The organism is Pseudoxanthomonas suwonensis, assembly GCF_010093235.1.
GTDB lineage: Bacteria > Pseudomonadota > Gammaproteobacteria > Xanthomonadales > Xanthomonadaceae > Pseudoxanthomonas > Pseudoxanthomonas suwonensis.
The window spans coordinates 1-53,278 of the sequence record NZ_PDWP01000027.1 but is presented as its reverse complement, the minus strand read 5'-3'; the positions used below and the strand labels follow the sequence as shown (position 1 = coordinate 53,278).

Sequence of the window (53,278 nt, the reverse complement as noted above, 5' to 3'; positions counted from 1 at the left end):
CCGCCCAGCCTCCCAGCGGGGACATACAATCCAACTCGGCCACGGCCGGCCCCAGTTTGTTGCTTCGACACCAGCAAGTCTGCCGGGTCGGCCGTGTGCCTCTCTCCCCTTAGTTGGGAGAAGAACCTTTTTATTTGCATCCGGTGAGGGGGGGCCTGGTTCGCCCCGGCTCGACCACCCGCGAAGCCGGTGGCGCGAGGCGCGCTGTGCCCCGTCACAGACCGCGCATCGGTTTGCACGGAGAAGCCGCCCGCAGGGCCGAGTGAATCCCCTCTCTCCGTATGACGCCAGGACTCCACGCGGCCGCTGGATGGCCCGCACCTTTCGAGCAAGCGGCGTCGTATCCATCCGCCCCCAGGACGGGGACGCGGGCCCTCATGCCCGCGGACGTGGAACCTGTCTTCGCCGGCGTCCACTCTCCCCCTCTCCCGACGGGAGGGGGCATCCGTAGCCCGGACAAGGCCGCAGGCCGCATCTGGGGCAAGGCGCCTGGAACCCCATGTTCCGATACGCCGCCAATGAGGCCCTCCGGCATCCGGCTGTTACCCGGACCCGGCTCCGGTCACGACGGAAGCTCCAGCCTTCCCGCTCCCCAGGCGCTAGACTTGCGCCTTTCCAGAAGGTTGGCTGTTCCCATGTCCGAAATCCTCGTCCCCGTCTCCTTTGGCGAACTGCTGGACAAGATCGCGATCCTGCAGATCAAGTCCGAACGCATGACCGACGAGGCCAAGCTGGCCAACGTGCGCAAGGAGCTTTCGGCGCTGGAACAGACCTGGATGGCGCATCCGGCAGCCAACCGCGATATCGCCCAGCTGCGTGCCAGGCTCAAGGCGGTCAACGAGCGGCTGTGGGACATCGAGGACGAGATCCGCCTGAAGGAGCGCGCGCAGGAGTTCGACGAGGAGTTCGTGCGCCTGGCCCGCAGCGTGTACTTCGAGAACGACGAGCGCGCGCGGGTGAAGAAGGAGATCAACCTCGCCCTGGGCTCGGCCTATGTCGAGGAGAAGTCCTACCAGGACTACCGGACCGGCGCCGCGCCCTGAGGCCTGCGCGCTTCCGCCTGTTCGAGCGCGCGGATGCGGATCATGTGCCGCACCATGCGCAGCCTGTCGCCGTGGGGCAGGGCCACGCCGTAGCCCTGGTGCAGGCGTTCCACTTCCGCGGGCCGGCCTGAGCCCAGCGCACCGAGCTGGGCCAGGACCAGGGCCTGCTCCTGCAGTTCCAGCGGATAAGCCTCCGGGCGCTGCAGCAGCGCCTCGCCCAGGCGCAGCATCGCCCCGGCATCGCGCGCGGCCGCGGCCGCGTACAGGTCCAGCACCGCACGCACCGAGGCGGGCTGGGCGTTGCGGTCGATCCAGGCCGGCGCGATCCATGCGCGCTCCAGGTCCGCAGGCGGAAGGGGGCCCAGCGTCGCCGCGGCCACCGTGGCGACGCTGCGCGTCCACGTGGCCAGGTCGGTGACCGGTGCGCCCGACATGCCCAGCAGGGCCTGCAGCTCGCTTTCGGCGGCGGCCAGCTCGTGCTGGCGCAGGGGCAGCCCGGTCGCGCGCGCCTGCCCGGACATGGCCTGGACCAGGGACAGCGCGCGCTGGCGCGCCAGCAGCAGGCTGTGTCCGCGCAGCGCCGCGACCTCCTCGCCGCCCGCAGGAGGCAGCCGCCCCTCCATCAGGTCGAGCACGGGCAGGCCGTTGTCCGCCATGCGCTGCAGGGTGTCGGCGTGGTCGGCGCGGAAGCGGGTACGCGGGCCCTGCAGCGACACCCTCGGATGGAAGTCGCTGTGCGGCTCGGCATGCAGGGCGCGCACGTAGGTCTGCAGCAGCGCACGCCCACCGAGCCGGCGCAGGGCCAGCGCGGCATCGCCATCGAGGCCGACCCGGGCCGTCTCGCGCGCCAGCGCGGCGGTGTCGCCCAGGCGGCCGGCCTGCGGCACCGGACATGCGCTGCGGCAGGCGACCACCACCAGGTCGTTGTCCTGCGCCAGGTAGACCTCCGCGTCCTCGAAGTTCTCCAGCAGCGCGGCCAGGATCGACGCCAGCAACGCATCGTCGATCTCGTAGGTCTGCAGCCACTGCACCAGCAGTCCGTCCGCGGCCAGGTGGCCGTGCAGGAAACGGTAGAACTCGGTGGTGAACAGCCCGGCCACGCCGCTGACCCAGGGGTTGGACGGCTCGGACACGATCACGTCGTAGCTGCGCCGGCCGCTGGCGTAGAACCGGCGTGCATCGTCGAAGTGCACCTGCGAGCGCGGATCTTCCAGGGCGCGTCCGATGCGCGGCGCGAACAGCTGCGCACCGGCGCGGTGCACCAGCGGTTCGATCTCCACGGTCTCTACCCGCTGCACGCGCCCGCTGCCCAGCAGCGTATGCGTCGACAGGCCCAGCCCCCAGCCGATGACCCCGACCTGGCGCGGCTGCGGATGCAGCGCCAATGGCAGCGCGCCGAGGGTGACCATGGTCAGCTCGTCGCCGCCTGGCGGACGATCGAGGCTGGCGGCCATCGCCCCGGCGGACTTGCCGTTGGTCAGCAGCGACATCGTGCCGCTCGCGGGCGAGCGGACCACGCCGAGGGTGGCGGTCTTGCCGTCGCGCAGGAACGCCACTTCCAGCGAATCGTCCAGCCGAGCGTAGCCGGTCCGGAACGGACCGGACAGCTGGGCGCGCGGATCCGGGCTGCCCCAGGCGATGGCCCGCAGCAGCGCGGCAGCCGCGGTGCCCGCCAGCAGGGCCACGCGGCGCGGCTGCGGTTCGCCCCGTGCGTGGGCAAGCAGCCAGAAGCCGATGGCGATGTCGCCGGCCGCCGCCAGCATCAGGCCAGGGCGCACGCCCAGCAGCGGCAGCAGTACATGCGTGGCCAGCAGCACGCCGGCGATGGCGCCCAGCGTGTTGGCCGCGTACAGCCGGCCGATCGAGGCCTCGCCGCCGCCGCCGCGCAGCAGGGCCAGGGTGAAAAGGGGCAGGGTAGTACCGGCGAAGAATGCCGCCGGCAGCATCACCGCCATCGCCACGCCGGCGCTGCCGAGCAGGAACAGGTGGTAGCCGCCGTCGGTGCGCGACAGCGCCTGCACCAGTGCCGCGGTCCAGTCGAACGATTGCGCGAACGCCAGCAGCGACAGCAGTGCGGCCACGCCCATGGCGACCTGGGCATGCCCGGCGGTACGCAGTGGATCGTCCAGCCGCGCGCCACGGCGGTGCACCCAGGCGCCACCACCGGCCAGGCCCAGCAGGAACGAGGCCAGCATCAGCTCGAAGCTGTGCACGGTGGTGCCCAGGGCCTGGTTCAGCAGGCGGATCCAGCCGATCTCGTAGACGAACGAACACGCGCCGGACAGCAGGCCCGCCCAGAGCACCGCGCGCAGCATCGGCGCATGCGCGGGGGGCGGCGTGGAGGCGGGGGGCGAAGGTGCCGCGACCGGCGACGCATCCGCGCCTTCGCCGCGTGCCAGCCACGCGGCCACTGCCGCCACCAGCAGGTTGGCGATGCCGGCCGCGGCCAGGGCGCCGGGCATCCCCAGTCGTGGCAGCAGCAGGAAGGTGGCGGCCAGCGCACCCGCGGCCGCTCCCAGGCTGTTGGCGAAGTACAGCCCGCCCAGCACGCGCGCGTCCTGGCCCTGGCGGGCGCGGATCCAGCCGGCGCTCAGCAGCGGGAAGGTCGCGCCGAGCAGGATGCAGGCCGGCAGGATCAGCAGCGTCGCCGTCAGCCACGGATACAGCTGCGCGGCCAGGCCGTCGCCCAGGGCGGCGAGCACGCCCTCCGACAGCCGGGTGTAGCCGGTGAACGCCGGATGGAAGGCCAGTCCCAGCGCGCCGATCGCCGCTTCGGCCACGGCATAGGCCAGCACCAGCCGGCGCCAGCGCAGGCCCAGCCGCGCCGCGCCCCAGGCGCCCAGGGCCATGCCGCCCATGAAGATCGCCAGCACCAGGCTTTGCGCGTAGGCAGCGTGCCCCAGGACCAGGCCGAGGTAGTGCGACCACAGCGACTGGTAGACCAGACCGGCGAAGCCGGAAACCAGGAACAGGCCCAGCACCGCCGCGGCGGGCAGGGCGGGGGCCGGCAACCGTGGGTCGTCGGCCCCGCGCATCACGCCTGGGGCGTCCGCTCAGCGGCATGGTCGGCGCGGTAGCGCTCGAAGGCCTCGATGGCGTCCTGCACCGTGATCAGTTCCATCACCCCGTCGTGCTCGATCTTGGTGCCCCACTTGAGGGCCGAGGCAGGCTTGCCCAGGTACTTGCGTGCCGCGTCGTCGTAGCGGTCCACGCAGTAGCGGCGGTCGGAGTAGGGGCCGCTGCGCGCCGGGTTGCTGGCCGCATGCAGGCCCAGCACCTTCGTGCCCATGGCATTGGCGATGTGCATCGGTCCGGAGTCCGGGGTGGCCAGCAGGTCGGCGCGCGCCAGCAGGGCCGGCAGCTGCTTGAGGGTGTCCTTGCCGACCAGGTCCAGCACCGGGCTGCGCATGGCCGCGACGATGGCATCGGCAGTGCTGCGCTCCAGCTCGCTGCGGCCGCCGCACAGCACCACCCGCCAGCCGTGCGAGGCGGCGTGGTCGGCCAGGGCCGCGTAGCGGTCGGGGTACCAGTTGCGGCGCTGGTGGCTGGAGCAGGGCGAGATCATCAGTACCGGAGCACCGTCGTCCGGCCACTGCGCCGCCGCCCATTCATGCGCCTCGGCCGGCACCGGCAGGTTCCACTCGACCCTGTCCTGGACCAGGCCCAGCGGCTCGCAGAAGCTGCCGATGGCGTCCAGTACGTGGATGCCGGGGCGGTCCGGGATGCGTTCGTTGATGAACAGCCCGTGCAGGTCCTTGGAGCGGGAGCGGTCGTAGCCCACCCGGCGCCGCGCCGGCACGAAGGCCGACAGCAGGTTGGCGCGCGCGGCCACCTGCAGCTGCAGCAGCACCTCGAACCGCTCCGGCGGAAGCTGGCGCCGGAGGGCGCGCATCCCGGCCAGGCCGCTCTTCTTGTTGTAGACGTGGAAGGTGACGCCCTCCAGCCCATCGAGCAGGCGCTGGCCGGCCGGATCGATGATCCAGTGCAGGTGCAGGCCCGGCCAGGCGCGCTGCAGGGTGCGCACCAGGGGGACCACATGGGTGACGTCGCCCAGGGCGGACAGGCGCAGCAGGCAGATCGAGGGACGCATCGGTCTCGGGGTGTTGTTAGACTCGCGAGGATGGTCGCGTTCGACGCTAACGAAGCCTTGTCGCCATACCGCGCCGGCAGCGGTTATGGCGCCATTCTGTTCGACCGTGAACGGTTGCGGCAAGCCGGACCGGACCTGTTCGTGCCCGCGTCCTGGGGCGAACGCGCGCGTCCGGTGGATTCCGGCGGGCGTGGCAGCGCCTGGTTCGTGGATGCGCCGTTCGGTCCCTGCGTGCTGCGCCATTACCTGCGCGGCGGGCTGGCCGCCAGCGTCAGCCGCGACCGCTACGTCTGGCGCGGCGCCGCCCGCACCCGCAGCTTCGCCGAATTCCGGCTGATGCGCGTGCTGCTGGGCCGCGGCCTGCCGGTGCCGCGGCCGCTCGCGGCCTCCTACCTGCGGCATGGGCCCTTCTACCGCGCAGCGATCCTGCTGGAGCGGCTGGAAGGCGTGCGCTCGCTGGCCGATCGCGCCCAGGTGGCCGGCAGCGGGGCGCCGTGGGAGGAGACCGGGCGCCTGATCGCGCGCTTCCACCGCGAGGGCCTGGAGCATGCCGACCTCAACGCGCACAACATCCTGTTCGACGGCAACGGCCGCGGCTGGCTGATCGATTTCGACCGCGGCCGCATGCGCATCCCGGCCACCGGCTGGCGCGAGGCCAACCTGCGCCGGCTGCAACGTTCGCTGCTGAAGCTGCGCGGGCAGCGCAGCGTGGACGAGGTCGAGAAGGACTTCTCGCGCCTGCGCCGCGCCTACGAGCTGTCCTGGAACCGGGGCTGCTGACCATGGCGGCGTGGTCCCTCCGGCTGCACGGGGTCGGCAACGCATCGGCGGTGGCGCTGGGCTCGCCGATGGCGACGCTCGAGCGCGACGGCAGGCCGTGGCTGACCATCGACTGCGGCGCCGAGGGCCTGACCGCGTTCGAGCAGCAGTACGCCGGCCATCCCGACGCCGTGTTCGTCCCCCATGTCCACCTGGACCACGTGGCCGGCTTCGAGCGCCTGTTCGTCTCCGCCTATTTCGATCCGGCCCGCCGTGGCCGCATCCGCCTGTACGTGCCGGCGCCGGTGGTGCCGCTGCTGCACCGGCGCATCGGCGACTACCCCAACGTGCTGGCCGAGGGCGGGGCCAACTTCTGGGACGCGTTCCAGCTGGTGCCGGTGGGCGATGCCTTCTGGCACGACGGCGTGCGCCTGGAGGTGTTCCCGGTGCGGCACCACTGGCCCGATACCGCCTTCGGCCTGCGCCTGCAGGGCAGCCTGGTGTGGAGCGGCGATACCCGCCCGATCCCGGAGACGCTGGCCCGGTACGCGGACGCCGGCGAACTGGTCGCCCACGACTGCGGCCTGCACGGCAATCCCTCGCACACCGGAATCGACGACCTGGAGCGCGAGTATCCGGCCGAGCTGCGCCAGCGCATGGTGCTTTACCACTACGCCAGCGCCGCCGACGGCGAGGCGCTGGCCGCCCGCGGCTATGCCGTGGGCCGCCCCGGCCAGGTGCTGGCCCTGGCCGACCCGACCGCGCCGGTGGCGCTGGCCTCATGAACGCGCTCCAGGCCCGCGCGTCGCTGCCCCTGGACCGGCTCGGGCGGCCGTTGCGCGACCTGCGCCTGGCGGTGATCGACGCCTGCAACTTCCGCTGCGGCTACTGCATGCCGGCCGACCGCGTGGCCGACGACCACGGCACCAGTGCCGCCAGCCGCCTGTCCTTCGACCAGATCGAGACCCTCGTACGTGGTTTCGTGCAGGTGGGCGTGCGCAAGCTGCGCCTGACCGGCGGCGAGCCATTGCTGCGCCGCCACCTGCCGGAACTGGTCGCGCGCCTGGCGCGCATCCCCGGGATCGAGGACCTGGCCCTGACCACCAATGGCGCGCTGCTGGCGGGGCAGGCCCGGGCACTGCGCGAAGCCGGCCTGCGCCGGCTCACGGTGAGCCTGGATGCGCTGGATCCAGCGGTGTTCCGGGCGATGTCGGGCAACCGCGGTGAGGTCGGCACGGTGCTGGAGGGCATCGCCGCGGCCGAGGCGGCCGGTTTCACCCGGCTGAAGCTCAACTGCGTGGTCCTGCGCGGGGTCAACGAGGACCAGGTGCTGCCGCTGCTGGAGCGCTTCCGCGGCACCGGCCACGTGGTGCGCTTCATCGAATACATGGACGTGGGGACCTGCAACGGCTGGGATCCGGCCCAGGTGGTGCGCGCCGAGGAACTGCGCGAGCGCATCGCCGCGCGCTGGCCGCTGCGCCCGCTGGCCGCGGACTACACCGGCGAAGTGGCGCGGCGCTACGCCTTCGCTGATGGCGGAGGCGAGGTCGGTTTCATCGGCTCGGGCAGCGCGCCGGTCTGCGGCGATTGCCATCGCGCCCGCGGCTCCGCCGACGGCCATCTCTACACCTGCCTGTTCGCCGACAGCGGGCAGGACCTCAAGCCCGCGCTCGCGGAGGGCGAACAGGGCGTAGCCGAGGCGCTCGCGCGGCTGTGGTCGGCGCGCGAGGACCGCTACAGCGAGATCCGCGGCCAGGCGCCGGCGCGCCGGCCCATCGAGATGTACCTGATCGGAGGTTGAGTGGCCACACGCACGTCTTCCCGTCGCGCGCCCGGCGCGCTGACCCATATCGATGCCGAAGGCCGGCCGGCCATGGTCGACGTCTCCGCCAAGGAGGTGACCGCGCGCAGCGCCACCGCGCAGTGCAGGGTGGCGTTCCCGGCGGCGGTGGCGGCGCAGCTGCGCGCCACCGGCATGCGCTCGAGCAAGGGCGGCATCGTCGACACCGCGGTGATCGCCGGCACCATGGCCGCCAAGCGCACCCACGAGCTGATCCCGTTCTGCCATGCGCTGCCGCTGGATGGCGTGCGCATCGCCATCGACTGGCACGGCGAACGCGAGCTGCGGATCGAGTGTAGCGCGCGCACGACCGCGCGCACCGGCGTGGAGATGGAGGCGCTGACCGGCGCCACCGTGGCTGCGCTGACGGTCTACGACATGACCAAGGCGCTGTCCCATGCGATCGTACTGGGGCCGGCGAAGCTGCTGGGCAAGCGCGGCGGCAAGCGCGACTTCGGGAAGGTGGGCTGATGGCGAAGGTGGCACTGCTGTATTTCGCCTCGCTGCGCGAGGCCACCGGTTGCGAGCGCGAGGAGGTGGAGACCGGCGCTGCGGACCTGGCCGGCCTCTATGCCGAGGCCGCCTCGCGCCATGGCCTGCAGTGGCCCCGCGAGAGACTGCGGGTGGCCATGGACGGCGCCTTCGCCGCCTGGTCCGAGCCGCCGCGCGAGGGCAGCGAGGTCGCCTTCATCCCGCCGGTCTCGGGAGGTTGAGATGGGCCCGACACGTAGCTGCACCGCCCGTTTCGAACTGGCCACGTCGGATATCGACATCGGTCCGCTGCGCGAGGGCCTGCTGCGCGACGAGGCCGGCGCCTACGCCAGCTTCGAAGGCTGGATCCGCAACCACAACGACGGTCGCCCGGTCAGCGGCCTGCGCTACGAGGCCTATGCCAGCCTGGCGGTGGCCGAGGGCCAGCGCATCGTCGAGGAAGCGGCCGGGCGCTTTCCCGTCAGCGGCGTGCACTGCGTGCACCGGGTCGGCGAGTTGCCGGTCGGCGGGCTGGCGGTGTGGGTCGGCGCCAGCGCCGCGCATCGCGACGCCGCCTTCGACGCGTGCCGTTACGTGATCGACCAGGTCAAGCTGCGGGTGCCGATCTGGAAACACGAAAGCTATACCGATGGCCCGGCACAGTGGCTGCATCCGGACGAGCCCGGCAGCCCGCCGCGGCCGGCCTGAGTACGTCGGAGAAGGAGATCCCCCCATGGCTATCGCATTCCCCCTGCGCCTGGCCGCCCTTTTCGCACTGGCCGGCACCGCCGTGGCCGCGCCAGCCGACCTGCCCGGCGCGCCCTCCGGCATGCTGCTGGTCGGCAACAAGGCCGCCAACACCCTGTGGCAGTTGTCCCTGGAGGACGGCCGCCGGCTCGGGGAGGCGGGCACCGCGCCAGCCCCGCACGAGATCGTGGTCAGCCGCGACGGCCGTACTGCCGTGGTCAGCGAATACGGCCACCGCGGGCCGGGCCACACCCTGGGGGTCTACGACGCGCATACGGGCCGACTGCTGCGCCGCGTGGACCTGGGTACGCATACCCGGCCGCACGGCAGGCGATTCACCGCCGACGACAACCACGTGCTGGTGACCACCGAGGGCAGCGACGCACTGCTGCTGGTCCGCCTGGACGGCCGGATCGAGCGCGAGTTCGACATCGGTCCGGGCAAGGGCCATATGGTCGCGCTGTCCCCCGATGGCCGGCATGCCTATGTCGCCAAGGTCGGGGCAGGCACGGTGGCGCGGGTGGAGCTGGCCACCGGCGAGGTGCTGGAGAAGCCGGCCGGTGGCGGCGCCGAAGGCATCGCCGTGGGCCGCGACGGCTCGGTATGGGTCGCCAACCGCGAGGAAGGCACGGTGACCGTGCACGACCCGGAAACCCTGGACGTGGTCGCGACCCTGGACAGCCCCGGCTTCCCGATTCGCGTGACCTTCAGCGCAGACGGCCAGCACGCACTGGTCACCAATGCCCGCGCCGCGACCCTGGGCGTGTTCTCGGTCCGCCACCGCCGCCCCGTGGCCCTGGTGCCGCTGGCCGAGACCGGCGTGGAATACCGCGAGACCATGCTTGGCCGTGCTGCATTGCCGATCGGCGCCGTCGCCGACCCGGATGGACGCCGCGTCTACGTGGCCATCAGCGGCGGCAACCAGATCGCCGTGGTCGACACCGGCAAGTGGAAGGTGGTCGAGCGCTGGGCCACCAGCGACGAGCCGGATGCGCTCGCCATCGTGCCTCCGGCGCCCACGCACGCGGTGCACTGAGCGCGCGCCGAGCCCGGCGCTATTCCGCCCCCCGGTGCCATCCCGTTCCCGGGATGGCATGGGCCGTCGCCACGACCCCGCAGTGCCCGGAGGCCAGCGCTTCTGCTGTTTCGAAAGCCCAAAAGGGTGGCGGCCCGCGCCCCCCGGTGCCATTCCGTTCCCGGGATGGCATGGGCCGTCGCCACGGCCCCGCAGTGCCAGGAGGCCAGCGCTTCTGTTGTTTCGAAAGCCCAGAAGGGTGGCGGCCCCGCCGGCTGACCTCGGCGCCCGCGTCGATCGATACCGTTGCTGCCGCGCCCCCCGGTGCCATCCCGCTCCCGGGATGGCATGGGCCGTCGCCACGGCCCCGCAGTGCCAGGAGGCCAGCGCTTCTGTTGTTTCGAAAGCCCAGAAGGGTGGCGGCCCCGCCGGCTGACCTCGGCGCCCGCGTCGATCGATACCGTTGCTGCCTTCCGGCCCTGGCGGGATTTTCGACCTAGCGTCGCGAGGGGCCGACGGGGCCACCATAGACGTGGGCCGCGCAGCGCGCGGCCCTGGCGTGGCGATCTTCCGGCCCATCGGCCGGGATCGCGACTTGCAGCTGGCTGGCGCCGCGCTGCAGGGCGGCAATTCTAGCCCATCGATACATTCCAATGCGAGGGGGCGGCCGGGAGCGGCGCCTGGCCGCTACGCCCGACAGCGACCTGCGTCGCGAGCCCTGATACCGCCTGGTGCGATGCTAGGATCCCGCGCCAACCGGTATTGGGAGTGCCGGCGAATGCCAGCCGCATCAAGGGGAAACAGGGAATGAGAGACCCTCGGGGTGGTCGAACCGGGGGGGGCGAACCAGGACCCCTCTCTCCGCCAGATACGCGAGGGGATTGCGAGCCGCTTCGCGGGTGGTCGAACCGAGGGGTTCGAATCAGGACCCCTCTCTCCGCCAGATACGAAAAAGGCCCCCTTGCGGAGGCCTTTGCTTTTCGTATCTGGCGGAGAGAGGGGGATTCGAACCCCCGAAGCGCGGTTTAGACGCTTACACACTTTCCAGGCGTGCTCCTTCAACCACTCGGACACCTCTCCGGGAACCTGGCGGACCGTCGTGACGGCCTGCAGGGCCGCGAATTCTAGCGCCCGCGGGGCGTTGCCACAAGCGCGGGGCGGGCGGAGGGGCCGGCATGGCACAATGCCGGTCCTGCCGGAAGCCCGGCCGAACGTGGTCAGCCGATGTCCTACCTGGTTCTTGCCCGCAAGTGGCGCCCGAAGCGTTTCTCCGAGCTCGTCGGGCAGGAGCACGTGGTCCGCGCCCTGGGCAACGCCCTGGATACCGGGCGGGTCCACCATGCCTTCCTGTTCACCGGCACCCGCGGCGTGGGCAAGACCACCATCGCCCGCATCTTCGCCAAGTCGCTGAACTGCGAGAAGGGCACCAGCGCCGAGCCCTGCGGCCAGTGCGCCGCCTGCATGGACATCGACGCCGGGCGCTACATCGACCTGCTGGAGATCGACGCGGCCTCCAACACCGGCGTGGACGACGTCCGCGAGGTGATCGAGAACGCGCAGTACATGCCTTCGCGCGGGCAGTACAAGGTGTACCTGATCGACGAGGTGCACATGCTCTCCAAGGCGGCGTTCAACGCGCTGCTCAAGACCCTGGAGGAGCCGCCGGGGCACGTGAAGTTCCTGCTCGCCACCACCGACCCGCAGAAGCTGCCGGTCACGGTGCTGTCGCGCTGCCTGCAGTTCAACCTCAAGCGGCTGGACGAGGGCCAGATCGAAGGCCAGATGACGAAGATCCTGGCCGCCGAGGGCATCGAGGCCGACGCCGGGGCGATCCGCCAGCTGGCGCGCGCGGCCGACGGCAGCCTGCGCGACGGCCTGTCGCTGCTGGACCAGGCCATCGCCTATGCCGGCGGCGCCCTGCGCGACGACGTGGTGCGGGCCATGCTCGGCAGCGTCGACCGCACCCAGGTGGCGGCCCTGCTGGACGCGCTGGCCGATGGCAACGGCGAGACCCTGCTGGGCACGATCGAGACCCTGGCCGGGTTCGCCCCGGACTGGGGCAACGTGCTGGAGGCACTGGCCGAGGCGCTGCACCGGATCCAGGTCCGGCAGCTGGTGCCGGGCGCGCGGCGCGAGGACGAGGGCATCGACGTGGACGCCTATGCCGGCCGGGTGCGGCCGGAGGTGGTCCAGATCTGGTACCAGATGGCGATCAACGGTCGCCGCGACCTGGACCTGGCCCCGGCGCCGCGCGTCGGGTTCGAGATGAGCCTGCTGCGCATGCTGGCGTTCCGGCCCGAGGCCGATGCCGGCGTGCCGCCGCCGGCTGGTGGTGCCGGAACCGGGGCTTCGGCGTCCGGGGGTGGCCAGCGGTCGGCATCGGCGCCAGCCGGGGCAGCCGCAGCGCCCGCCGCGGTGGCGCCCGAGGCGGCGACCGCGGTTCCGGCCGCTCCGGAGCCGCCCGCGCCGCGTGCCGAGCCTGTCCGCCAGGCCGCACCGGCCGCCGATCCTTCCGATACGCCGCCGTGGGACGTCCCCGCGGCGGCCGCGCCGGTGCGTCAGCAGCCGACAGCCCCCGTGCGCGGACCTTCCACCATGGCGCCGCCGTCGTGGCCGGATGATCGTGACGAAGCCCCGTCGATGCCATCGCGTGCGCCCACCGGCAGTACACGTCCGGCCGCGGCCGACGCGCTGGAGGCAGGCATCGTGATGAAGCCCGCCACGCCGGCGCCGATGCCGCAGCCGGCACCCGCGCCGGCGGTTGCGGCCCCCGCTGCACCCCTGGCCACGGCGCCCGTTGCCCGGCCGGCGTCCACCGGCGGCCCGGTGATCGCCGACGCCGAGGACTGGCTGGAGCGGGTGACCGCCTGCGAGCTCAGTGGCCCGGCCAGGCAGCTGGCCTCGAACACGGCCTTCGTCAGCCATGTCGACGGCGTGCTGACCCTGGTCCTGGATCCGGGTTTCGAGTACCTGCGCAGCGAGCGTTCGGTGGCTGCGCTGGCCGAGGCCCTGGCCGGCCCGCTCGGCGCGCCGCCGAAGATCGTGGTCCAGGCCGGCGCGGCGCCGGCGGAGACCCTGCACCAGCGGCTGGACCGCGAGCGCGACTCGCGCCAGGCCGCGGCCGAGGAAACCTTCCTCAACGACCCGACGGTACGCCGCCTGGTCGAAAAGCACGGCGCCCGCGTGGTGCCGGACTCCATCAGACCCGTAGACGAGAACTGAACCGATGCGCGGCAATATCGCCCAGCTGATGCAACAGGCGCAGAAGATGCAGGAGAACCTGCAGCGCGCCCAGGAAGAACTGGCCAAGCTCGAAGTCACCGGCAGCGCCGGCGGCGGCATGGTCAGCGTGACCCTCACCGGCGTGAAGGAATGCCGCAAGGTGCGGATCGACCCCAGCCTGCTGTCGGACCAGGAGATGGTCGAGGACCTGGTGGCGGCGGCGTTCAACGACGCCTCCAACAAGGTCGACGCCGAATCCAAGGCGAAGATGGCCGCCGCCTCGGCGGGCATGCCGCTGCCGCCGGGGATGAAACTACCGTTTTGACGGCCGGGATTGGGCATTCGTGATTCGGGATTCGTAGCAGCCAACTGCAGCGATCACTCGATACCCTTGGTCGCGGGCACTGAACCCTGGCGCTTGGCGGCTCCTTCGAATCCCCAATCTCGAATCACGAATCCCATGCTTCTCGAAGAACTCATCGAAGCTTTCCGCGTGCTGCCGGGCGTCGGGCGCAAGAGCGCCCAGCGCATGGCCTACCACGTGCTCGAGCGCGGGCGCGAGGGCGGGAAGCGGCTGGCAGCGGTGCTGGCCGAGGCGGTGGAACGCATCGGCCACTGCGCCCAATGCCGCGACTTCAGCGAGGACGAGCTGTGCCCGGTGTGCGCCAGCAGTTCGCGCGACCGCCAGCAGCTGTGCGTGGTCGAGACCCCGGCCGACCGCCTTGCGATCGAGACCGCCACCGGCTTCCGCGGCCTGTACTTCGTGCTGCAGGGGCGGCTGTCGCCGCTGGACGGGGTCGGCCCGCGCGAGCTGGGGCTGGAGATCCTGGGCACGCGCCTGGCCGCGGGCGAGGTGACGGAGATGATCATCGCCACCAGCGCCACAGTCGAGGGCGAGGCCACCGCGCACTACCTGGCGCAGATGGCGCGCCAGCACGGCGTGCGTCCCAGCCGCCTGGCCCAGGGCCTGCCGCTGGGCGGCGAGCTGGAATACGTGGACCGCGGCACCCTGTCGCACGCCTTCGGCAGCCGCGCGGAAATGCCCTGACGGCCTTGCGCCCGCGGTGAGCGGGCGCATGCGCGCCATTGGCGCACAAGCCGGCGAAGGCCCGCGTCGTATGGACGCGGGCCGGGGCGTGAGCAGGGGCGTGAGCAGAGGGGCCGACGCTGGCACCGTCCCCGATGCCACGGCAGCTCGCGTAGCCCGGGTAAGCGAAGCGCACCCGGGGGCGGCGTGCCGGCCAATGGTGGCGGTTCCTGTGTGCGCCCCCTGGGGCCATGTTCTGGCGGGTCCCGGCGCCCGCGTCGCGACGGATCCGTGCGCGACCCCGGATGCGGCCTTCGGCCTTATCCGGGCTACGTGGAGTCGCGTCGCCCCGGTAACCGCGTAGCCCGGGTAAGCGAAGCGCACCCGGGGGCCGGCGTGCGGGCCAATCGTGGCGTTCCCTGTGTGCGCCCCCTGGGGCAATGTTCTGGCAGGCCCCTGCGCCCGCGTCGCAGCGGATCCGCGTGCGACCCGGATGCGGCCTTCGGCCTTATCCGGGCTACGTGGAGCCGCGTCGCCCCGGTAAGCCGCGTAGCCCGGGTAAGCGAAGCGCACCCGGGGCCGGCATGCCGGCCAATCGTGGCGGTCCCTGTGCGTGCCCCCTGTGGCGATGTTCTGGCAGGTCCCTGCGCCCGCGTCGCGACGGATCCGCGTGCGACCCCGGATGCGGCCTTCGGCCTTATCCGGGCTACGTGGAGTCGCGTCGCCCCGGTAAGCCGCGTAGCCCGGGTAAGCGAAGCGCACCCGGGGGCCGGCGTGCGGGCCAATCGTGGCGTTCCCTGTGTGCGCCCCCTGAAGCAATGTTCTGGCGGGTCCCTGCGCCCGCGTCGCGACGGATCCGTACGCGACCCGGATGCGGCCTTCGGCCTTATCCGGGCTACGTGGGGGCGATCCACAACCGCTCTCCCGGGGGAGAAGGGCTTTGCTGGGTTAAGCTGCAGCGATCCACGCAAATCGCCCCACGGACCATGAGCGACACCATCTTCGGCAAGATCATCCGCCGCGAAATCCCGGCGACCATCGTCTACGAGGACGATGACATCCTCGGTTTCAAGGACATCGCGCCGCAGGCGCCGGTGCACGTGCTGTTCATTCCCAAGCACGATGCCATCCCCACCCTGGACGACGCACGTCCCGAGCACGCCCAGCTGCTGGGCCGGCTGATGCTGGCGGCGGCCGATTACGCCCGCCGCGAGGGCCTGGCCCAGGACGGTTACCGGGTAGTGATGAACTGCCGCGAGCACGCCGGGCAGACCGTCTTCCACGTGCACCTGCACCTGCTGGCCGGAGCGCCGCTGGGCCACTTCGGCGCCTGAGCGGGAACCCAGCGCCGCAAAACGGAGACGCCGCCCATCGGGCGGCGTCCTCGTTCATGCGGAGGGGATGGCGCTTACCACCACCAACCCCACGGGCCGCGGCGATAAGGTCCCCAATAGGGGCCCCAGTACGGGTGGTAGTGCGGCGGCGGAACCACCTCCACCTCGCGCACTTCCGGCCACAGGTAGATCACGTCTGCCGCCAGCTGCGGCAGCCTGTAGTCGTACTCGCCGATGCGGACGGTATCGGTCCCGGCGACCTGGCCGACGAAGGTGACCTCGCGACCGGGGGTGAACACCGCCGGGTCGTAGAAGCCTGCGCGGCAGGCGATGAAGCGGCCCTGGTTGGCGTCGGTCGAGTCGCGCGCCGGCCGCCCGTTGGCGTTGAGCGGCAGGCCAATCACCTGGAAGCAGGTGCGGTCCTGCTTGGGCTGGGTCTCGACGATGCGGCCACCCCAGCGCACCGGGCTGGCGGCCTGGGTGCCGCCCACCGCCTGCTGCGGGGTGATCTGCGGGAAGTTGCCCTGCAGCGGCTGCGGCGCGGTGGCGCAGGCACCCAGCAGCGACAGGCCTGCTGCGGTGGCGAGGACTCGGACGATGTTGCGCAGGGTCATTGCGGCCTCCGGAAGGATCAGGGGCGGTGCCGGCGCAGGTCCTGGACCAGCTGGCGCAATCCCCCGTGGCCCGGAGCGTAACGCGAATCGGCGAAACGCTGGCTGAGCGCAACGAGCTCCCGGCCGGCCCGCGGACGTGCCGCGGCCACGCGCCGTGCCCATTCCAGGGCAGGCTCGTACGGCTCCCGGCCCAGGCCTAGGCGTGCATAGCGCTCGCCCAGCCGGTGCCAGGCGCGCAGCAGCGGATCGCGCTCCCGCTCGCCGCGCGCCAGCCACCAGGCCATCGCCGCCACCGCCGCCGCGGCCAGCGCGCAGAACACCAGCAGCAGCTGTCCCGGGCGCAGCCGTTCCAGCCCCAGTGGGCGGAACAGCTGCTGCTGGCGCTCGGCGTTGAAACCAAGCACCAGGTCGTTCCAGCCGCGGCGCAGCCAGTCGGCGAGGTTGCCGATGTTGTCCAGGCGCAGGGCCTGCAGCCCGGCGGCAGCGTCCTCCACCGAGCGGCGCTGTTCGATGGTGTCGTACACGCGCTCGGGCGCCACCGCGGCAGTGGGATCAACCCGGGTCCAGCCGCGTCCTTCCAGCCAGACCTCGGTCCAGGCGTGGGCGTCCATGCGGCGCACGATCCAGTAGCCACCGAAGGGATTGGGATAGCCGCCGGCGTAGCCGACCACCACGCGCGCGGGGATGCCGGCGGCGCGCATCAGCACGGTGAACGCCGAGCTGTAGTGCTCGCAATAGCCCTGCTGCTGGTCGAACAGGAACTCGTCGACCGCATCGCGCCCGGGCAGGGGCACGTCGAGGGTGTAGGCGAATTCGGAGCGGATCCAGGCCAGTGCCCGGGCCACGATCGCCGCGTCGTCCCCGCCGGCCTCCCGCCGCCACTGTTCGGCCAGGGCGCGGGTGCGAGGATCGCGTCCCGGCGGAAGGGACAGGGCCAGGCGACGCACGTCCGGTGGCAGTTCCGGTTCGAAGCTGCGCGCCGGCGCCGAGCGCAACTGCCAGCGGGTGGGCGCGGCAAGCGGCCTTGCGGAGGCCAGCCCGTGGTCGTGGCCGAGGCGGGCGCCGCCGGGGGCTTCCACCGGCAGGTCCAGCGCCACCAGGCGCCGGCGGTCGGTGGCTTCCATCTCCACCTCGTAGCGCCACTCCTTGCCGGCGACATGCTCGACGTGCGGCGGTGGCAGCGCCGCGGTGCGATCCTCGGGCGTCCAGGCGCGACCGTCGTAGTTCCACAGCGCCAGGGCACGCCAGTACATCTGCTCCGGCGGAGGCGGCGGGGTGTCGAAGCGCACCCGCAGCGCCGGCTTGTCGTCGGACATCAGGTCCAGCCACTCGCCGGGCTCCATGCGCTCGGACAGGCCCGGGCGGGCGATCGCGCGTTCGGGCACGCCCCACAGCGGCGAGGGCAGGCGCGGGAACAGCCAGAACGCGGCCAGTGCCAGCGGCAGGCCGATCGCCACCAGCCGGCCCATCACCCGCATGCCCTCGCGCAGCGGCAGCGGCGCGGCCTCGTTCTCCACGTCGGCCAGGCGTTGCAGGCTCAGCAGCGCGCTCAGCACCGCGGCCAGGCCCAGCAGCATCGTCAGCGGGCCCTGGTCCAGCAGGAACGCGGCGAACGGGGCGAACAGCGAGAAGCCCAGCAGGCTGCGCGCATCGCGCAGGTGGTGGGACTCGGCCGGCTTGATCGCGAGCATGGCCGCCAGCAGGGCGCAGCCGGTGTCGCGGCCCATGCGGGGTCCCATCAGGGCAAGCACCAGGGCCAGCATGGCCAGGGTCAGCAGCAGCCGCAGCCACGAGGGCAGCGGGTGGCGCCAGGAAGCCGCGGTCACGACGACGGCTGCCACGGCCAGTGCGGCGGCCAGTGCTGGCGGCAGGATCAGCAGCAGTGGCAGCAGGCCCAGTCCGGCGGTGGCCAGGGTCCAGGCGCGGGTGCCGCCGGGCAGCACGGGGGGCGGAGCCTTCGGTCCGCTCACGGCGCGGCCTCCGGCAGCAGGGCCAGCGCGCGCAGGCAGGCATGGTGGTGGTCGGGGCCGCGGCCGGGGCCGATGTCGTCCTGGCCCGGCAGGCGCAGGCGGTAGCGGCGACCTTCGCGCTCGGCCTGGTCGACCCAGGCGGCCAGGCGCGAGATCCGCGGCTCCAGGGGCAGCGCGGCCAGCGAGCGCCAGTCCAGGACCAGTTCGCGCCCTTCGGTGCGCTCGAACTCGCGCACGACCAGGGTGTCGCGGCGCGCGCTGTGTTTCCAGGCGATGGTCCGCGGCGCGTCGCCGGGGCGGTAGGCGCGCAGCTGGTGGGGTTCCTCGCCCAGCGGGTCGGGACGGCCCCGGCCCACGGAGCCGGCGTGGTCGGGCAACGGCGGCGGGTTGGCTTCCGGGCGTGGGTAGACCAGCAGGCGCTGGCGCGGCCACAGCCGCGACCAGGCGCGCGCCAGGCCCAGCGGCTGGGTGGTGGACAGGCGGATCCTGCCCGGCTGCAGCCAGCCGCGGCGGGTCGTCGGGAGCACGAGGACGAGCTCGCCGCGGCCATCGGGGTCCAGCGCGGTCCAGGCCTGGGCGGCGTCCAGGTCGGCACGCAATCCGCGGCGTGGACGCCCGTCCCTGCAGGCCAGGGCCAGGCGCAGGGCCAGCGGCTGGCCGGCGGCCACCGGTTCCGCCGACACCGCCTCCAGGCGCAGCCCGGACAGCTGCAGGTGGGTGGCGATCAGGCTGGAAAGCCCGGATGCGCCCAGCAGCAGCGCCAGCAGCAGGGCCGGATTGTTGTTGTAGTTCAGCGCGCCCAGCAGCATGGCCACGACCAGCGCCGCGTAGAACATGCCGAAGCGGGTGGGCAGCACGTAGACCCGGCGGCGGTCGATCGCCACCGGCAGCGGTTCGGGCGCGCGCGGGCGTTCCAGCGACTGGGCCAGCGCCCACGCCCGCGCCAGGTATCCCCCGGCCTGGGTCATCAGTCCACCGGCACCGCGTGCAGCACGGCCTTGGCCAGCTCGGCGCCCTGGCCGGCCTCTGCCTCCGGGACCAGGCGGTGGCCGGCGACCGCGATGAACAGCGCCTGCACGTCCTCGGGCAGGACGTGGCCGCGGCCCAGCAGCAGGGCCCAGGCGCGGGCGGCACGCAGCAGCGCCAGGCCGGCGCGGGGCGACAGGCCCACGCGCACGCCCGGGTGCCTGCGGCTGCGGGCCAGCAGCGCCTGCACATAGTCGACCAGGGCGTCGCTGGCATGGACCTGGGCGGCGGCCTGGCGCAGGGCGGGCACGTCGCCTTCGCCGAGGACCGGCAGGGCGTGGGCGATCAGCTCGCGGCGGTCGGTGCCGGTCAGCAGCGCGCGTTCGGATTCGGCACCCGGATAGCCGAGCGAGAAACGCAGCAGGAAGCGGTCCAGCTGCGAGTCCGGCAGCGGGAAGGTGCCGGACAGGTCCACCGGGTTCTGGGTGGCGATCACGAAGAAGGGATCGGGCAGCGGATGGGTCACGCCGTCGAGGGTGACCTGCTGTTCGGCCATCGCCTCCAGCAGCGCGCTCTGCGTGCGCGGCGGCGCGCGGTTGATCTCGTCGGCCAGCAGCACCTGGGTGAACACCGGGCCGGGGTGGAACTGGAAGCTGCGCCCGGCCGCGTCGTACACCGACACGCCCAGCACGTCAGCCGGCAGCAGGTCGGAGGTGAACTGCACGCGCTGGAACGACAGGCCCACGGTCGCGGCCAGCGCATGCGCCAGCGTGGTCTTGCCAGGCCGGGCAGGTCCTCGATCAGGACGTGGCCCCCGGCAAGCAGGGCCACGAAGGCCAGGCGTACCTCGTGGGCCTTGCCCAGGACCATCGAGTTGACCTGGTCCTGGGCCCGGCCGAGTGCCTGGGCCAGCGTGTCGGTTAGGATCGGGACGTGTCTTGCCGGGGAGTTCGCCATCGCATGCCTGCATTACCTGATCGGGCTGGAGTGTAACGGGTATGCGGAATGAGCTAAGGGCGCGCCGCGTCTTCGCGCTGCTGTGGGCGGCGGGCTGCCTGGTCAAGCTGGCGGTCGCCGCGCAATTGCCGCTGTTCGTGGACGAGGCCTTCTACTGGCAGGAAGGACGCCACCTGGCACCGGCCTATTCGGACCTGCCAGGCATGACGGCATGGCTGGTGCGGCTGGGGACCTGGATCGGCGGGGAGAACACCCTGGCCCTGCGCATGCCGTTCCTGCTGATGGGCGCGCTGGTGCCGCTGTACGTGGTGCGCATCGGCACGCGCTGGTTCGGGGCCGCTGCCGGCTGGCATGCCGGCAGCCTGGCGGTGCTGATGCCGCTGAGCGGAACCCTCGGCGTCCTGGCCCTGCCGGATGCGCCGCTGGCACTGGCCACCGTCCTGTGCCTGCATGCGGGCACGCACCTGGTGCGCCAGATCAGCGCGCTGGCGGTGCTGGAACTGGGGATCGGCATGGCCCTGGGGGCGCTGAGCCACTATCGCTTCGGCGGGGTGCTGCTGGTTGGCGCGGCGGCGATGCTGTGCCTGCCGAACGGCCGCCGCTTCCTTGCCGATCCACGTGGCTGGCTGGCGGTGGCGCTGGGCATCCTGGCCTGGGCGCCGCTGGTGCTGTGGAACCTGGAACATGGCGACGCCGGGGTGCGCTTCCAGATGGTCGACCGCCACCCCTGGGCATTGCATGCGGAGGGGCTGCTGTTCCTGCCGGTGCAGGCGCTGATGGTGACGCCGCTGCTGCTGGCGCTGATGGTGCAGGCGGCCTGGCGCTGCGCATGGCCGGCGCGCGCGTTGCGGCCGCCGTGGCGCTTCCTCGGGCTGTTCGGCGCGATCGTGGCGGTCGGCATCTTCCTGCTGGGCTTCTTCACCGACGTGGAGCGGGTCAGCTTCCACTGGCCGCTGCCGGCCTGGCTGGCCCTGCTGCCAATGGCGACGCTGCTGCTGCAGGCCTGGCCGCGGCGCTGGCGGGTGGCGACCTGGGCGACGACCGCGGCGGGCGCGCTGCTGGCGTTCGGCTGGCTGCTGACCGTGTCGGTGCCGGCGGTGCGCGCGGAACTGGCCGGCAGCAAGTACTACCCCCGCAATTTCGTGGGCTGGGACCAGCTGGCCGACGAGGTGCGCGCCGCCCTGGTGGACATGCCCGACGGCACGGTCCTGGTGGGGGACAGCTTCAAGGTCGGCGCCGAGCTGGGCTTCGCCATCGGCGACCCGGACATCCGCGTGTTGCCGCATCCGCTGAACGCCCACCACGGCCGCTCGCCGCAGCTGGAGCTGTGGGGGCTGCTGGTGGACCAGCCGCTGGACTCCCACGCATTGCTGGTGGTCTCCCCCAGCGACATGCAGTACAAGGCGCTGCTGCAGTACTACCACTCGCTGTGCGGCTGGCTCGGGCCGTTGCCGCCGCCGCAGGTGGTGGACGTGGACGGGCTGGCGCAACGTTTCCTGCTGTTCCGCCTGCCGCCGGGCCGGGCCGAGGGGGCGTGCACGCTCCCGGCGATGGCGTGGATCGACGCGCCTTCGCCGCGCGCGCGGCTGGGCTGCGACTACGAGGTCCGCGGCTGGGCGTTCAAGGACGGGGTAGGGGTATCCGCGGTGGAGGTGCTGCTGGACGGCCGCGTGCTGGGGGGCGCCGAGTACGGACTGGACGCGCCGTTCGTGGCCGAGTACTGGCGCAACAGCACCGACACCACCCATCCACGCGTGGGATTCGCCGCCAGCGGGCGATTGCCTGGCTGGGTGCAGCCGGGCAGCCATCGCCTCGCCCTGCGCGTGCACGGGCGCGACGGCAGCACCGAGGACGGCTGGATGCAGAAGGTGCGCACGCCGCGCTGCGCGGCGCAGGTGCCGGACTAGGGGCGCCCCCGCTCGCCCGGACTGCCGGCGCCCAGTAACATGCGCGCGCCATCCAGGGGACTGTCCATGCGTGCCTCCACCCATCCCGACCCCGACCGGGCGCCGAAAGCGCTGCGGATCGCCCTGTTCGTGCCCTGCCACAACGAGGAGGCCACGATCGCCCGCGTCATCGAGGACTTCGGCAGGCACTTGCCGCAGGCCGAATGTCACGTCTTCGACAACGTCTCCAGCGACGCGACCGCTGACGTGGCGCGCGCGGCAGGGGCGCGGGTGCACCGCGTGTGCCTGCGCGGCAAGGGCAACGTGGTCCGGCGTGCATTCGCCGACCTGGAGGCCGACGTTTACGTGATGGTCGATGGCGACGCCACCTACGAGGCCGGTGCCGCGCCGGCCCTGGTCCGGCGGCTGCTCGACGAGGGCCTGGACATGGTAGTGGGTGCCCGGGTGGACAGCGAACGTGCCGCCTACCGGCCGGGCCACCGTTTCGGCAACCGCCTGCTGACCGGCTGCACCGGCCTGCTGTTCGGCAACAGCTTCGACGACATGCTGTCCGGTTACCGGGTGTTCTCGCGCCGCTATGTCAAGTCGTTCCCCGCGCATGCGGCCGGATTCGAGATTGAGACCGAGCTGGCGGTGCACGCGCTGCAGCTGCGCATGCCCGTGGCCGAGGTGCAGACAGCCTACGGCGCCCGCCCGGAAGGCTCGACCAGCAAGCTCAACACCTGGAAGGACGGGATCCGGATCCTCGCCACCATCATCCGCCTGTTCAATTCGGAACGGCCGCTGCTGTTCTTCTCGCTGGGCAGCGTCGCCAGCCTGCTGGCCGCGCTGGCGCTGGCCGCGCCGCTGCTGCAGACCTACCTGGAGACCGGCCTGGTGCCACGCCTGCCCACCGCGGTCCTGTGCGTAGCCCTGGTGCTGCTTGCGGCGCTGTCCCTGGTGTGCGGCCTGGTCCTGGACAACGTGGTGCGCGGCCGCGTCGAGGCCAAGCGCATGGCCTACCTGGCCGTGCCGGCCACGCGTGGCGCGCTGTCGGTCGCTGCGGTCGCGGCGGTCGCGGTCTCCACGCCCGTTGACGGAGTGCAGCGATGAGCGGTGTCGCTGGAGCGGCGGCCAGCGGCCGCTGGGGCTGGACCCGGCAGTTCGAGCCGGGTTCGCGCCGAGGCCTGGCGATGGCCACGGTCGCGGTGGTCGCCCTGGCGGTTCTGGTTTCGCTGCTGCGCGGCCAGGATACCAACTGGGACCTGCGCAACTACCACCTCTACAACGCCTGGGCATGGCTGAACGGACGCATCGCGACCGACCTGGCCCCGGCGCAGCTGCAGAGTTATTTCACGCCGCTGCTGGACGTGCCGTACTACCTGCTGGTGCAGCACGCGCCGGCACCGGTGGCGGGCGTCTTCCTCGGCATCCTGCACGGACTGGCCTTCCTGCCCCTGTGCTGGATCGCCTGGCGCATCCTGGCAGGGGAACAGGAGCGGGGCCGCAAGGCGTTCCTGCTCGCGCTGGCCGGCATGTGTGGGGGGGCCTTCCTGTCGGAGCTGGGCAATACGATGGGTGATGCCAGCACCGCGGCGCTGGTGCTGGGCGCGCTTGCGCTGGCCCTGCCTTCGGCCGGCGGCTGGGCGAGCCGGACGGTGGCGCTGGCGGGTGCGCTGCTCGGCACTGCGGTGGCGCTGAAACTCACCAATGCCCTGTATGCAGTGGCCCTGGGGCTCGCGGTGCTGGCCGCGCCGCTGCCCTGGCGTGTCCGGCTGCGTGCCCTTGCGGTGCTGGTGGCGATGTCGCTGCTGGCCTTCGCGCTGTTGGCCGGGCCCTGGTTCTACCGGGTGTGGAACACGTTCGGGAACCCGCTGTTCCCGCAGTTCAACTCCTGGTTCCAGGCGCCGTTGGCCGCCCCGGTATCGGTAAGCGACACGCGCTGGCTGCCCAAGGGCCTGGGACAGGCGCTGGTGTGGCCACTGCGGCTCACGTTTGAGCCACGTCGCTTCAGTGAAATCGCCCTGCCGCAGCTGGCCTGGGCCGTGCTCTACATCGGCGGCATTGCCGCCGCCATCCGCTGGCTCGTGCGCCGGCTGCGCGGGCAGGGCGCAGGCGCGGCCACGGTCACGCGTGATCCGGCCCGGGTCATGCTCGTGGTCTACCTGGTCGCGGGCTTCGTGGTATGGACCGGGGTGTTCAGCATCCACCGTTATCTGGCGGCTCTGGAGCTGCTGGCGCCGCTGACCCTGTGGCTGCTACTGCATCACCTGCTCCCGGAACGGGTGCGCTTGCGCAAGGTCCTGATGATCCTGTGTTTGCTGGTGCCGTTAGTGGGTTGGAACGACTGGGGCCACGCAGGCTGGGCGCGGCAGGCCGCACGTGTCGAGGCACCGGAGCGTTTCAACGCGGACACCATATTGGTGCTTGGCGACGCGCCCAATGCATGGCGCCTGCCGTTCCTGCCGGCGGGACCGGCCTACGTGGGCGTGGCCAGCAACTTCCCGGAATCTGACGCTTACCGCGCGCAGGTGCGAAGCGCCGTCGCCGAGGGCGGGCAGGCGATGCTCCTCCTGTCGGCGGAGGCGGTGGCGCGGCGTGAGCAGATCGCGCGGAAGGACGACAAGAACGCCGTTTACAACCGTCTTGCCGGGTGGCTGATGTTGGATCGAGGCAGTTGTCCTGCGCTGCGCTGGGCAGCGCGGCGCAGCAGTAGCCGGACGCTGGTCGAAGCAGGGCAGTCGCCCACCGGGCGTTGCCTGCTGGCGATGATTAGCGATCCTGAGGTCGCTACCGAGGTCGGGGCAGTCGAACTAGCCGAGCGTGAGCGCCTGCGTGAGGTCGGTGGGACCCTGGCCAAGCGTTATGGCCTGGTCCTGGACGTGGAGGGCTGCCGGACCTACGGCAGCTGGATGGGCACCGATCCGTACCCGTACCAGCTCTGCCCGGTGGCCCTCCAGCGCTGAATCAGGGCAGGGCGTAGCCGGCCTGGCGCAGCAGGCCGGCCAGCGCGATCAGGGGGAGGCCGACCAGGCCGGTCGGGTCGCGCGATTCGATCGCCTCGAACAGGGTGATGCCCAGGCCTTCGCACTTGAAGCTGCCGGCGCAGTCGAAGGGCTGCTCGGCATCGACGTAGCGCTCGATCTCGTCCCTGGCCAGGGTGCGGAAGTGGACGCTGGTCAAGTCGGTGGCGGCGAAGCTACCGCCGGGACCCTGCAGGCTGACGCCGGTGTGGAAATGCACCACGCGCCCGCTCATCGAGGCCAGCTGGGCGACCGCCGCCTCGCGGCCGCCTGGCTTGCCCAGGATGCGGCCATCCAGTTCGGCGGCCTGGTCCGAGCCGATCACCCATCCTGCGGGCGTGAGGCGGCGATCGCACCGGCCTTGGCGGCCGCCAGCCGCCGTACCAGCGCGGCCACGTCCTCGCCCGGCAGCGGGGTTTCGTCCACCTCCGGGCGCGCGCACTCGAAGGCCAGGCGCAGGCGTTGCAGCAGTTCGCGGCGGTACCGGGAGGTCGAGGCGAGGACGAGCATGGGCGGATCGTGGGAGAATGGCGCGCCAGTCTCGCCCTTCGGCGGGCCAGCCGGCAAACGTTCATGACGCGGGTTTGACAGGGGGCGGGGCGGTCCTTAACATTCAGCGGCTTATGTCCGCTGGTGTGCCCGCAGTGCAGGTCCCCGAAACGCTGGATGCCTGGAGGATGGTCGCCACGAGGCGGCAGTTCGAGGGGCGGGTGGCGCTTTCGGCGCTGTCGCGCCTGTCGGGCAGCCTCGCCGACACCGAGGGCGAATGCAGCTTCACGCTTGAGTTCGGCCACGACGCCCTGCAGGTGCCGTTCATCGAACTGACGCTGGAGACCGGCCTGCCGCTGGTGTGCCAGCGCAGCCTGGAGCGTTTCGTGTTCCCGGTGAAGGCGGTGCAGCGCCTGGGCCTGATCCGCGACGAGGAGCAGGAGGCCGCGCTGCCGCCGGGGTACGAGCCGCTGCTGGTGCCCGAGGACGGCATGCTGAGGCCGCTGGACCTGGTGGAGGACGAGCTGGTGCTCGCCCTGCCGGTGGTCCCGGTCTCCCCGGACAGCGAGCCGGTCGACCGCACCTGGTCGGCCAGCGAGGAAGAACAGCAGGCGGCCAGCCCGTTCGCGGCGCTGGCGGCCCTGAAAAAGAAGTAGGACGGCCGCGCCGCCGCGCAAAGGCGCCCTGGAACGGCACCGGCGGGTGGCTTCGAGGCTTTACCAGAACACGCAATTCAACCGAGTTTGGAGCAATCCCATGGCTGTGCAGAAATCCCGTGTCACCCCGTCCCGCCGTGGCCAGCGCCGTTCGCACGACGCGCTGACCGCCAAGCAGCTGTCGACCGACCCGACCACCGGCGAGATCCACCTGCGCCACCACGTGACCGCTGACGGTTACTACCGCGGCAAGAAGGTCATCGCCACCAAGACCTCGGTGGTCGAGGAAGACTGAGACCCCGATCCGGGCGTGCGCGCCGCGCCCGCCCGGTTTGCGGCCAATCTCCGGCTCCCGCGGGAGCCTTCCCTGCGGGAGTACGCATGAGCGAGCGGATCTATTCGCGCATCGCCGGAACCGGCAGCTACCTGCCGGAGAAGGTGGTCACCAATGACGACCTGGCCAAGGTGGTCGATACCAGCGACGAGTGGATCCGTACGCGCACAGGCATCCGCGAGCGCCGGGTGGCGGCCGAGGGCCAGGCCACCAGCGACATGGCCTACGAGGCCGCGCTGAAGGCGATCGAGGCCGCCGGCATGGAGGCCTCCGAGATCGACCTGATCGTGGTCGGTACGACCACGCCGGACGTGATCTTCCCGTCGACCGCCTGCCTGGTGCAGCAGAAGCTGGGCATCGCCGGCTGCGCCGCGTTCGACGTCAATGCCGCCTGCTCGGGCTTCGTGTTCGCCCTGAGCGTGGCCGACAAGTTCATCCGCACCGGCACCGTGCGCAATGCGCTGGTGATCGGCGCCGAGACCCTGACCCGCATCGTCGACTGGAACGACCGCACCACCTGCGTGCTGTTCGGCGCCGGCGCCGGCGCGGTCGTGCTCAAGGCCGACAGCGAGACCGGCATCCTGTCCACGCACCTGCATGCCGCCGGCAGCAAGCGCGAACTGCTGCACTGCCCGGCGGGCGTGTCCAGCGGCTTCGACAAGGACGCCCACAACGCCGGCGTGCGCATCCTCATGGCCGGCAACGAGGTGTTCAAGCACGCGGTCAAGGCGCTGGACAGCGTGGTCGACGAGACCCTCGACGCCAACGGCCTGGGGCGCGGCGACCTGGACTGGCTGATCCCGCACCAGGCCAACCTGCGCATCATCGAGGCCACGGCCAAGCGCCTGGAAATGCCGATGGACCGCGTCGTCGTCACCGTCGACCGCCACGGCAACACCTCCGCCGGCTCGGTGCCGCTGGCCCTGGACGAGGCGGTTCGTTCCGGCCGCGTGCAGCGGGGCCAGCTGCTGCTGCTGGAGGCGTTCGGCGGCGGCTTCACCTGGGGCTCGGCGCTGCTGCGCTATTGAGTCGCGGGTAGCGTTCAGCAATCCGGGAAAGGCCGCCACCGTGCGGCCTTTCCGCGTTTCCGGCGCCTGCCGGCCACGCCCGGGCGGGGTCCGCACATACGCGGTCGTACAGACAAACCACGCATTGCGCCCGTATCATCGCCGTCCTTCTTCGAACTGCGACATCACGTGACCCAACCGACGCTTGCCTTTGTCTTCCCCGGCCAGGGTTCCCAGTCCGTGGGCATGCTCGCCGACCTGGCGGACGCGCACCCGCAGGTGCGCGAGGCGTTCGCCGAGGCTTCCGAAGGCGCGGGCGTGGACCTGTGGGCGCTGTCGCAGGAAGGTCCCGAGGACCAGCTCAACCGCACCGAATTCACCCAGCCGGCGCTGCTGGCCGCGGGCGTGGCGGCGTGGCGTGCGTGGCAGGCCCAGGGCGGCGCGCAGCCGGCGCTGCTGGCCGGCCATAGCCTGGGCGAGTACACCGCGCTGGTTGCCGCCGGTGCGCTGTCGCTGCATGACGGCGCGCGCCTGGTCCGCCTGCGTGGCCAGCTGATGCAGGACGCCGCGCCCGCCGGTACCGGCGCGATGGCCGCGGTGCTGGGCGCCGAGGACGCGGTGGTGGAGGAAGTCTGCACCCAGGCCTCGTCCAGCGGCATCGTGGTCCCGGCCAACTACAACTCGCCCGGCCAGATCGTGATCGGCGGCGAAGCGGCTGCGGTCGACGCGGCGCTGGCGCTGCTGGCCGAGCGCGGCGTGCGCAAGGCGGTCAAGCTGGCGGTGAGCGTGCCATCGCATACCCCGCTGATGCGCCAGGCGGCCGACCGCCTCGGCGAGGCGATGGCGCAGCTGCAGTGGCAGGCGCCGTCGCTGCCGGTGGCGCAGAACGTGGACGCGCAGGTGCACGACAGCGTCGAGGCGATCCGCGACGCCCTGGTGCGCCAGCTCTACCTTCCGGTGCGCTGGACCGGCTGCGTGCAGGCGCTGGCCTCGCGCGGCGCCACCCGCATCGCCGAATGCGGCCCGGGCAAGGTCCTGGCCGGCCTGGTCAAGCGCATCGACAAGTCGCTGGACGCGCGCGCCATCGGTACCGCAGCGGACTTCGACGCGGCGCTGGCCGACTGGCGCTGAATCCCACGCGGCCGCGACGGCCACCAACGCATACGAACCAAGAGGTCGACATGAGCAACCTGCCCCTGAGCGGCGAGATCGCACTGGTTACCGGCGCCAGCCGTGGCATCGGCGCGGCCATCGCCGACGAGCTGGCCGCGCGCGGCGCGACCGTGATCGGCACCGCCACCAGCGATGCCGGCGCGCAGGCCATCGGCGAGCGCCTGGCGGGCAAGGGCGGCCATGGCCGCAAGCTCGACGTCAACGAGCCGGGCGCGGTGGAGGCGCTGATCGACTCGATCGCCAAGGAATTCGGCGCGGTCTCGATCCTGGTCAACAACGCCGGCATCACCCGCGACAACCTGCTGATGCGCATGAAGGACGAGGACTGGCAGGCCATCCTCGACACCAACCTCACCAGCGTCTACCGCAGCTGCAAGGCGGTGATGCGCGGCATGATGAAGGCGCGCAAGGGCCGCATCGTCAACATCGCCTCGGTGATCGGCGCCACCGGCAATGCCGGCCAGGCCAACTACGCCGCGGCCAAGGCCGGCATCATCGCCTTCAGCAAGTCGCTGGCCAAGGAGATCGGCAGCCGCGGCGTGACCGTGAATGTCGTGGCGCCGGGCTTCATCGACACCGACATGACCCGCGACCTTCCGGCCGATGCCAAGGAAGCGATGCTGGGCCAGATCGCGCTGGGCCGCCGCGGCGAGCCCGCGGACATCGCCCGCGCCGTGGCCTTCCTCGCCGGTCCGGACGCCGGCTACATCACCGGCGAAACCCTGCACGTCAACGGTGGCATGTACATGGCCTGAGCCCGGCCAATACCTGCCATCCCAGACCCCAAAAGTCGTCCAAGTTTCTGAATGGCCTGCATTTTCGTGCGGGTGCCAGCGGCCGCGGCTTTTGACTACACTATCCGCCTTGTGGATCAGTGAAACCCGGGCCGCGCTTCCCGCGCCGGTTCGACCAACAACCACTCCGCCTGGAGCAGCAAACCCATGAGCACCATCGAAGAGCGCGTCAAGAAAATCGTCGTCGAACAGCTCGGCGTCAAGGAAGAGGAAGTGACCAACAGCGCATCGTTCGTCGACGACCTGGGCGCCGACTCGCTCGACACCGTCGAGCTGGTGATGGCCCTGGAAGAAGAGTTCGAGTGCGAGATTCCGGACGAAGAGGCCGAGAAGATCACCTCCGTCCAGCAGGCGATCGACTACATCAAGGCCCACGTCAAGAGCTGACGCGAGCCATGCCCGCGGACCCGCGTGGTCCGCGGCGACCACATTCGACGGGGCCGCTGCATGCGGCCCCGTGCATGTCCGGCGGCGTCCGCCGGCGTGCGCATCCCCGCACCGTGAGAAGCAGGAGCCGCCAATGAGTCAGCGTCGCGTCGTCATCACCGGCATGGGCATGGTCTCGCCGCTGGGCAACGACCTGGCCAGCAGCTGGGACGGCATCGTCAACGGCAGGTCGGGCATCGGCCCGGTCACGCATTTCGATGCGAGCGCCTATGCGACCCGTATCGCCGGCGAGATCCGCGATTTCGATCCCACCGCGTTCCTGCCGCCCAAGGACGCCAAGAAGATGGAGCCGTTCATCCACTACGGACTGGCGGCGTCCTTCATGGCCCTGGACGACTCCGGCCTGGAGATCACCGAGGCCAACGCCGAGCGCGTGGGCGCGATCATCGGTTCGGGCATCGGCGGCATCCTCGGCATCGAGGAGCAGACCGCCAAGTACCTCGAGGGCGGCCCACGCAAGATCTCGCCGTTCTACGTGCCCAGCACCATCATCAACATGCTGCCGGGCCAGCTGAGCATCATCCGCGGCCTGAAGGGACCGAACTTCTCGGCCGTCTCCGCCTGCGCCACCGCCAACCATTCCATCGGCACGGCGATGCGCCTGATCCAGCACGGCGACGCCGACGTGATGGTGGCCGGCGGCGCCGAGCGCGGTTCCTCGCCGACCTCGATGGGCGGCTTCTGTTCGATGAAGGCCATGTCCACCCGCAACGACGACCCGGCGCGCGCCTCGCGCCCGTGGGACGCCGAGCGCGACGGCTTCGTCCTGGGCGACGGCGCCGGCGTGCTGGTGCTGGAGGAGTACGAGCACGCCAAGGCCCGCGGCGCGCGCATCTATGCCGAGCTGCTGGGCTTCGGCGCCAGCGCCGACGCCAACCACATGACCGCCCCCAGCGAGGACGGCGATGGCGCCGCGCGCTGCATGGCCGCCGCGCTGCGCGACGCGAAGGTCGACCCTGCGAAGGTCGACTACCTCAACGCGCACGGTACCTCCACGCCGCTGGGCGACCTGGCCGAGACCCTGGCGATCAAGCGCGCCTTCGGCGACCACGCCTACAAGATGATGGTCAGCTCGACCAAGTCGATGACCGGCCACCTGCTGGGCGCCGCCGGTGGCGTCGAGGCGATCTTCTCGGTGCTGGCGATCCACCACGGCATCGTGCCGCCGACCATCAACCTGGAGAACCCGGGCGAGGGCTGCGACCTGGACTACGTGCCCAACGTGGCGCGCCAGGCCAAGGTCGACATCGCCGTGTCCAACGGCTTCGGCTTCGGCGGCACCAACGGCCCCCTGGTGTTCGGCCGCATCTGCCGGCCCGCGGCGCCGGCCCGGGGGCCGGCGCCCGCCCACGACGGCCTCCGCCCTGCGGGGCCGCCAATCCCATGCTCCAGTCCCTCGCGCTTCCGGCGTCCGTCGACCTGCTGGCCCTGCACCGGCAGGCGCCGTCGCGCTATCCGCTGCTGCTCGAATCGGTCGCCTCCGGCACGGTGCAGGGGCGCTGGGACCTGCTGCTGATGGCCGACGGCCACGGCCTGCGCCTGGATGCCGACGGCATCACCCGCGATCTCGGTGGTGCGGAGCATGCCGGCACCTTCCTGCAGGCGCTCGATGCGTGGTGGCGGCGCGAACACGCCGACATCGCCGATCCGCGCTGGCCGTTCGCCGGTGGCTGGGCCGTGCTGCTGGACTACGAGCTGGCCGCCCAGGTCGAACCGGTGCTGCAGCTGCCGCAGCGCCAGGACGGGCGCCCGCCCGCGCTGGCGCTGCGCTGCCCCGCGGCGGTGCTGCGCGACCGTGCCCGTGGCGAATGCGTGGCCATCGCCGAGCCGGGGATGGAGCATCTTCTCGACGTGCTGCGTGCCGACCTCGAGGCCTCCGCCACGCTGCCGCCGCTGCCGGCCTGGCAGCCGCCGGCGGAAATCGCCGAGGACGAGCCGCGGCGATTCCTCGAGGGCGTCGGCCGCGTGCTCGACTACCTGCGCGCTGGCGACGTGTTCCAGGTGAACCTCTCGCGCGGCTGGCGTGCGCGCTTCGATGCGCCGCTGGATCCGGCCGCGCTGTACGCCCGCCTGCGCCAGGCCAATCCGGCGCCGTTCGCCGGCCTGTTCGCCGGCAATGGCTGGGCCGTGGCCAGCTCCTCGCCCGAGCGGCTGGTGTCGGTGCACGGGCGCACGGTCCAGACCCGGCCCATCGCCGGCACCCGCCCGCGCTTTCCCGGCGACGACGATGCCGCGCGCATCCGCGAGCTGGTCGGCCATCCCAAGGAGCGCGCCGAGCACGTGATGCTGATCGACCTGGAGCGCAACGACCTGGGCCGGGTCTGCGCGCCCGGCAGCGTCGAGGTCGACGAGCTTATGACGGTGGAGAGCTACGCCCACGTCCACCACATCGTCAGCAACGTGCGCGGCCGGCTGCGGGCCGACGCCACGCCCGGCGAGGTGATCGCCGCGGTGTTCCCCGGCGGCACCATCACCGGCTGCCCCAAGGTGCGCTGCATGCAGATCATCGCCGAGCTGGAACAGGTGCCGCGTGGCGCCTACACCGGCGCGATCGGCTGGCTGGGCCGCAACGGCGACATGGACCTCAACATCCTGATCCGCAGCGCCGAGGTGCGTGGCGATGCGGCGGTGTTCCGCACCGGTGCCGGCATCGTGGTCGACTCGATGCCCGAACGCGAGCTCGACGAGACCCGGGCCAAGGCCCGCGGCCTGCTGCGTGCACTGGTGCCGGAGGGATGAAGTCGGGGGCGGGGCGGCGGGCTGCCCGTGCGCCGCGGTATCCTGAGCGACCTTCCTGGGAACGAGGTGGACGTGGCCGGCGGATGTAGGCGTGTATTCGGGACCGCGCTGGGCGTGCTGTTCGTGGTGCTGGTGCTGGCCGGCGGTGCGGCGGCCTGGGGCTGGAACCACTACCAGCGGGTCGCCGACGGCCCGGCCTGGACCGGCGAGCCCACCAGCGTGCGCATCGAGCGCGGCGACGGCCTGCGCACCGTGGTCGCGCGCCTGCGCGAGGCGGGCGTGGCCGCCGGGCACGACCTGGAAGGGCGCATGCTGGCCCGGCAGATCGCCGCCGCCGGCCGCCTGAAGGTCGGCGAGTCCGCCCTGGAACCGGGGATCCCCCCGCGCGAGCTGCTGCGGCGCAGGCGCGACGGGCGCGTGATCCACTACCGGGTGACCATCGTCGAAGGCTGGAACATCCGCCAGCTGCGCGCGGCGCTGGCCGCGGCCGAGCCGCTGCGGCACGAGACCGGCGACCTGGACGATGCCGCGCTGATGGCGGCGCTGGGCCATCCCGGCCAGCACCCGGAAGGACGCTTCCTGCCGGAGACCTACCTCTACCAGCGCGGCGACAGCGACCTGGACATCCTGCGCCGCGCCTACGCGGCGATGGAGCAGGCACTGGCCGAGGCCTGGGCGAACCGCGCGCCGGACACGCCGCTGCGTTCGCCGGAGGAGGCGCTGATCCTGGCCTCGATCGTGGAGAAGGAAACCGGCCAGGCGCACGAGCGCCCGCAGATCGCCGGCGTGTTCTCGCGCCGCCTGCGCAGGGGCATGCTGCTGCAGACCGATCCAACCGTGATCTACGGCATGGGCAGCGCCTACGACGGCAACATCCGCAAGCGCGACCTGACCACCGACACCCCGTACAACACCTACACCCGCCCGGGCCTGCCGCCGACCCCGATCGCCATGCCCGGCCGCGCCGCGCTGCAGGCGGCGGTGAACCCGGCCCCGGGCGACGCGCTGTTCTTCGTTTCGCGCAACGACGGCACCCACGTCTTCTCGGCGACCTATGCCGAGCATGCCGCCGCGGTCGACTGCTGGCAGCGCCGGCGCAATTGCCCGGCACGCAACGGAGCGGAGCCGCAGCAGTGAGCGGGATGTTGCCGATGCATCCGCGCCTGGTGAGCCTGGAAGGCGGCGAGGGCGCGGGCAAGAGCACCGCGCTGGCAGCGGTGCGCGAGCTGCTGGCCGCGCGCGGCCACGAAGTGGTGCTGACCCGCGAGCCCGGCGGCACGCCGCTGGCCGAGCGCATCCGCGGGCTGCTGCTGGATCCGGGCGAGCGCACCCAGGGCGCGGCGGCCGAGCCGCTGCACCCGGAGACCGAACTGCTGCTGATGTTCGCCGCCCGCGCCCAGCACGTGGCCCAGGTGGTGCGCCCGGCGCTGGAGCGCGGCGCGTACGTGGTCAGCGACCGCTTCACCGATTCCAGCTACGCCTACCAGGGCGCCGGCCGTGGCCTGGATCCGCAGTGGATCGCCGACCTGGAGCGGCGCACCGTGGGGCTGCGCCCGGGCCTGACCCTGCTGCTGGACCTGGACGTGCGCGAAGGCCGCGCCCGCACCAGCGGCCGCGACCTGTGGCCGGACCGGATCGAGAGCGAGCAGGACGACTTCTTCGAACGCGTGCGTCGCGGCTTCCGCCAGCGCGCCGCGGCCGAGCCGGAGCGCTTCGCGGTGATCGACGCCGCGCAGCCGCCGCAGGCGGTCGGCCGCGACGTCGCCGCGGCGGTCGCGGCCTGGCTGGACCGGCAGGTGCAGGCATGAGCCCGGACGGTTTCGCCCCCTGGCAGCGGCGCCTCTATGACCAGGCCGCCGCGGCCCTGGATGCCGGCCGCCTTGGCCATGCGCTGCTGCTGTGCGGCCCGGCCGGGCTGGGCAAGCGCGCGGTGATCGAGGCACTGGCCCAGTACGTGCTGTGCGAATCGCGCGCCGATGGGCGCGCCTGCGGCCGCTGCCGCAGCTGCGAACTGTTCGCCACCCGCACCCAGCGCGATCCGGTGGAAACCCGTCCCGACGGCTCCCTGGCCCAGCCGGACGGCCACAGCGCGCACCCGGACCTGATCTTCGTCGGCTACGAGTGGCGGCTGAAGCCGTCGCCGCCGCGCATGCGCACCGAGATCGTGATCGAGCAAATGCGCCAGCTGTCCGAACGGCTGGAGGTCTCGGCCACGTTCACGTCGCGGGTGGCTGTGGTCGAGCCGGCCGACGCGGTCAACTACAACGCCTGGAACGCGATCCTCAAGACCCCCGAGGACCCGCTGCCCGGCCGCTACCTGTGGCTGGGGTCGGCCAATCCCGCGCGTCTGCCGGCCACCATCCGCAGTCGCTGCCAGCGGCTGGAGATGCGCCTGCCGCCTCGCGCCGAGTCCCTGGCGTGGCTGGAGGCGCGCGGCCACGGGCGCGAGGCCGCCGCCGAGGCCCTGGCCGCCGCGCGCGGCCATCCGGGACTGGCGGCCAGCTGGCTGGAGGGCGATGGGCTGGCCCTGCGCAGGGAGGTTGCCGCCGACCTGGCGGCGATCGGCGCCGGCCGCGCGGACCCGCTGGAGGTCGCCCAGCGCTGGGGCGCGGACGAACGCGGCGACGAGCGCCTGCGCCACGCGGCCGAATACGCCGTGGGCGAGGCCTCGTCCGGCTTGACCGCTCCGGTCCGATTGCACAAGCTGGCGGTCTGGTTCGACAACGCAAATCGCACCCGCGAGCTGTTGCGCAGCACGGTGAGGGGGGACCTGGCGATGGCGGACCTGCTGCTTGGCTGGCGCGACCTGGCACGCAGCACGACCACATCGCCGGCGCGCGAGGAAAGGGGAAACAACGGATGAGTGCTGCAAGCGGACGCCAGGGCATCCTGTCCCTGGCGGTCAAGGACAAGGCCGGGCTGTATGGCGCCTACATGACTTACGTGCGCAATGGCGGCATCTTCGTGCCCACGCCCAAGCGTTATTTCCTGGGCGACGAGGTGTTCCTGCTGCTGACCCTGCCCGATTCCAGCGAGCGCCTGCCGATCGCCGGCAAGGTGGTCTGGGTCACGCCCACCGGCGCCCAGGGCAACCGGACCGCGGGCATCGGCGTGCAGTTCCCGGAAGGGGCCGACGGCGAGGCGGTGAAGAACAGGATCGAGACCCTGCTGGCCGGCATGCTGAGCTCCGACAAGCCGACCCACACCATGTGACCTGCCCTGGCCGGGGCGGTGCCGTCCGCCGGCCACGGCCGCGGGCAGGCGGACAACCAGGTGGAGTGCCCGAGATGAGATCCCGCGCGCGTGCTGTCCTGCTGGCGATGATCCTGGGCCCGGCGACCGCCGTGGCGGTCGCGGCCGAGCCGGTTCCGGCGCGCGTGCGCCTGGAAAGCTCCGGGCTGCACATGGAGGTTTCCCCGCGCCTGGGCGGGCGCATGCTGCACCTGTCGCTGCCTGGCGCGCCCAACCTGCTCCTCGTGGGCGAGGCGGTGGACAGCCAGCCCGATCCGAAGGTGTCGGCCAGCGCCGACAACATCCCGTACATGGGGCACGAGGTCTGGACCGGGCCGCAGTCGCAGTGGTGGACCGGGCAGGCGCTGAACCCCGCACGCCGCAAGGCGGCGGCCGTGTGGCCGCCGGATCCGTGGCTGTCGCATGCACCGGCGAAGGTGCTGGACCAGGGCGACACGCACCTGGTGGTCGAAGGCGCGGCCAGCCCGGTCAGTGGCGTGCAGCTGGTCCAGGCCTTCAACCTGGCCCACGAGCGCGCCGAACTGGCGGTGGAGATGCGCAACATCCGCAAGGAGCCGGTGTCGCGCGACATCTGGTTCAACTCGCGGGTGCCGCCGCAGACGCGCGTGTACGTGCCGGTGGCTGCCGACGGCAGTGGCGTGCGCGTGCGCTCGGATACCGACGGCGGCTACGACGCGCTGGTGACCCGCAGCGACGATGGCCTGTTCTCGCTGGAGCTGCTGCCGCCGGGCGAGGGGCTGCTGGGTCGCCGCGGCAAGGTGTTCATCCAGCCCGAGGCGGGCTGGATCGCCGGCTTCAATGCCGGCCAGGCCTTCGTGATCCATTTCGAGAAGCAGCCGGCCGAGCGCATCCATCCGGAGCAGGGCCAGGTCGAGCTGTACCTGGACTGGCGCCCGGATCCGGCCTACCCGAGCCTGATGGAGCTGGAGGTGCACGCGCCCTACGTGGCCCTGGATCCGGGGCAGTCCACCACCGCGCGGGAGTGGTGGATCGTGCGCCGCTACGACGGCCCGGACCGACGCGACGCCCAGGTGGCGTTCCTGCGGCGGATGCTGGACGAGGCCGGCATCGAATAGCCTGCCTCCGGTGCGATGCCGGACGCGCTAACGCAACGGGGCGGCCATGGGCCGCCCCGTTGCGTTCAGGGTTTGGACGCGCCGGCGCGTGCGGGCGCCGGCGGGCAGGGCCGCGGCTCAGGCCGGCGGCTGGCGCAGCAGCGGGCTGTCCCAGCCCGGGCGCGGGGCGAAGCGTTCGCCGTGGCGCGCCTGCAGGGCCTTGAGCTTCTCCAGCAGGGCGTCGGCGCCGGTGGCGCGGATGTGCTGGATCGGACCGCCGCGGAACGGGGCGAAGCCGGTGCCGAAGATCACGCCGGCATCGAGCAGGTCGGCATCGTCGACCACGCCGTCGTGCAGGCAGGCCACCGCCTCGTTGAGCAGCGGCAGGATCAGGCGGTCCTCCAGGTCGTCCGGGGCCTTGTAGCCCTGCGGCACGTCCGGCTTGACCGGCTTGCTGCCCTTCTCGGTCTTCTCCCATTTGTACAGGCCCTGGCCGTCCTTCTTGCCGCGCCTGCCCGGCTCGACCGTGGACAGCGCCGCCGGCAGCTGCAGGCCGAGGAACGGCGACAGCTCGGCGCCCACGCCCTGGGCCACGTCCAGGCCGACGGTGTCGATCAGCTCGATCGGGCCCATTGGCATGCCGAACTTCGCCGCCGCCTTGTCGATCACCGCGCCGGGGATGCCCTCGGCATAGGCATGCGCGGCCTCGAGCATGTACGGGAACAGCACGCGGTTGACCAGGAAGCCCGGGGTGCCGGCCACCGGCACCGGGAACTTGTCCAGCGCCTTGCAGACCGCCGCCAGGCGCTGCTCGGTGGCCGGATCCAGCGCGGCGTGGCGCACGATCTCCACCAGCGGCATCTGCGCCACCGGGTTGAAGTAGTGCAGGCCGGCGAACTGCGCCGGGCGCGAGATATGGCCGCGCAGCTCGTCCAGCGGGATCGAGGAGGTGTTGGTGACCAGCAGCGCGTCGGCCTTCATGCGCGGCTCCAGCGACTGGTACAGCTCGCGCTTGGCCTCCGGGTTCTCGATGATCGCCTCGATCACCAGGTCGGCCTTCGCCACGCCGTCGCCGGCCAGGTCGCCCTGCAGGCGCGCGGCCACTTCGGCGCGCTTGGCCTCGTCCTTGACCCGCTTGCCGAACAGTTCCCGGGCGCGCGACAGGGCGCCGTCGATGAAGCGCTGCTCGCGGTCCTGCAGGGTGACGTTGAAGCCCTTGTAGGCGGCCCAGGCGGCGATGTCGCCGCCCATCACGCCGGCGCCGACCACGTGCACGTGGGCGATCCGGTGGTCCTTCCCGCCCAGCCCCTTGAGCCGCTCGCTGAGGAAGAAGATGCGGATCAGGTTGCGCGCGGTCGGGCTGGCGGCCAGCTTGACCACCGCCTTGCGTTCGGCGTCCAGGCGGGCCTGGATGCCGGCGCCGCCGCTGCGTGCCCAGGTGTTGATCAGCGCGTAGGGGGCAGGGTAGTGCTCCTTCTTCGCCTTGCGCGCGACCTGCTTGGCCATCTGCGGCGCGAGGATCTTCCGCGCCAGCCAGGTGTTGGTCGCCCAGCCCTTGAAGCGCTGGCCGAACGGACGCTCCACGCCCTTCAGCGCCAGTGCCGCGGCGGTGTCCTCGAGCACGGCCGGCTCGGCCAGCTTGTCGACCAGGCCGATGTTGCGGGCGGCCTTGGCCGCCAGGCGGCGCGCGGTCAGCATCATGTCCATCGCCGCCGGGGCGCCGACCAGGCGCGGCAGGCGCGCGCTGCCGCCCCAGCCCGGGAAGATGCCCAGCTGGGTCTCGGGCAGGCCGATGCGGGTGGACGGGTCGTTGCTGGCGACGCGGTAGTCGCAGGCCAGGGCCAGCTCGGTGCCGCCGCCCATGCAGAAGCCGTGGATCGCGGCCGCGGTCGGGCAGGGCAGTTCGGCGATCTTCTGGAACACGGCCTGGCCGCGGCGGATCGCGTCGTTGACCGTGCCCTTGCGGTCGAACTCCTGGAATTCCTTCAGGTCGGCGCCGGCGATGAAGCCGTTGGCCTTGCCGGAACGGAACACGACCGCCTTCGGCGGGTCCAGCGCCAGGCGTTCGAGGATGTCGCCCAGTTCGATCAGTACGTCCTGGGACAGCGCATTGACCGCTGCATCGGCCCGGTCCAGCGCCAGTACCACGACCCCGTCGTCGCGCCTGGCGGCTTGCCAGTGGCTGAATCGGAGTCCGTCGAGGCCTGGGAGCATGGGAGAACCATCCGGTTGTGTATGGAAGGGGCGGCTATCATCCCGAGGTTGTTTCTGCCGCGTCAAATCCCATAACAGGACGAGGGGGCGGCCGGCCGGCAGGCGGCCAGCGCGACGGTAAGTGGCGGCCGGTTAAGTTCCTGCATGGGCAGGCCTCGCGTCACAATGGCAGATCCGGAAGCGGCCCGCGCCAGGCCGCTGAACTTTTCCCGGCGGTGGCGGTCACAGGGCACGGCTCGGCCGCGCCGACAGGAGTACGGCCCGGCATGGCCGAAGGAACGCAAAAGGATTCACCCCAGGAGCTGGACCTCGAACTGGTCCGCCGCGTGCAGCGTGGCGATACGGCGGCATTCGACCTGCTGGTGCGCAAGTACCAGCACCGGATCGTCGCCCTGATCGGCCGCTACGTGCAGGACTGGAGCGAGTGCCAGGACGTCGCCCAGGACACCTTCGTCCGCGCCTTCCGCGCGATCGGCAACTTCCGCGGCGACGCCCAGTTCTATACGTGGCTGCACCGGATCGCAGTGAATACCGCCAAGAACCACCTGGTCGCCCACAACCGGCGCCCCCCGACCGACGACATCGACGTCAGCGACGCCGAGCAGTACGACGTGGGGGCCCGCCTGCGCGACACCGATACCCCCGAGCGCGAGGCCATGCGCGAGGAGCTGGAGCGCACCGTGATGAAGGCGGTCGACGCGCTGCCGGAGGAACTGCGGGCCGCCATCACCCTGCGCGAGGTGGAAGGCCTGAGCTACGAGGAGATCGCGCAGAAGATGGATTGCCCGATCGGCACGGTCCGCTCGCGCATCTTCCGTGCCCGCGAAGCGATCGATGCAGAACTTCGGCCGCTCCTCGAGGTCCAAAGCGCTACCCGCGAACGAAACAGAACATGAGCCAGGACATGAGCCCCCGCAACGACGGCCCCCGCGTCGACCGGCTTGAACTCCATTACCGCCAGCAGCTGTCGGCCCTGGTCGACGGTGCGCTGGCACCGGACGAGGCGCGCTTCCTGCTGCGCCGGCTGGAGCACGACCAGGAGCTGGCCGGAAGCTACGAGCGCTGGCAGCTCTACGGCGACGCCATGCGTGGCCAGCTCGGCCGCATGGCCGGTCCGGGATTCGCCGCCGGCGTGGCCCGTGCGCTGCACGAGCAGGCGCCGGAGCTGGCCGCCACCGGCACCGACGGAGCCCTGCGGCGCGGCTGGGTGCGCTGGGGCGGAGGGGCCGCCGCGCTGGCGGCCTCGGTTGCCGTGTTCGCCCTGTTCATGGGCCGTACCCCGGATCCGGGGCTGGCGCCGGACCAGGCCGCCCCGGTCATGGCCGGCTCCAGCAGCCAGCCGGCCGCGCCGGCGCCCGGACCGGTACTGCCGGCGCCCGGGCCGCAGCTGCCGGCGGAGGAAGCCGCGCCGACGTTTGTCGCTTCGGTCGAGCCCGCCGCGGCTGCCGCTGCAGCCCAGCCGCGCCGCGCGCGTCCGCAGCCGGTGGTGCGCGAGCCGCTGCGGGCGGTGGCCGTGCGCGAGATGGTCGCGCCGGCACCGGAGACGATGGATGCGGTCGCATCCGTGGAGCCGGGCACGGCTGTCCCGTTCGCCGGCCAGCCCACCGCGGAGGATCCGTTCGCCTCCATGGCGCCGCCGCATGCGCGGCCGTGGCCGCGGGCGGCGCTCCCGCAGCAGGCCGCTGGCGCCTTCACCGCCAGCTTCGGCGGCGCCGGCGCACAATCGGCCAGCCGTTCCTTCTATCCGTTCGAGCCGGCGATGCCGTCGGCGTCCGGGCAGGGTCCGGAGGAGGGGCAGCCGCTGCCGCCGCCTCCGGCCGCCGTGGACGCGCCGCGCTGACCGGCCTCCCCTGGTCCGTCTGGTGATCCAGGACCGTCCCGCCTTTCCGGCGGGGTGGCCGGGACGGGGCGTGCCAGCCTTTCCAATGCAAGCGATGAGGTCCTGATCGATGACTGCACGTGTGCGCAATCCGCTGCTGGCCGCGCTGGCCCTGACGTTCCCGCTGGTCGCCTGTGCCCGGGAGCCGTCCCCGGCCCCGGCGGCGCCGGCGGCCGTCCCGGCTGCCGCCGCGCCGGCCGCTCCCGCCGCGCCACTGGTGACCGGGCTGCCCGACTTCCCCCGCCTGGTGGAGCAGGTCACCCCCGGGGTGGTGAACATCGAGGCGCGGATCGGCGCACGCGCCGCCGCGCGCGGCACGCCCCTGGACGAGGACATGCCCGAGATCTTCCGCCGCTTCTTCGGCCCGGGCTTCGGAATGCCCCAGCCGGGGGCCTCCCCGGGGCGTTCGCTGGGATCGGGTTTCCTGATCGGCGAGGGCTACATCCTCACCAACCACCACGTGGTCGACGGCGCCGAGACCATCACCGTGCGCCTGTCCGACCGGCGCGAGCTGCAGGCCAAGCTGGTCGGCAGCGACGAGGGCTATGACGTGGCCCTGCTCAAACTGGAGGGCAAGGAGGCCAATGGCCTGCCGGCGCTGCGCCTGGGCAGCTCCTCGGCGCTGCGCCCGGGCCAGTGGGTGGTGGCGATCGGCTCGCCGCTGGGCCTGGACCATTCGGTCACGGCCGGCATCGTCAGCGCGGTGGGCCGCAGCGGCGGGCGCGGCCAGCAGTACGTGCCGTTCATCCAGACCGACGTGGCGATCAACCGCGGCAACTCCGGCGGTCCGCTGCTCAACACCTCCGGCGAGGTGGTCGGCATCAATTCGCAGATCCTCAGCAACTCCGGCGGCTACATGGGGGTGAGCTTCGCCATCCCGATCGACCTGGCCATGAACGCCGCCGAGCAGATCAAGAAGACCGGCAAGGTCAGCCGCGGCATGCTCGGCGTGACCGTCCAGGAGGTCGATTCGGCCCGCGCCAAGGCGCTGGGCCTGCCCAACAGCGCCGGCGCGCTGGTCAATGGCGTCGAGCCGGGCAGTGCGGCGGAGAAGGGCGGGATCGAGATCGGCGACGTGATCACCGCGGTCAACGGCCAGCCGGTGAACAGCAGCGCCGACCTGCCGCCGATGATCGGCATGCTCCAGCCCGGCTCCAGGGCGCGCGTGGAGATCCTGCGTGACGGCCGCAAGCGCGAGCTGTCGGTGACCCTGGGCGAGCTCTCCAGCGATGCCCAGCGCACCGGCGCGCGGGAGGCCCCGGGCGCCAGCCAGGGCGCGGCCGCGTCGCCGGCGGCCCGGATCGGCCTGCGCGTGGCCGACCTGGATGCGGCCACCCGGCGCCAGCTTGGCCTGGGCAACAACGAGGGCGTGCGCATCACCGGCGTCATCAGCCCCGAGGCCCGCGAGGCCGGCCTGTCGCCGGGCATGGTGGTCCTGCGCGTCGGCCGCACCCCGGTGGGCAGCGTCGCCGCGCTTGAGCGCGAGCTGCGCTCGGTGGCCGAGGGCGACGCGGTGATGCTGCTGGTCCGCAGCCCCGGCGGCGCCACCAGCTTCGTCGCCCTGACCGTGGGCGAAGGCTGAGCCCGGCACGGTGCCCGGCCTTGCAGGCCGGGCACCGCCGCCATGCGCGGGTGGGCGTCGGCCGTCCAGATGCCCGGGTGCCGGTGGATGGCCCCTGCGGCGTGCGATAATCCGCAGCTACCCGACGACGGCCGAGACCGCCGCCCCTCATGTCTTCAGATTCCATGCGGTTCATCCGCAACTTCTCCATCATTGCCCATGTCGACCACGGCAAGTCGACCCTCGCCGACCGCATCATCCAGCTGTGCGGCGGCCTGGAGGCGCGCGAGATGGAAGCCCAGGTGCTCGATTCCAACCCGATCGAGCGCGAGCGTGGCATCACCATCAAGGCCCAGTCCGTGTCCCTGCCGTACAGGGCCAAGGACGGGAACACCTACTACCTGAACTTCATCGACACCCCCGGGCACGTCGACTTCTCCTACGAGGTCAGCCGCTCGCTGGCCGCGTGCGAAGGCGCCCTGCTGGTGGTCGATGCCGCCCAGGGCGTCGAGGCCCAGTCCGTGGCCAACTGCTACACCGCGGTGGAGCAGGGCCTGGAAGTGGTGCCGGTGCTGAACAAGATCGACCTGCCCACCGCCGACATCGACCGCGCCAAGGCCGAGATCGAGGCGGTGATCGGCATCGACGCCACCGACGCGGTCGCCGTCAGCGCCAAGACCGGCCTGAACGTGGACCAGGTGCTGGAGGCGATCGTCCATCGCATCCCGCCGCCGAAGCCGCGCGATACCGACAAGCTGCAGGCGCTGATCATCGACTCCTGGTTCGACAACTACCTGGGCGTGGTCTCGCTGGTGCGCGTGATGCAGGGCGAGATCAAGGCCAAGAGCAAGATCCTGGTGATGTCCACCGGCCGCACCCACGAGGTGGACAAGGTCGGCGTGTTCACGCCCAAGCGCAAGGAACTGCCGGTGCTCAAGGCCGGCGAGGTGGGCTGGATCACCGCCTCGATCAAGGACGTGCACGGCGCCCCCGTGGGCGACACCCTGACCCTGGCCGGCGACCCGGCGCCGTCGGCGCTGCCCGGCTTCCAGGAGATGCAGCCGCGCGTGTTCGCCGGCCTGTTCCCGGTCAACGCCGAGGACTACCCGGACCTGCGCGAGGCGCTGGAGAAGCTGCGCCTGAACGACGCCGCGCTGCGTTTCGAGCCGGAAAGCTCCGAGGCCATGGGCTTCGGCTTCCGCTGCGGCTTCCTCGGCATGCTGCACATGGAGATCGTGCAGGAGCGCCTGGAGCGCGAGTACGACCTGGACCTGATCACCACCGCGCCGACCGTGGTCTACGAGGTGCTGAAGACCGACGGCACGGTGATGCCGCTGGACAACCCGGCCAAGCTGCCGCAGGCCAACCTGATCCAGGAGGTCCGCGAGCCGATCATCCGCGCCAACATCCTCACCCCCGAGGAGTACATCGGCAACATCATCAAGCTGTGCGAGGAAAAGCGCGGCGTGCAGATCGGCATCACCTACATGGCCAGCCAGGTGCAGATCAGCTACGAGCTGCCGATGGCCGAGGTGGTGCTGGACTTCTTCGACAAGCTCAAGTCCGTCAGCCGCGGCTACGCCTCGCTGGACTACCACTTCCTGCGCTTCGACGCCGGCCCGTTCGTGCGCGTGGACCCCCTGATCAACGGCGACCGCGTGGACGCCCTGTCGATCATCGTCCACCGCAGCCACGCCGACCGCCGCGGCCGCGAGCTGTGCGAGAAGATGAAGGACCTGATCCCGCGCCAGCAGTTCGACGTGGCCATCCAGGCCGCGATCGGTTCGCAGATCATCGCCCGCTCCACGGTCAAGGCGCTGCGCAAGAACGTGCTGGCCAAGTGCTACGGCGGCGACATCACGCGAAAGAAGAAGCTGCTGGAGAAGCAGAAGGAAGGCAAGAAGCGCATGAAGCAGGTGGGCCGGGTGGAGATCCCGCAGGAGGCCTTCCTCGCCGTGCTGCAGGTGGACAGCAAGTGACGCACCGGCGCGGCGCCCCCGGCCGCGCCCGGCGCCCCCCGGAATCCGTCGCAAGGACTGAGCATGAAATGGTTTGAGATCGGCCTGGTGGTACTGACCTTCGCCACCGGCCTGGTGTGGCTGCTGGACAGCCTGTTCTTCGCCAAGCGCCGCGCCGCCCGTGGCGGCCTGCTGGACGAGGAGCCGGTGGTCGTCGACTACTCGCGCGCCTTCTTCCCGGTGCTGGCCGCGGTGCTGGTCCTGCGCAGCTTCGTCGCCGAGCCGTACAAGATCCCGTCCAGCTCGATGATGCCGAACCTGCTGATCGGCGACTTCATCCTGGTCAACAAGTTCTCCTACGGCCTGCGCCTGCCGGTGAACAACCGCAAGGTGGTGGCGCTGGGCGAGCCGGCGCGCGGCGACGTGGTGGTGTTCAAGCCGCCGCACGACCCGGAACAGAACTGGATCAAGCGCGTGATCGGCCTGCCCGGCGACCACATCGCCTTCCGCGGCGACACCCTGTTCGTCAATGGCGAGGAGGTGCGCTACACCCCGATCGGCCAGTACGTGGGCAAGGGCCGCGGCGCGGAAATGAACGGCGCGACCCTGCTGACCGAACACCTGCCGGGCCGCGACCACCGCGTGCTGGAGTGGATCGGCCGCGCCGCGCCCGCCGGTCAGGGCGAATGGACCGTCCCGGAAGGCCACTATTTCGTCATGGGCGACAATCGTGATAATAGCGAGGACAGCCGGTTCTGGACCCAGACGTCGTTCCTGCCGGAGGAGAACCTCCGCGGCAAGGCGTTCCTGATCTGGCTGAACTGCGAGGGTTGGTTCTGCACGGGGAGTTTCGATCCGGGGCGGATCGGGACGTCGATCAAGTAGGGCGCATGGCGCCCGTTGGGGGATGGCAATGAAGCGCAAGCAAGGCGGACTGAGCCTGGTCGGGTTCCTGGTGGTATTGGCGGTGCTGGGCTTCGCCGCCTACATCGGCATGAAGCTGTTCCCGATGTACCAGGAGTACTACGCGGTGAGGACGGCCCTGAAGGGGCTGGCCGGCGAGCCGGGCGTGGGTGACATGAGCCCGGCGCGGATCCAGGACCTGTTCTTCCGCCGCCTGTACATCAACTACTCCGAGAACGTGAAGCCGCAGAACCTGAAGTTCGAGCGCGCCGACGGCGGCTGGGTCATGCACGTGACCTACGAGGTGCGGCGTCCGTTGATCTACAACCTGGACGTGGTGGGCAATTTCGACACCAGCCAGACCCTTACGCGGCGCGGTAGTGACGACGAATGACCGCAGCGTTGTGCGCGACCGGATCGGCCATGCGTTCGCCGATCCGTCGCTGCTGCAACAGGCGCTGACCCACCGCAGCGCCGGCTCGCCCCACAACGAGCGGCTTGAATTCCTCGGCGACGCGGTGGTGAACCTGATCGCCGCCGAGGCCCTCTACCAGCGCTGGCCCAAGGCCGACGAGGGCGTGCTGACCCGGGCCCGCGCCGAGCTGGTGCGCGAGGCATCGCTGGCGGTCATCGCCCGCCAGCTGGAGCTGGGCGATCGGCTGACCCTGGGCCCCGGGGAACTGAAATCCGGCGGTTTCCGCCGCGACTCGATCCTGGCTGACGCCGTGGAAGCGGTGGTGGCCGCCATCTACCTGGACGCCGGCTACGAAGCCTGTCGCGCGACCGTGCTCCCCTGGTTCGAGCAGGCGCTGGCCGCCCTGCCGGTCGGCAAGCCCGAGAAGGATGCCAAGACCCGGCTGCAGGAGTGGCTGCAGGCCCGGCAGAAGCCCCTGCCGGCCTATGAACTGGTCTCCGAAAGCGGCGAGGAACATGCCAAGGTGTTCCTCGCCCGGTGTACCCTGAGCGAGCCTCCGGCCAGCGCCGAAGGGCAGGGCACCTCGCGTCGCCTGGCCGAACAGGCCGCGGCGGCGGCGGTGCTGGAACGGCTGGAGCCCCCGCCCCGGCAGCCATAGACGGTCCAATACGTGAATCCCGGAAACAACGAAGCCTCCCATCGCTGCGGCAGCGTAGCCGTCGTCGGCCGCCCGAACGTCGGCAAGTCCACCCTGGTCAACGCCCTGGTCGGGGCCAAGGTCAGCATCGTCTCCAATCGCCCGCAGACCACGCGCCACCGCCTGCTGGGCATCGCCACGGTGCCGGGCGGACAGATGCTGCTGGTCGACACCCCCGGCCTGCACCGCCAGGAGGGCCGGTTCAAGGCCTCGGCGATGAGCCGGGTGATGAACCGCACTGCCCGCGGCGCGGTCGAGGACGTGGACGCCGCGGTGCTGGTGGTCGAGGCCGGCCGCTGGGACGAGGAGGACACGCTGGCCTTCAACGTGCTCCACGACGCCGGCATCCCGGTGGTGCTGGTGGTCAACAAGGTCGACCGGCTCAAGGACAAGACCACCCTGCTGCCGTTCCTGGCGGAGGTGGCGAAGGACCGCGATTTCGCCGCCGTGCACCCGATCTCCGCGCTCAAGCGCAAGGGCCTGGAGGACCTGGTCGCCGACATCCTGGCGCAGCTTCCCGAAGCCCCGCCGGTCTATGACGAGGACGAGATCACCGACCGCAGCCAGCGCTTCCTGGCTGGCGAGCTGGTGCGCGAGCAGCTCATGCGCCAGCTCGGCGACGAGCTGCCGTACGCGACCACGGTGGAGATCGAGCGCTTCGCCGAGGACGGTGCGCTGCTGCGCATCGGTGCGGTGATCTGGGTCGAACGCGAAGGCCAGAAGCCGATCGTGATCGGCAAGGCCGGCGCCCGCCTGCGCGAGATCGGCAGCAAGGCGCGCCAGCAGATGGAGCGGCTGTTCGGGCGCAAGGTGTTCCTGGAGACCTGGGTGCGCGTGCGCGAGGGCTGGTCCGACGACGAGGCCGCGCTCAAGGCCTTCGGCTACGGCCAGGAGTAAGCCGCGGCATGGCCGGCGGTTGCTGACATGCGCATCGAGGGCGAGAGCGCCTTCGTCCTGCATGCCCGGCCGTGGCGCGAGACCAGCCTGCTGGTCGAGGTGCTCAGCGCCGCCCACGGGCGCCTGGGCCTGGTCGCGCGCGGGGTGAACTCGCCGAAGCGGCAGGTGCTGCGCGCCGCGCTGCAGCCGCTGCAGCACATCCGTTTCGATGCGGTGCTGGCCGGCGAGCTGGCGCAGCTGCGCGCTGCCGAGGCGCTGGATGCGGCGCCGCGGCTGGGCGGACAGGTGCAGCTGGCCGCGTTCTACCTCAACGAGCTGGTGCTGCGCCTGGCGCCGCGCCAGGATCCGCTGCCGGATCTGTTCGACGCCTACGCGCGCACCCGCGCTGCCCTGGTCGACGGCCAGTCGCTGGCCTGGACCCTGCGCCGCTTCGAGCGGGACCTGCTGGGCGCGCTGGGCGTGGGTTTCGAGCTGGACGTGGATGGGGATGGCCAGCCGCTGGATCCGGCTGCGCGCTACCGGCTGGATCCCGAGCACGGCGCACGCCGGCTGCTCAGCGACCGCGGCCACGGCGAGCGCAACGCCGCCGCCACCGGCGCCGCGCTGCTGGCCCTGGCCGCCGACGTGCAGCCGGACGCGGAAGACCTGGCCAGCCTGCGCCTGCCGCTGCGCGCGGTGCTGGCCCACCATCTCGGTCCGCGCCCGCTCGCATCGTGGGAGATGGCCGCGCAACTGCAGCGCCTGGGCCGCGGCACCGGTTGACGCTGCGGTACTGCGCGTAAAATCCGCGCATGCCAGCCAAGCCGCAGATCCGCACTTTCCACGGCCCCGACATCACGCCCTGGCTCGACGAGGTCGCGCGCCTGCGGGTGGCCGTATTCCGCGACTGGCCGTACCTGTACGACGGCGACCCGGACAGCGGCTACGAGCGCCAGTACCTGCAGCCGTATGTCGAGTCGCGCGAGAGCGTGCTGGTGCTGGCCCTGGACGAGGGCCGCGTGGTGGGCGCCTCCACCGGCCTGCCGCTGCTGGACGACGCCGAGGCGTTCGCCGCGCCGCTGCAGCACGCCGGCCTGCCGGCCGAAGAGGTGTTCTACTTCGGCGAGTCGGTGCTGCTGCCCGCCTACCGTGGACTGGGCGTGGGCCATGCCTTCTTCGACGAACGCGAGGCCCATGCACGCAGGCTTGGCCGCTTCCGCTTCACCGCGTTCTGCGCGGTGGACCGCGATCCGGATGATCCGCGCCGCCCGCCCGGGTACCGGCCCAACGATGCGTTCTGGCACGGCCGCGGCTATGCGCGCCTGCCGGGACTGGCCGTCCGCCTGGCGTGGGAGGAGATCGGCAGGGGCGAAATCGAACATGCGCTGACCTTCTGGTCGCGCGACTGGAAGGAGAAACCATGAAAGTTGCCGCCTGCCGCTACGAAGTCGGCAAGCCCGCGGACTTCGAGGCGTTTGCCGCGCGCCAGCGCGCTTTGCTGGAACAGGCCGCGGCGCAGGGCGTGCGCGTCGCGGTGTTGCCGGAATACCTGTCGCTGGAGCTGGCGGCCATCCACGGGCCGCAGGTCTACGCCGACCTGCACGCCTCGCTGCAGGCGATCCAGCAGCATCGCCAGGCCTGGCTGGCGCTGTTTTCCGGCCTCGCCCGAGAGCTGGGCATGTACATCGTCGCCGGCAGCTTCCTGCTGGACATCGGCGCCGGCCGCCATCGCAACCGCGCCGACCTGTTCGCGCCCGATGGCGGCCACCAGTGGCAGGACAAGCTGCAGCTGACCGGCTTCGAGAAGCGGACCGGGGTGATCGTGCCCGGCGAGGCGCTGAAGGTGGTGGATGTGGCCGGCGTGCGCGCGGGCATCAGCATCTGCTACGACAGCGAGTTCCCGCTGCCGGTGCGCGCCCAGTACGAGGCCGGCGCGCGCCTGCTGCTGGTGCCCAGCTGCACCGACACCGCCGCCGGAGCCACCCGGGTGCGCGTGGGTTGCCTGGCGCGCGCGCTGGAGAACCGCTTCTTCGTCGCCCAGGCCGTCACCGCCGGCGACGCGCCCTGGAGCCCGGCGCTGGATACGAACACCGGCGACGCGGCGATCTACGCGCCGATGGACGTGGGCTTCCCGGCCGACGGCATCCTGGCCAGCGCCGGTGCCGGCCAGGAATGGGCGATCGCCGAGCTCGACTTCGCGCGGCTGGAAGACACGCGCCTCACCGCCCAGGTCGCCAACGACCGCGACTGGCCGGCGCAGCTCGCACCGGCAATCGTGCGCGCGCGGGTGGAAGGCTTCGATGCGCTGCCTGGCGCGTCCGGCTAGGCAACGCCCGCCAGCCAGAGCGAACCGCCGCCCAGCGCAAGGCCCATGGCGATGGCGGCCAGGACGTCGCTGGGATAATGCAGCCCCAGCACCACCCGCGAGGCCGCGACCGAGGCGCTGAACGGCAGCAGCAGCGGCGCCAGCACCGGATAATGGGCCAGGGCCACCACGCTGAAGGCCACGGCGTGCAGGGTGGGCCCGGAGGGGAAGCTGAACTCGTCCAGCGGCGCGACCCATGCGCGGATGCGCAGGTCGGCGGCAAACGGGCGCGGTCGCCTGGGCCATCGCTTGAGGCCACGGTACAACGCCAGCGAGGCCAGGCCCACGGCAGCCATGTGCAGGGCCGTCAGGCGGCCGTCCTCGCCGCCCAGCACCGCCAGTGAGGCGATCAGCGCGTACCAGGCGAAGCCGTCGCCCAGGCGGCTGACGCAGGCGAAATAGCCGCGCACCGACCTGCGCATGCACATGCGGTTGGCCAGCAGGCACCAGCGCTGCTCGCGTGCATGCAGGCGTGCACCGGGGCCGGCGCGCGCCGGCAGCTCGGCGGGGAGCGGATCAGGCGGCGAGAGGTGCATCGAGGGCTCCACGGCGGGCCAGCGTCGCCAGTAGGGCATCGAAGTCGGCCGCGACCTGTTCCGGGCGCAGCCCCAGCACCGCGGTGCGCGCCGCCACGCCCATCTCGCGGCGCAGGGTGGCATCGCCCGCCAGGGCGACGGCGGCGGCGATGAAGCCGGCGTCGTCATGCGCCAGCAGCCCGTGTACGCCGGTATGCAGGTGTTCGCGGGCGGCGCCGGTGTCGAAGGCCACGGTCGGCACGCCGCTGGCCATCGCTTCGAGGACGACGTTGCCGAAGGTCTCGCTGAGGCTGGGGAACAGGAACAGGTCGCCGCTGGCGAAGTGCCGCGCCAATGCCTCCCCGCGCTGCATCCCGCAGAACACGAAGTCGGGATTCCCGCGCGCCAGCGCCTCGCGCAGGGGGCCGTCGCCGATCCACACGAAGCGCGCATCCGCGCGCTGCCGCTGCAGGGCGCGGAACGCCCGGACTGCCAGGTCCAGGTTCTTCTCCGCTGCGATCCGCCCCACGTACACCACCACCGGCGTGGCGGCATCGGCGCCCCAGTCGCGGCGCAGGTGCGTGTCGCGACGGAACGGCGTGAACTGCGTGGTGTCCACCGCCCGCGCCAGCCGCACCACGCGCGAGAAACCCTGCGTGCGCAGCGCCTGCTCCAGCTCCATGGTCGGCACCAGGGTGGCGTCGGCGCGATTGTGGAAACGGCGCATCAGGCGCAATGCCCCCGGCTGCAGCCAGGCCAGGCCGTAGTCGCGCATGTAGTGGTCGAAGCGGGTATGGAAGCCACTGGCGACCGGAATGCCGAGGCGCCTGGCGGTGCGGAGTGCCGACCACCCCAGCGGGCCTTCGGTGGCGATGTACACCGTGTCCGGTCGCGTGCGGCGCCACTGCCGGTGCAGCGCGCCGGATGCGGGCAGTCCGATGCGCAGGCCGGGGTAATGCGGCAGCGCCGCGCCGGGGAGGAGCAGGGTTTCCAGGCCTTCGTCCGGGCCAGCACCGGGCTGGCGCGGACGGGCGACCTCGACCGCATGGCCGCGCCCGCGCAGGCCAAAGGCCAGTGACTGCACGGTCAGTGCGACCCCGTTGACCTCGGGTGGCCAGGTTTCGGTGACGAGGGCGTAGCGCATGGGCCGTCTCCGGTTGCGCTTCCAGCCTGCCTGCGGTCGATGCCGGGGCGATTACCGCCGGATGACGGCCTGGTGACAGACGCCGCGCGGATGCGCCCGCTCACGGCCGTGACGGCGGATCCGGCGTGACCGACCCGACCGTCAGCGCGACGGTGCCGTCGCGCAGGCGGGCCTGCACGCGGTCGCCCGGCGCGACCTGGGCGACCGAGTGCACCAGGGCGCCATCGTCGCCGCGGGTGACGATCGAATAGCCGCGCGCCACCGTGGCCAGCGGGCTGCACGCTTCCAGCGAGCGCGCCAGGGCGCGCAGCTTGAGCGCATCGCGCTGCAGGATCCGGGCGATCGCCGCCTGCGGGCGCGCCTGCAGGCGCAGCAGGCGTTCGCGCAGCTGCGCGACGCGTCGCTGTGGATGGTGGGCGCGCAGTACCGCGCCGGCGTGGCGCAGGCGTGCGTGCTGGTGTTGCAGCTGTTCGCGCCAGCGTGCTTCCAGCCGGCGGCGCAGGGCTTCCTGGCGCTGGCCGAGCAGGCGCAGGCGGTTCCGTGGGGACTGCGCCTGCAGGCGCAACGAGGCACGGTCGACACGCTGCATGGCCTGGCGCAGGCGATGGCCCTGGATCGCACGTAGGCGCCCGTGCAGCACGCTGATGCGCGCCAGCAGGTCGCGCCGGTCCGGCACCAGCAGCTCGGCGGCCACCGACGGCGTGGGCGCGCGCAGGTCGGCGGCGAAGTCGGCCAGGGTGAAGTCGGTTTCGTGCCCGACCGCGGAGACGACCGGCACCGGCGATGCGGCGATCGCACGCGCCAGGCGCTCGTCGTTGAACGCCCACAGGTCTTCCAGCGAGCCGCCGCCGCGGGCCAGCAGGATCGCGTCGTAGCGGCCGCTGGCGCCGGCGCGCTGCAGCAGCGAAGTGATCTGGGGTGCGGCGGTCTCGCCCTGCACGAGGGTTGGCAGGATCTCCACGTCCAGCAGCGGGCAGCGGCGGGCGAGCACGCTCAGCACGTCGCGTACGGCGGCGCCGCTGGGCGAGGTGATCACCGCCACGCGCCGCACCCAGGCCGGAAGCGGGCGCTTGCGTGCCTGGTCGAACAGGCCCTCGGACTCGAGCTTGGCCTTCAGCGCCTCGTAGGCCCGGCGCAGCGCGCCTTCGCCGGCCTCCTCCATGTGGTCCAGCACCAGCTGGTAGTCGCCGCGCGCCTCGTACAGCGTGAGCCGGCCGCGGGCCAGCACCTTGAGCCCTTCGCGCGGGGCGAACTTCAGCCACTGGCTCTTGGGCTTGAACATCGCGCAGCGGACCTGGGCGCGCGAGTCCTTGAGGTTGAAGTACAGATGCCCGGAGGCCGGCCGCGTCACGTTGCCCAGCTCACCCTCGACCCATACCAGCGGGAACGCGCTCTCCAGCAGGTCGCGCGCCAGCGTGTTGAGCTGGGCGGGGGTGAGGATGGAGTTCTGCTCGGGCATCACGGGTGCGGCAGGCGGCGGGACAGCATAGCGCGGCGAACTGCGCCGCGCCGGGGGGCGCGCTGGAGGCGCCGTGCAAGGCAGATGCGGAGAGGCCTGAAAAGGCTGCGGCCCCACGGGCAATGGCTTCGGACGGAGCCGCGGCAGCGCGGGGGCATGGCGCATCGCGCGGCTCCGCGTGCCGCTCCAGCGCGCGACCACGGCATGTCCACGTGCCGCTTGCGCCTGGCTCTTTTACACATCACCGGGCCCAAGTGACTCCTGAGCATCTTCTTATACACATCTCCGAGCCCACGAGAACTGGAAGAGACTAAGGCGCAAATGGGTGTCCGTCTTCTTCTGGAAAAAACACAAAGTGGAGCTGGCGTGTATATACAAGGAC

Annotated in this window: 47 protein-coding genes, 1 tRNA gene, 1 other RNA gene and 3 pseudogenes; 39 read left to right on the top strand and 13 right to left on the bottom strand. The window is 71.8% G+C overall.

What is annotated here, in order from left to right; genetic code table 11:
• Window positions 1–635 precede the first annotated feature (635 nt).
• Entirely contained in the window at window positions 636–1,043 is a 408-nt protein-coding gene (locus tag CSC68_RS13070; protein ID WP_162203983.1) for a DUF6165 family protein, read from the top strand.
• On the opposite strand, the gene CSC68_RS13065 is transcribed toward CSC68_RS13070, so the two are convergent.
• Both CSC68_RS13065 and CSC68_RS13060 read right to left on the bottom strand, forming a co-directional pair.
• Complete coding sequence (locus CSC68_RS13065; RefSeq protein WP_246193571.1) at window positions 1,019–4,078, bottom strand: fused MFS/spermidine synthase; 3,060 nt, start codon at window positions 4,076–4,078, stop codon at window positions 1,019–1,021. The genes CSC68_RS13070 and CSC68_RS13065 overlap by 25 nt on opposite strands.
• Window positions 4,078–5,133 carry a glycosyltransferase family 9 protein gene (locus CSC68_RS13060; RefSeq protein ID WP_162203981.1) on the bottom strand — a complete coding sequence of 352 codons (1,056 nt, stop codon included), beginning with the start codon at window positions 5,131–5,133 and terminating at the stop codon, window positions 4,078–4,080. The genes CSC68_RS13065 and CSC68_RS13060 overlap by 1 nt, the downstream gene beginning before the upstream one ends.
• A gap of 30 nt (window positions 5,134–5,163) precedes the next feature.
• Here CSC68_RS13060 and CSC68_RS13055 point away from each other — a divergent pair, with 30 nt between their 5' ends.
• From CSC68_RS13055 to CSC68_RS13025, 7 genes are read left to right on the top strand one after another with little or no spacing between them, the layout of a single operon-like run.
• The gene (locus CSC68_RS13055; protein WP_162203979.1) at window positions 5,164–5,913 is read left to right on the top strand and encodes a 3-deoxy-D-manno-octulosonic acid kinase; all 750 of its coding nucleotides are present in this window, start codon (window positions 5,164–5,166) and stop codon (window positions 5,911–5,913) included.
• 2 nt (window positions 5,914–5,915) lie between these two features.
• A complete protein-coding gene (locus tag CSC68_RS13050; RefSeq protein ID WP_162203977.1) occupies window positions 5,916–6,677 on the top strand; it encodes an MBL fold metallo-hydrolase in 762 nt (253 codons plus the stop codon).
• Window positions 6,674–7,693, top strand: a complete 1,020-nt coding sequence (moaA, locus tag CSC68_RS13045; protein WP_162203975.1) for a GTP 3',8-cyclase MoaA — start codon at window positions 6,674–6,676, stop codon at window positions 7,691–7,693. Before CSC68_RS13050 ends, moaA begins: the two co-directional genes overlap by 4 nt.
• On the top strand, window positions 7,694–8,203 hold the full coding sequence (gene moaC, locus CSC68_RS13040; protein ID WP_162203973.1) for a cyclic pyranopterin monophosphate synthase MoaC: 510 nt from the start codon (window positions 7,694–7,696) through the stop codon (window positions 8,201–8,203). It begins immediately after the preceding gene.
• Window positions 8,200–8,445 (top strand): MoaD/ThiS family protein, encoded by a 246-nt coding sequence (locus CSC68_RS13035; RefSeq protein WP_211365756.1) that lies wholly within the window; start codon window positions 8,200–8,202, stop codon window positions 8,443–8,445. The genes moaC and CSC68_RS13035 overlap by 4 nt, the downstream gene beginning before the upstream one ends.
• Before the next feature lies 1 nt (window position 8,446).
• Window positions 8,447–8,911 carry a molybdenum cofactor biosynthesis protein MoaE gene (locus tag CSC68_RS13030; RefSeq protein WP_162203970.1) on the top strand — a complete coding sequence of 155 codons (465 nt, stop codon included), beginning with the start codon at window positions 8,447–8,449 and terminating at the stop codon, window positions 8,909–8,911.
• Window positions 8,912–8,936: 25 nt separating this feature from the next.
• Window positions 8,937–9,986: a Vgb family protein gene (locus tag CSC68_RS13025; RefSeq protein ID WP_162203968.1), complete on the top strand. Its 1,050-nt coding sequence runs from the start codon at window positions 8,937–8,939 to the stop codon at window positions 9,984–9,986.
• Window positions 9,987–10,387: 401 nt separating this feature from the next.
• Here CSC68_RS13025 and ffs read toward each other — a convergent pair.
• Together ffs and CSC68_RS13015 are read right to left on the bottom strand one after the other, a co-directional pair.
• An RNA gene (gene ffs / locus CSC68_RS13020) (signal recognition particle sRNA small type) lies at window positions 10,388–10,484 on the bottom strand.
• A 468-nt stretch (window positions 10,485–10,952) separates the two neighbouring features.
• Window positions 10,953–11,045: transfer RNA gene (locus tag CSC68_RS13015), tRNA-Ser, on the bottom strand.
• 144 nt (window positions 11,046–11,189) lie between these two features.
• On the opposite strand from CSC68_RS13015, the gene dnaX reads away from it, so the two are divergent.
• The 4 genes from dnaX (at window position 11,190) to CSC68_RS12995 (ending at window position 15,548) form a co-directional block, all read left to right on the top strand.
• The gene (dnaX, locus tag CSC68_RS13010) at window positions 11,190–13,187 is read left to right on the top strand and encodes a DNA polymerase III subunit gamma/tau (protein ID WP_162203967.1); all 1,998 of its coding nucleotides are present in this window, start codon (window positions 11,190–11,192) and stop codon (window positions 13,185–13,187) included.
• 4 nt (window positions 13,188–13,191) lie between these two features.
• Window positions 13,192–13,512 carry a YbaB/EbfC family nucleoid-associated protein gene (locus CSC68_RS13005; RefSeq protein ID WP_162203965.1) on the top strand — a complete coding sequence of 107 codons (321 nt, stop codon included), beginning with the start codon at window positions 13,192–13,194 and terminating at the stop codon, window positions 13,510–13,512.
• Between the two features lie 135 nt (window positions 13,513–13,647).
• Window positions 13,648–14,235 (top strand): recombination mediator RecR, encoded by a 588-nt coding sequence (gene recR, locus CSC68_RS13000; RefSeq protein ID WP_162203963.1) that lies wholly within the window; start codon window positions 13,648–13,650, stop codon window positions 14,233–14,235.
• Between the two features lie 965 nt (window positions 14,236–15,200).
• Window positions 15,201–15,548, top strand: a complete 348-nt coding sequence (locus tag CSC68_RS12995; protein ID WP_162203962.1) for a histidine triad nucleotide-binding protein — start codon at window positions 15,201–15,203, stop codon at window positions 15,546–15,548.
• Window positions 15,549–15,622: 74 nt separating this feature from the next.
• On the opposite strand, the gene CSC68_RS12990 is transcribed toward CSC68_RS12995, so the two are convergent.
• From CSC68_RS12990 to CSC68_RS12975, 4 genes and pseudogenes are all read right to left on the bottom strand, one after another.
• A complete protein-coding gene (locus tag CSC68_RS12990) occupies window positions 15,623–16,162 on the bottom strand; it encodes a Slp family lipoprotein (protein ID WP_162203961.1) in 540 nt (179 codons plus the stop codon).
• 17 nt (window positions 16,163–16,179) lie between these two features.
• A complete protein-coding gene (locus tag CSC68_RS12985) occupies window positions 16,180–18,132 on the bottom strand; it encodes a transglutaminase TgpA family protein (protein WP_162203960.1) in 1,953 nt (650 codons plus the stop codon).
• Window positions 18,129–19,100, bottom strand: a complete 972-nt coding sequence (locus CSC68_RS12980) for a DUF58 domain-containing protein (RefSeq protein WP_162203959.1) — start codon at window positions 19,098–19,100, stop codon at window positions 18,129–18,131. The genes CSC68_RS12985 and CSC68_RS12980 overlap by 4 nt, the downstream gene beginning before the upstream one ends.
• Window positions 19,100–19,929, bottom strand: a pseudogene (locus tag CSC68_RS12975) (AAA family ATPase). The gene CSC68_RS12980 and the pseudogene CSC68_RS12975 overlap by 1 nt, the downstream one beginning before the upstream one ends.
• Window positions 19,930–20,096: 167 nt before the next feature.
• On the opposite strand from CSC68_RS12975, the gene CSC68_RS12970 reads away from it, so the two are divergent.
• The 3 genes from CSC68_RS12970 (at window position 20,097) to CSC68_RS12960 (ending at window position 24,907) form a co-directional block, all read left to right on the top strand.
• Window positions 20,097–21,962 carry an ArnT family glycosyltransferase gene (locus tag CSC68_RS12970; protein WP_162203958.1) on the top strand — a complete coding sequence of 622 codons (1,866 nt, stop codon included), beginning with the start codon at window positions 20,097–20,099 and terminating at the stop codon, window positions 21,960–21,962.
• Between the two features lie 66 nt (window positions 21,963–22,028).
• A complete protein-coding gene (locus tag CSC68_RS12965) occupies window positions 22,029–23,054 on the top strand; it encodes a glycosyltransferase family 2 protein (RefSeq protein ID WP_162203957.1) in 1,026 nt (341 codons plus the stop codon).
• Between the two features lie 80 nt (window positions 23,055–23,134).
• Complete coding sequence (locus CSC68_RS12960) at window positions 23,135–24,907, top strand: glycosyltransferase 87 family protein (protein ID WP_162203956.1); 1,773 nt, start codon at window positions 23,135–23,137, stop codon at window positions 24,905–24,907.
• A 1-nt stretch (window position 24,908) separates the two neighbouring features.
• On the opposite strand, the pseudogene CSC68_RS12955 reads toward CSC68_RS12960, so the two are convergent.
• A pseudogene (locus tag CSC68_RS12955) lies at window positions 24,909–25,474 on the bottom strand (Maf family protein).
• Between the two features lie 113 nt (window positions 25,475–25,587).
• On the opposite strand from CSC68_RS12955, the gene CSC68_RS12950 reads away from it, so the two are divergent.
• From CSC68_RS12950 to CSC68_RS12890, 13 genes and pseudogenes are all read left to right on the top strand, one after another.
• The gene (locus tag CSC68_RS12950) at window positions 25,588–26,109 is read left to right on the top strand and encodes a YceD family protein (protein ID WP_162203955.1); all 522 of its coding nucleotides are present in this window, start codon (window positions 25,588–25,590) and stop codon (window positions 26,107–26,109) included.
• 100 nt (window positions 26,110–26,209) lie between these two features.
• Window positions 26,210–26,404, top strand: coding sequence for a 50S ribosomal protein L32 (gene rpmF, locus CSC68_RS12945; RefSeq protein WP_013535671.1), 195 nt, complete (start codon window positions 26,210–26,212; stop codon window positions 26,402–26,404).
• 86 nt (window positions 26,405–26,490) lie between these two features.
• The gene (locus CSC68_RS12940; protein ID WP_162203954.1) at window positions 26,491–27,471 is read left to right on the top strand and encodes a beta-ketoacyl-ACP synthase III; all 981 of its coding nucleotides are present in this window, start codon (window positions 26,491–26,493) and stop codon (window positions 27,469–27,471) included.
• 168 nt (window positions 27,472–27,639) lie between these two features.
• The gene (gene fabD, locus CSC68_RS12935) at window positions 27,640–28,581 is read left to right on the top strand and encodes an ACP S-malonyltransferase (protein ID WP_162203953.1); all 942 of its coding nucleotides are present in this window, start codon (window positions 27,640–27,642) and stop codon (window positions 28,579–28,581) included.
• 50 nt (window positions 28,582–28,631) lie between these two features.
• A complete protein-coding gene (gene fabG, locus CSC68_RS12930; RefSeq protein WP_162203952.1) occupies window positions 28,632–29,378 on the top strand; it encodes a 3-oxoacyl-ACP reductase FabG in 747 nt (248 codons plus the stop codon).
• Window positions 29,379–29,564: 186 nt separating this feature from the next.
• Window positions 29,565–29,804: an acyl carrier protein gene (gene acpP, locus CSC68_RS12925; protein ID WP_013535667.1), complete on the top strand. Its 240-nt coding sequence runs from the start codon at window positions 29,565–29,567 to the stop codon at window positions 29,802–29,804.
• Window positions 29,805–29,937: 133 nt separating this feature from the next.
• Window positions 29,938–31,173, top strand: a pseudogene (gene fabF / locus CSC68_RS12920) (beta-ketoacyl-ACP synthase II); the annotation flags it as partial.
• Window positions 31,174–31,247: 74 nt separating this feature from the next.
• A complete protein-coding gene (locus CSC68_RS12915) occupies window positions 31,248–32,603 on the top strand; it encodes an aminodeoxychorismate synthase component I (protein WP_162203950.1) in 1,356 nt (451 codons plus the stop codon).
• A gap of 72 nt (window positions 32,604–32,675) precedes the next feature.
• On the top strand, window positions 32,676–33,740 hold the full coding sequence (mltG, locus tag CSC68_RS12910; RefSeq protein ID WP_162203988.1) for an endolytic transglycosylase MltG: 1,065 nt from the start codon (window positions 32,676–32,678) through the stop codon (window positions 33,738–33,740).
• Window positions 33,737–34,411, top strand: coding sequence for a dTMP kinase (tmk, locus tag CSC68_RS12905; protein ID WP_425501256.1), 675 nt, complete (start codon window positions 33,737–33,739; stop codon window positions 34,409–34,411). Before mltG ends, tmk begins: the two co-directional genes overlap by 4 nt.
• On the top strand, window positions 34,408–35,466 hold the full coding sequence (locus CSC68_RS12900; RefSeq protein ID WP_162203949.1) for a DNA polymerase III subunit delta': 1,059 nt from the start codon (window positions 34,408–34,410) through the stop codon (window positions 35,464–35,466). Before tmk ends, CSC68_RS12900 begins: the two co-directional genes overlap by 4 nt.
• The gene (locus CSC68_RS12895) at window positions 35,463–35,816 is read left to right on the top strand and encodes a PilZ domain-containing protein (protein ID WP_162203948.1); all 354 of its coding nucleotides are present in this window, start codon (window positions 35,463–35,465) and stop codon (window positions 35,814–35,816) included. The genes CSC68_RS12900 and CSC68_RS12895 overlap by 4 nt, the downstream gene beginning before the upstream one ends.
• Window positions 35,817–35,890: 74 nt before the next feature.
• Window positions 35,891–36,931, top strand: coding sequence for a DUF4380 domain-containing protein (locus CSC68_RS12890; protein ID WP_162203947.1), 1,041 nt, complete (start codon window positions 35,891–35,893; stop codon window positions 36,929–36,931).
• Window positions 36,932–37,048: 117 nt separating this feature from the next.
• Here CSC68_RS12890 and CSC68_RS12885 read toward each other — a convergent pair whose 3' ends face one another.
• Window positions 37,049–39,124 (bottom strand): 3-hydroxyacyl-CoA dehydrogenase NAD-binding domain-containing protein, encoded by a 2,076-nt coding sequence (locus CSC68_RS12885; RefSeq protein ID WP_162203946.1) that lies wholly within the window; start codon window positions 39,122–39,124, stop codon window positions 37,049–37,051.
• Window positions 39,125–39,390: 266 nt separating this feature from the next.
• Here CSC68_RS12885 and rpoE point away from each other — a divergent pair, with 266 nt between their 5' ends.
• The 11 genes from rpoE (at window position 39,391) to CSC68_RS12830 (ending at window position 49,739) form a co-directional block, all read left to right on the top strand.
• Window positions 39,391–40,020 (top strand): RNA polymerase sigma factor RpoE, encoded by a 630-nt coding sequence (rpoE, locus tag CSC68_RS12880; protein WP_162203945.1) that lies wholly within the window; start codon window positions 39,391–39,393, stop codon window positions 40,018–40,020.
• Between the two features lie 8 nt (window positions 40,021–40,028).
• Window positions 40,029–40,964 carry a sigma-E factor negative regulatory protein gene (locus tag CSC68_RS12875; protein WP_162203944.1) on the top strand — a complete coding sequence of 312 codons (936 nt, stop codon included), beginning with the start codon at window positions 40,029–40,031 and terminating at the stop codon, window positions 40,962–40,964.
• 109 nt (window positions 40,965–41,073) lie between these two features.
• Entirely contained in the window at window positions 41,074–42,585 is a 1,512-nt protein-coding gene (locus CSC68_RS12870) for a DegQ family serine endoprotease (RefSeq protein ID WP_162203943.1), read from the top strand.
• 164 nt (window positions 42,586–42,749) lie between these two features.
• Window positions 42,750–44,543 carry a translation elongation factor 4 gene (gene lepA, locus CSC68_RS12865; protein WP_162203942.1) on the top strand — a complete coding sequence of 598 codons (1,794 nt, stop codon included), beginning with the start codon at window positions 42,750–42,752 and terminating at the stop codon, window positions 44,541–44,543.
• 63 nt (window positions 44,544–44,606) lie between these two features.
• The gene (gene lepB, locus CSC68_RS12860) at window positions 44,607–45,407 is read left to right on the top strand and encodes a signal peptidase I (RefSeq protein WP_162203941.1); all 801 of its coding nucleotides are present in this window, start codon (window positions 44,607–44,609) and stop codon (window positions 45,405–45,407) included.
• A 28-nt stretch (window positions 45,408–45,435) separates the two neighbouring features.
• Window positions 45,436–45,819: a DUF4845 domain-containing protein gene (locus CSC68_RS12855; protein ID WP_162203940.1), complete on the top strand. Its 384-nt coding sequence runs from the start codon at window positions 45,436–45,438 to the stop codon at window positions 45,817–45,819.
• Window positions 45,806–46,498, top strand: a complete 693-nt coding sequence (gene rnc / locus CSC68_RS12850) for a ribonuclease III (protein ID WP_162203939.1) — start codon at window positions 45,806–45,808, stop codon at window positions 46,496–46,498. The genes CSC68_RS12855 and rnc overlap by 14 nt, the downstream gene beginning before the upstream one ends.
• Before the next feature lie 12 nt (window positions 46,499–46,510).
• A complete protein-coding gene (era, locus tag CSC68_RS12845; protein ID WP_162203938.1) occupies window positions 46,511–47,434 on the top strand; it encodes a GTPase Era in 924 nt (307 codons plus the stop codon).
• A gap of 27 nt (window positions 47,435–47,461) precedes the next feature.
• Window positions 47,462–48,196 (top strand): DNA repair protein RecO, encoded by a 735-nt coding sequence (gene recO, locus CSC68_RS12840; protein WP_162203937.1) that lies wholly within the window; start codon window positions 47,462–47,464, stop codon window positions 48,194–48,196.
• Between the two features lie 29 nt (window positions 48,197–48,225).
• Window positions 48,226–48,837, top strand: a complete 612-nt coding sequence (locus tag CSC68_RS12835; RefSeq protein ID WP_019399682.1) for a GNAT family N-acetyltransferase — start codon at window positions 48,226–48,228, stop codon at window positions 48,835–48,837.
• Complete coding sequence (locus tag CSC68_RS12830; RefSeq protein ID WP_125076173.1) at window positions 48,834–49,739, top strand: carbon-nitrogen hydrolase family protein; 906 nt, start codon at window positions 48,834–48,836, stop codon at window positions 49,737–49,739. The genes CSC68_RS12835 and CSC68_RS12830 overlap by 4 nt, the downstream gene beginning before the upstream one ends.
• On the opposite strand, the gene CSC68_RS12825 is transcribed toward CSC68_RS12830, so the two are convergent.
• The 3 genes from CSC68_RS12825 to xseA form a co-directional block, all read right to left on the bottom strand.
• A complete protein-coding gene (locus CSC68_RS12825; RefSeq protein WP_246193570.1) occupies window positions 49,736–50,314 on the bottom strand; it encodes a phosphatase PAP2 family protein in 579 nt (192 codons plus the stop codon). The two genes, CSC68_RS12830 and CSC68_RS12825, sit on opposite strands and share 4 nt — an antisense overlap.
• Window positions 50,295–51,437: a glycosyltransferase family 4 protein gene (locus CSC68_RS12820; protein WP_125109058.1), complete on the bottom strand. Its 1,143-nt coding sequence runs from the start codon at window positions 51,435–51,437 to the stop codon at window positions 50,295–50,297. Before CSC68_RS12820 ends, CSC68_RS12825 begins: the two co-directional genes overlap by 20 nt.
• 100 nt (window positions 51,438–51,537) lie before the next feature.
• The gene (gene xseA / locus CSC68_RS12815; protein ID WP_162203936.1) at window positions 51,538–52,896 is read right to left on the bottom strand and encodes an exodeoxyribonuclease VII large subunit; all 1,359 of its coding nucleotides are present in this window, start codon (window positions 52,894–52,896) and stop codon (window positions 51,538–51,540) included.
• Window positions 52,897–53,278: the final 382 nt, after the last annotated feature.

Coding starts and splice junctions, on each gene's coding strand:
- CSC68_RS13070 (WP_162203983.1), top strand. CDS start 636: ATGTCCGAAATCCTCGTCCCCGTCTCCTTTGGCGAACTGCTGGACAAG.
- CSC68_RS13065 (WP_246193571.1), bottom strand. CDS start 4,078: ATGCGCGGGGCCGACGACCCACGGTTGCCGGCCCCCGCCCTGCCCGCC.
- CSC68_RS13060 (WP_162203981.1), bottom strand. CDS start 5,133: ATGCGTCCCTCGATCTGCCTGCTGCGCCTGTCCGCCCTGGGCGACGTC.
- CSC68_RS13055 (WP_162203979.1), top strand. CDS start 5,164: ATGGTCGCGTTCGACGCTAACGAAGCCTTGTCGCCATACCGCGCCGGC.
- CSC68_RS13050 (WP_162203977.1), top strand. CDS start 5,916: ATGGCGGCGTGGTCCCTCCGGCTGCACGGGGTCGGCAACGCATCGGCG.
- moaA (WP_162203975.1), top strand. CDS start 6,674: ATGAACGCGCTCCAGGCCCGCGCGTCGCTGCCCCTGGACCGGCTCGGG.
- CSC68_RS13030 (WP_162203970.1), top strand. CDS start 8,447: ATGGGCCCGACACGTAGCTGCACCGCCCGTTTCGAACTGGCCACGTCG.
- CSC68_RS13025 (WP_162203968.1), top strand. CDS start 8,937: ATGGCTATCGCATTCCCCCTGCGCCTGGCCGCCCTTTTCGCACTGGCC.
- dnaX (WP_162203967.1), top strand. CDS start 11,190: ATGTCCTACCTGGTTCTTGCCCGCAAGTGGCGCCCGAAGCGTTTCTCC.
- CSC68_RS13005 (WP_162203965.1), top strand. CDS start 13,192: ATGCGCGGCAATATCGCCCAGCTGATGCAACAGGCGCAGAAGATGCAG.
- recR (WP_162203963.1), top strand. CDS start 13,648: ATGCTTCTCGAAGAACTCATCGAAGCTTTCCGCGTGCTGCCGGGCGTC.
- CSC68_RS12995 (WP_162203962.1), top strand. CDS start 15,201: ATGAGCGACACCATCTTCGGCAAGATCATCCGCCGCGAAATCCCGGCG.
- CSC68_RS12990 (WP_162203961.1), bottom strand. CDS start 16,162: ATGACCCTGCGCAACATCGTCCGAGTCCTCGCCACCGCAGCAGGCCTG.
- CSC68_RS12980 (WP_162203959.1), bottom strand. CDS start 19,100: ATGACCCAGGCCGGGGGATACCTGGCGCGGGCGTGGGCGCTGGCCCAG.
- CSC68_RS12970 (WP_162203958.1), top strand. CDS start 20,097: ATGCGGAATGAGCTAAGGGCGCGCCGCGTCTTCGCGCTGCTGTGGGCG.
- CSC68_RS12965 (WP_162203957.1), top strand. CDS start 22,029: ATGCGTGCCTCCACCCATCCCGACCCCGACCGGGCGCCGAAAGCGCTG.
- CSC68_RS12960 (WP_162203956.1), top strand. CDS start 23,135: ATGGCCACGGTCGCGGTGGTCGCCCTGGCGGTTCTGGTTTCGCTGCTG.
- CSC68_RS12950 (WP_162203955.1), top strand. CDS start 25,588: ATGTCCGCTGGTGTGCCCGCAGTGCAGGTCCCCGAAACGCTGGATGCC.
- rpmF (WP_013535671.1), top strand. CDS start 26,210: ATGGCTGTGCAGAAATCCCGTGTCACCCCGTCCCGCCGTGGCCAGCGC.
- CSC68_RS12940 (WP_162203954.1), top strand. CDS start 26,491: ATGAGCGAGCGGATCTATTCGCGCATCGCCGGAACCGGCAGCTACCTG.
- fabG (WP_162203952.1), top strand. CDS start 28,632: ATGAGCAACCTGCCCCTGAGCGGCGAGATCGCACTGGTTACCGGCGCC.
- acpP (WP_013535667.1), top strand. CDS start 29,565: ATGAGCACCATCGAAGAGCGCGTCAAGAAAATCGTCGTCGAACAGCTC.
- CSC68_RS12915 (WP_162203950.1), top strand. CDS start 31,248: ATGCTCCAGTCCCTCGCGCTTCCGGCGTCCGTCGACCTGCTGGCCCTG.
- CSC68_RS12900 (WP_162203949.1), top strand. CDS start 34,408: ATGAGCCCGGACGGTTTCGCCCCCTGGCAGCGGCGCCTCTATGACCAG.
- CSC68_RS12895 (WP_162203948.1), top strand. CDS start 35,463: ATGAGTGCTGCAAGCGGACGCCAGGGCATCCTGTCCCTGGCGGTCAAG.
- CSC68_RS12890 (WP_162203947.1), top strand. CDS start 35,891: ATGAGATCCCGCGCGCGTGCTGTCCTGCTGGCGATGATCCTGGGCCCG.
- CSC68_RS12885 (WP_162203946.1), bottom strand. CDS start 39,124: ATGCTCCCAGGCCTCGACGGACTCCGATTCAGCCACTGGCAAGCCGCC.
- rpoE (WP_162203945.1), top strand. CDS start 39,391: ATGGCCGAAGGAACGCAAAAGGATTCACCCCAGGAGCTGGACCTCGAA.
- CSC68_RS12875 (WP_162203944.1), top strand. CDS start 40,029: ATGAGCCCCCGCAACGACGGCCCCCGCGTCGACCGGCTTGAACTCCAT.
- CSC68_RS12870 (WP_162203943.1), top strand. CDS start 41,074: ATGACTGCACGTGTGCGCAATCCGCTGCTGGCCGCGCTGGCCCTGACG.
- lepA (WP_162203942.1), top strand. CDS start 42,750: ATGCGGTTCATCCGCAACTTCTCCATCATTGCCCATGTCGACCACGGC.
- lepB (WP_162203941.1), top strand. CDS start 44,607: ATGAAATGGTTTGAGATCGGCCTGGTGGTACTGACCTTCGCCACCGGC.
- CSC68_RS12855 (WP_162203940.1), top strand. CDS start 45,436: ATGAAGCGCAAGCAAGGCGGACTGAGCCTGGTCGGGTTCCTGGTGGTA.
- recO (WP_162203937.1), top strand. CDS start 47,462: ATGCGCATCGAGGGCGAGAGCGCCTTCGTCCTGCATGCCCGGCCGTGG.
- CSC68_RS12835 (WP_019399682.1), top strand. CDS start 48,226: ATGCCAGCCAAGCCGCAGATCCGCACTTTCCACGGCCCCGACATCACG.
- CSC68_RS12830 (WP_125076173.1), top strand. CDS start 48,834: ATGAAAGTTGCCGCCTGCCGCTACGAAGTCGGCAAGCCCGCGGACTTC.
- CSC68_RS12825 (WP_246193570.1), bottom strand. CDS start 50,314: ATGCACCTCTCGCCGCCTGATCCGCTCCCCGCCGAGCTGCCGGCGCGC.
- CSC68_RS12820 (WP_125109058.1), bottom strand. CDS start 51,437: ATGCGCTACGCCCTCGTCACCGAAACCTGGCCACCCGAGGTCAACGGG.
- xseA (WP_162203936.1), bottom strand. CDS start 52,896: ATGCCCGAGCAGAACTCCATCCTCACCCCCGCCCAGCTCAACACGCTG.